This window comes from Parafrigoribacterium humi (genome assembly GCF_040227205.1).
GTDB classification, from domain to species: Bacteria; Actinomycetota; Actinomycetes; order Actinomycetales; family Microbacteriaceae; genus Parafrigoribacterium_A; species Parafrigoribacterium_A humi.
The window spans coordinates 165302-222139 of the sequence record NZ_JBELOA010000002.1 but is presented as its reverse complement, the minus strand read 5'-3'; the positions used below and the strand labels follow the sequence as shown (position 1 = coordinate 222139).

55 protein-coding genes (2 of these 55 only partly in view) are annotated in these 56838 nt (G+C 66.9%); 20 read left to right on the top strand and 35 right to left on the bottom strand.

What is annotated here, in order from left to right; all coding sequences use genetic code 11:
- The 6 genes from era to ABUA28_RS05345 form a co-directional block, all read right to left on the bottom strand.
- A protein-coding gene (gene era, locus ABUA28_RS05370; protein ID WP_349902918.1) for a GTPase Era crosses the window boundary here: on the bottom strand, positions 1–865 show its 5' portion. Its footprint begins 47 nt before the window's first position; 865 of the gene's 912 nt are visible here — the first part of the coding sequence; it begins with the start codon at positions 863–865; its stop codon lies beyond the left edge, outside the window.
- Positions 862–2187, bottom strand: a complete 1326-nt coding sequence (locus ABUA28_RS05365; RefSeq protein ID WP_349902917.1) for a hemolysin family protein — start codon at positions 2185–2187, stop codon at positions 862–864. Before ABUA28_RS05365 ends, era begins: the two co-directional genes overlap by 4 nt.
- Before the next feature lie 6 nt (positions 2188–2193).
- Complete coding sequence (ybeY, locus tag ABUA28_RS05360; protein WP_349902916.1) at positions 2194–2658, bottom strand: rRNA maturation RNase YbeY; 465 nt, start codon at positions 2656–2658, stop codon at positions 2194–2196.
- On the bottom strand, positions 2655–3638 hold the full coding sequence (locus ABUA28_RS05355) for a PhoH family protein (RefSeq protein WP_349903282.1): 984 nt from the start codon (positions 3636–3638) through the stop codon (positions 2655–2657). Before ABUA28_RS05355 ends, ybeY begins: the two co-directional genes overlap by 4 nt.
- A 73-nt stretch (positions 3639–3711) precedes the next feature.
- Positions 3712–4065 (bottom strand): histidine triad nucleotide-binding protein, encoded by a 354-nt coding sequence (locus tag ABUA28_RS05350; protein ID WP_349902915.1) that lies wholly within the window; start codon positions 4063–4065, stop codon positions 3712–3714.
- Between the two features lie 5 nt (positions 4066–4070).
- Complete coding sequence (locus ABUA28_RS05345; RefSeq protein ID WP_349902914.1) at positions 4071–5066, bottom strand: DMT family transporter; 996 nt, start codon at positions 5064–5066, stop codon at positions 4071–4073.
- A 72-nt stretch (positions 5067–5138) separates the two neighbouring features.
- Between ABUA28_RS05345 and ABUA28_RS05340 the strand changes: the two genes are divergently transcribed.
- Positions 5139–6032, top strand: coding sequence for a LysR family transcriptional regulator (locus ABUA28_RS05340; protein ID WP_349902913.1), 894 nt, complete (start codon positions 5139–5141; stop codon positions 6030–6032).
- A gap of 36 nt (positions 6033–6068) precedes the next feature.
- Here ABUA28_RS05340 and ABUA28_RS05335 read toward each other — a convergent pair whose 3' ends face one another.
- The 3 genes from ABUA28_RS05335 to hrcA form a co-directional block, all read right to left on the bottom strand.
- Positions 6069–6797: a 16S rRNA (uracil(1498)-N(3))-methyltransferase gene (locus ABUA28_RS05335; RefSeq protein WP_349902912.1), complete on the bottom strand. Its 729-nt coding sequence runs from the start codon at positions 6795–6797 to the stop codon at positions 6069–6071.
- Positions 6798–6984: 187 nt separating this feature from the next.
- Positions 6985–8091: a molecular chaperone DnaJ gene (dnaJ, locus tag ABUA28_RS05330; RefSeq protein ID WP_349902911.1), complete on the bottom strand. Its 1107-nt coding sequence runs from the start codon at positions 8089–8091 to the stop codon at positions 6985–6987.
- 66 nt (positions 8092–8157) lie between these two features.
- A complete protein-coding gene (gene hrcA, locus ABUA28_RS05325) occupies positions 8158–9177 on the bottom strand; it encodes a heat-inducible transcriptional repressor HrcA (RefSeq protein WP_349902910.1) in 1020 nt (339 codons plus the stop codon).
- A gap of 225 nt (positions 9178–9402) precedes the next feature.
- Here hrcA and ABUA28_RS05320 point away from each other — a divergent pair, with 225 nt between their 5' ends.
- Positions 9403–9804 carry a DUF4870 domain-containing protein gene (locus ABUA28_RS05320; RefSeq protein ID WP_349902909.1) on the top strand — a complete coding sequence of 134 codons (402 nt, stop codon included), beginning with the start codon at positions 9403–9405 and terminating at the stop codon, positions 9802–9804.
- A 69-nt stretch (positions 9805–9873) separates the two neighbouring features.
- On the opposite strand, the gene hemW is transcribed toward ABUA28_RS05320, so the two are convergent.
- The 4 genes from hemW to ABUA28_RS05300 all read right to left on the bottom strand — a co-directional run bounded on the left by hemW (position 9874) and on the right by ABUA28_RS05300 (position 15076).
- The gene (gene hemW / locus ABUA28_RS05315) at positions 9874–11100 is read right to left on the bottom strand and encodes a radical SAM family heme chaperone HemW (protein ID WP_349902908.1); all 1227 of its coding nucleotides are present in this window, start codon (positions 11098–11100) and stop codon (positions 9874–9876) included.
- A 2-nt stretch (positions 11101–11102) separates the two neighbouring features.
- Positions 11103–11759, bottom strand: a complete 657-nt coding sequence (locus tag ABUA28_RS05310) for a DUF1990 family protein (protein WP_349902907.1) — start codon at positions 11757–11759, stop codon at positions 11103–11105.
- Positions 11759–13624, bottom strand: a complete 1866-nt coding sequence (gene lepA / locus ABUA28_RS05305) for a translation elongation factor 4 (RefSeq protein WP_349902906.1) — start codon at positions 13622–13624, stop codon at positions 11759–11761. The genes ABUA28_RS05310 and lepA overlap by 1 nt, the downstream gene beginning before the upstream one ends.
- A 72-nt stretch (positions 13625–13696) precedes the next feature.
- Positions 13697–15076, bottom strand: coding sequence for a DUF7405 family protein (locus ABUA28_RS05300; protein WP_349902905.1), 1380 nt, complete (start codon positions 15074–15076; stop codon positions 13697–13699).
- A 266-nt stretch (positions 15077–15342) separates the two neighbouring features.
- Between ABUA28_RS05300 and rpsT the strand changes: the two genes are divergently transcribed.
- On the top strand, positions 15343–15603 hold the full coding sequence (rpsT, locus tag ABUA28_RS05295) for a 30S ribosomal protein S20 (protein ID WP_349902904.1): 261 nt from the start codon (positions 15343–15345) through the stop codon (positions 15601–15603).
- A gap of 69 nt (positions 15604–15672) precedes the next feature.
- On the opposite strand, the gene holA is transcribed toward rpsT, so the two are convergent.
- The 7 genes from holA to ABUA28_RS05260 form a co-directional block, all read right to left on the bottom strand.
- Entirely contained in the window at positions 15673–16665 is a 993-nt protein-coding gene (gene holA, locus ABUA28_RS05290) for a DNA polymerase III subunit delta (RefSeq protein WP_349903281.1), read from the bottom strand.
- Between the two features lie 97 nt (positions 16666–16762).
- Positions 16763–19111: a ComEC/Rec2 family competence protein gene (locus tag ABUA28_RS05285; protein WP_349902903.1), complete on the bottom strand. Its 2349-nt coding sequence runs from the start codon at positions 19109–19111 to the stop codon at positions 16763–16765.
- A complete protein-coding gene (locus tag ABUA28_RS05280) occupies positions 19108–19737 on the bottom strand; it encodes a helix-hairpin-helix domain-containing protein (protein ID WP_349902902.1) in 630 nt (209 codons plus the stop codon). The genes ABUA28_RS05285 and ABUA28_RS05280 overlap by 4 nt, the downstream gene beginning before the upstream one ends.
- A gap of 110 nt (positions 19738–19847) precedes the next feature.
- A complete protein-coding gene (locus ABUA28_RS05275) occupies positions 19848–20954 on the bottom strand; it encodes a Gfo/Idh/MocA family protein (RefSeq protein WP_349902901.1) in 1107 nt (368 codons plus the stop codon).
- Complete coding sequence (locus ABUA28_RS05270) at positions 20951–21763, bottom strand: sugar phosphate isomerase/epimerase family protein (RefSeq protein ID WP_349902900.1); 813 nt, start codon at positions 21761–21763, stop codon at positions 20951–20953. Before ABUA28_RS05270 ends, ABUA28_RS05275 begins: the two co-directional genes overlap by 4 nt.
- 119 nt (positions 21764–21882) lie before the next feature.
- Complete coding sequence (gene leuS / locus ABUA28_RS05265; RefSeq protein WP_407075423.1) at positions 21883–24408, bottom strand: leucine--tRNA ligase; 2526 nt, start codon at positions 24406–24408, stop codon at positions 21883–21885.
- Between the two features lie 167 nt (positions 24409–24575).
- On the bottom strand, positions 24576–25997 hold the full coding sequence (locus tag ABUA28_RS05260; protein WP_349902899.1) for an anthranilate synthase component I family protein: 1422 nt from the start codon (positions 25995–25997) through the stop codon (positions 24576–24578).
- Between the two features lie 11 nt (positions 25998–26008).
- Here ABUA28_RS05260 and ABUA28_RS05255 point away from each other — a divergent pair, with 11 nt between their 5' ends.
- Positions 26009–26842, top strand: a complete 834-nt coding sequence (locus ABUA28_RS05255) for an aminotransferase class IV (protein ID WP_349902898.1) — start codon at positions 26009–26011, stop codon at positions 26840–26842.
- Positions 26839–27510, top strand: a complete 672-nt coding sequence (locus tag ABUA28_RS05250; RefSeq protein ID WP_349902897.1) for a DedA family protein — start codon at positions 26839–26841, stop codon at positions 27508–27510. Before ABUA28_RS05255 ends, ABUA28_RS05250 begins: the two co-directional genes overlap by 4 nt.
- Before the next feature lie 62 nt (positions 27511–27572).
- Here the strand turns inward: ABUA28_RS05250 and ABUA28_RS05245 are convergent, their stop codons facing one another.
- From ABUA28_RS05245 to ABUA28_RS05225, 5 genes are all read right to left on the bottom strand, one after another.
- On the bottom strand, positions 27573–28502 hold the full coding sequence (locus tag ABUA28_RS05245; RefSeq protein ID WP_349902896.1) for an ABC transporter substrate-binding protein: 930 nt from the start codon (positions 28500–28502) through the stop codon (positions 27573–27575).
- A 26-nt stretch (positions 28503–28528) separates the two neighbouring features.
- Positions 28529–29317, bottom strand: a complete 789-nt coding sequence (locus ABUA28_RS05240) for an ABC transporter permease (protein WP_349902895.1) — start codon at positions 29315–29317, stop codon at positions 28529–28531.
- Entirely contained in the window at positions 29245–29934 is a 690-nt protein-coding gene (locus ABUA28_RS05235) for an ABC transporter permease (protein ID WP_349902894.1), read from the bottom strand. Before ABUA28_RS05235 ends, ABUA28_RS05240 begins: the two co-directional genes overlap by 73 nt.
- Positions 29931–30761, bottom strand: coding sequence for an ABC transporter ATP-binding protein (locus ABUA28_RS05230; protein ID WP_349902893.1), 831 nt, complete (start codon positions 30759–30761; stop codon positions 29931–29933). Before ABUA28_RS05230 ends, ABUA28_RS05235 begins: the two co-directional genes overlap by 4 nt.
- A gap of 183 nt (positions 30762–30944) precedes the next feature.
- Complete coding sequence (locus tag ABUA28_RS05225; RefSeq protein WP_349902892.1) at positions 30945–31586, bottom strand: TetR/AcrR family transcriptional regulator; 642 nt, start codon at positions 31584–31586, stop codon at positions 30945–30947.
- Between the two features lie 187 nt (positions 31587–31773).
- Between ABUA28_RS05225 and ABUA28_RS05220 the strand changes: the two genes are divergently transcribed.
- Entirely contained in the window at positions 31774–32832 is a 1059-nt protein-coding gene (locus ABUA28_RS05220; protein ID WP_349902891.1) for an App1 family protein, read from the top strand.
- Positions 32833–32841: 9 nt separating this feature from the next.
- On the opposite strand, the gene ABUA28_RS05215 is transcribed toward ABUA28_RS05220, so the two are convergent.
- Positions 32842–34206: a glucose-6-phosphate dehydrogenase gene (locus ABUA28_RS05215; protein WP_349902890.1), complete on the bottom strand. Its 1365-nt coding sequence runs from the start codon at positions 34204–34206 to the stop codon at positions 32842–32844.
- 29 nt (positions 34207–34235) lie between these two features.
- On the opposite strand from ABUA28_RS05215, the gene ABUA28_RS05210 reads away from it, so the two are divergent.
- The 5 genes from ABUA28_RS05210 to ABUA28_RS05190 all read left to right on the top strand — a co-directional run bounded on the left by ABUA28_RS05210 (position 34236) and on the right by ABUA28_RS05190 (position 39515).
- Positions 34236–36035 carry a glycoside hydrolase family 15 protein gene (locus ABUA28_RS05210; RefSeq protein ID WP_349902889.1) on the top strand — a complete coding sequence of 600 codons (1800 nt, stop codon included), beginning with the start codon at positions 34236–34238 and terminating at the stop codon, positions 36033–36035.
- 148 nt (positions 36036–36183) lie between these two features.
- Positions 36184–36522, top strand: a complete 339-nt coding sequence (locus tag ABUA28_RS05205; protein WP_349902888.1) for a hypothetical protein — start codon at positions 36184–36186, stop codon at positions 36520–36522.
- 43 nt (positions 36523–36565) lie between these two features.
- On the top strand, positions 36566–37615 hold the full coding sequence (locus ABUA28_RS05200) for an FUSC family protein (RefSeq protein WP_349902887.1): 1050 nt from the start codon (positions 36566–36568) through the stop codon (positions 37613–37615).
- Between the two features lie 25 nt (positions 37616–37640).
- Positions 37641–38618 (top strand): NAD(P)H-quinone oxidoreductase, encoded by a 978-nt coding sequence (locus ABUA28_RS05195; RefSeq protein ID WP_349902886.1) that lies wholly within the window; start codon positions 37641–37643, stop codon positions 38616–38618.
- Positions 38619–38627: 9 nt separating this feature from the next.
- Positions 38628–39515, top strand: coding sequence for a UbiA family prenyltransferase (locus ABUA28_RS05190; protein WP_349902885.1), 888 nt, complete (start codon positions 38628–38630; stop codon positions 39513–39515).
- On the opposite strand, the gene ABUA28_RS05185 is transcribed toward ABUA28_RS05190, so the two are convergent.
- Entirely contained in the window at positions 39451–40935 is a 1485-nt protein-coding gene (locus ABUA28_RS05185; RefSeq protein WP_407075414.1) for an MFS transporter, read from the bottom strand. The two genes, ABUA28_RS05190 and ABUA28_RS05185, sit on opposite strands and share 65 nt — an antisense overlap.
- 4 nt (positions 40936–40939) lie before the next feature.
- Entirely contained in the window at positions 40940–41635 is a 696-nt protein-coding gene (locus tag ABUA28_RS05180; RefSeq protein WP_349902884.1) for an esterase/lipase family protein, read from the bottom strand.
- A 94-nt stretch (positions 41636–41729) separates the two neighbouring features.
- On the opposite strand from ABUA28_RS05180, the gene ABUA28_RS05175 reads away from it, so the two are divergent.
- Positions 41730–43286, top strand: coding sequence for a molybdopterin-dependent oxidoreductase (locus ABUA28_RS05175; RefSeq protein WP_349902883.1), 1557 nt, complete (start codon positions 41730–41732; stop codon positions 43284–43286).
- Here ABUA28_RS05175 and ABUA28_RS05170 read toward each other — a convergent pair.
- From ABUA28_RS05170 to ABUA28_RS05155, 4 genes are read right to left on the bottom strand one after another with little or no spacing between them, the layout of a single operon-like run.
- Entirely contained in the window at positions 43279–44259 is a 981-nt protein-coding gene (locus tag ABUA28_RS05170) for a sulfate/molybdate ABC transporter ATP-binding protein (protein WP_349902882.1), read from the bottom strand. The two genes, ABUA28_RS05175 and ABUA28_RS05170, sit on opposite strands and share 8 nt — an antisense overlap.
- The gene (gene modB / locus ABUA28_RS05165) at positions 44256–45089 is read right to left on the bottom strand and encodes a molybdate ABC transporter permease subunit (protein ID WP_349902881.1); all 834 of its coding nucleotides are present in this window, start codon (positions 45087–45089) and stop codon (positions 44256–44258) included. The genes ABUA28_RS05170 and modB overlap by 4 nt, the downstream gene beginning before the upstream one ends.
- The gene (gene modA / locus ABUA28_RS05160; protein ID WP_349902880.1) at positions 45067–45861 is read right to left on the bottom strand and encodes a molybdate ABC transporter substrate-binding protein; all 795 of its coding nucleotides are present in this window, start codon (positions 45859–45861) and stop codon (positions 45067–45069) included. Before modA ends, modB begins: the two co-directional genes overlap by 23 nt.
- 25 nt (positions 45862–45886) lie before the next feature.
- Positions 45887–46291, bottom strand: a complete 405-nt coding sequence (locus tag ABUA28_RS05155; protein WP_349902879.1) for a TOBE domain-containing protein — start codon at positions 46289–46291, stop codon at positions 45887–45889.
- A gap of 127 nt (positions 46292–46418) precedes the next feature.
- Here ABUA28_RS05155 and ABUA28_RS05150 point away from each other — a divergent pair, with 127 nt between their 5' ends.
- From ABUA28_RS05150 to ABUA28_RS05135, 4 genes are all read left to right on the top strand, one after another.
- Positions 46419–47633 (top strand): molybdopterin molybdotransferase MoeA, encoded by a 1215-nt coding sequence (locus ABUA28_RS05150; RefSeq protein ID WP_349902878.1) that lies wholly within the window; start codon positions 46419–46421, stop codon positions 47631–47633.
- Positions 47630–48595 carry a bifunctional molybdenum cofactor biosynthesis protein MoaC/MoaB gene (moaCB, locus tag ABUA28_RS05145; RefSeq protein WP_349902877.1) on the top strand — a complete coding sequence of 322 codons (966 nt, stop codon included), beginning with the start codon at positions 47630–47632 and terminating at the stop codon, positions 48593–48595. Before ABUA28_RS05150 ends, moaCB begins: the two co-directional genes overlap by 4 nt.
- Positions 48596–48753: 158 nt before the next feature.
- A complete protein-coding gene (locus ABUA28_RS05140) occupies positions 48754–50091 on the top strand; it encodes an HNH endonuclease signature motif containing protein (protein WP_349902876.1) in 1338 nt (445 codons plus the stop codon).
- Positions 50092–50265: 174 nt separating this feature from the next.
- The gene (locus ABUA28_RS05135) at positions 50266–50415 is read left to right on the top strand and encodes a DUF6510 family protein (RefSeq protein ID WP_349902875.1); all 150 of its coding nucleotides are present in this window, start codon (positions 50266–50268) and stop codon (positions 50413–50415) included.
- A 33-nt stretch (positions 50416–50448) separates the two neighbouring features.
- Here the strand turns inward: ABUA28_RS05135 and ABUA28_RS05130 are convergent, their stop codons facing one another.
- Positions 50449–50952, bottom strand: a complete 504-nt coding sequence (locus tag ABUA28_RS05130; RefSeq protein ID WP_349902874.1) for a COG4315 family predicted lipoprotein — start codon at positions 50950–50952, stop codon at positions 50449–50451.
- A 187-nt stretch (positions 50953–51139) separates the two neighbouring features.
- Between ABUA28_RS05130 and ABUA28_RS05125 the strand changes: the two genes are divergently transcribed.
- Positions 51140–51727 carry a GNAT family N-acetyltransferase gene (locus ABUA28_RS05125; protein ID WP_349902873.1) on the top strand — a complete coding sequence of 196 codons (588 nt, stop codon included), beginning with the start codon at positions 51140–51142 and terminating at the stop codon, positions 51725–51727.
- 33 nt (positions 51728–51760) lie between these two features.
- On the top strand, positions 51761–52144 hold the full coding sequence (locus ABUA28_RS05120; RefSeq protein WP_349902872.1) for a hypothetical protein: 384 nt from the start codon (positions 51761–51763) through the stop codon (positions 52142–52144).
- Positions 52145–52170: 26 nt separating this feature from the next.
- Here the strand turns inward: ABUA28_RS05120 and ABUA28_RS05115 are convergent, their stop codons facing one another.
- Together ABUA28_RS05115 and ABUA28_RS05110 are read right to left on the bottom strand one after the other, a co-directional pair.
- Positions 52171–54687, bottom strand: a complete 2517-nt coding sequence (locus ABUA28_RS05115; protein WP_349902871.1) for a DEAD/DEAH box helicase — start codon at positions 54685–54687, stop codon at positions 52171–52173.
- The gene (locus ABUA28_RS05110) at positions 54680–55630 is read right to left on the bottom strand and encodes a nucleoside hydrolase (RefSeq protein WP_349902870.1); all 951 of its coding nucleotides are present in this window, start codon (positions 55628–55630) and stop codon (positions 54680–54682) included. The genes ABUA28_RS05115 and ABUA28_RS05110 overlap by 8 nt, the downstream gene beginning before the upstream one ends.
- A gap of 75 nt (positions 55631–55705) precedes the next feature.
- Here ABUA28_RS05110 and ABUA28_RS05105 point away from each other — a divergent pair, with 75 nt between their 5' ends.
- Together ABUA28_RS05105 and ABUA28_RS05100 are read left to right on the top strand one after the other, a co-directional pair.
- Positions 55706–56617, top strand: coding sequence for an EamA family transporter (locus tag ABUA28_RS05105; RefSeq protein ID WP_349902869.1), 912 nt, complete (start codon positions 55706–55708; stop codon positions 56615–56617).
- Between the two features lie 68 nt (positions 56618–56685).
- Positions 56686–56838 carry the beginning of an SDR family NAD(P)-dependent oxidoreductase gene (locus ABUA28_RS05100; RefSeq protein WP_349902868.1) on the top strand. It continues 1335 nt past the right edge of the window, so only the first 153 of its 1488 coding nucleotides appear in the window; its start codon is at positions 56686–56688; its stop codon lies beyond the right edge, outside the window.

Genomic DNA, 56838 nt, shown 5'->3' with positions numbered 1-56838 from the left:
TGGCCACCTTGACCCGGAGCGAGAGGAAGACCTGCTTGCCCACGAGCGGCTCGATCTGCGTGCGGGCCAGTGCACCGACCTCGGTCAGCCGGGAACCACGGTGACCGATGATGATGCCCTTCTGGCTGTCGCGCTCGACGAACAGGTTGGCGTAGATCTCCACGAGGTCCTTGTCGTCGCGCTCGACGATGTCGTCCACCGTCACCGCGATCGAGTGCGGCAGTTCGTCCTGCACGCCCTCGAGCACCGACTCGCGGATGAGCTCGGCGATGCGATCCGCGAGCCCCTCCTCCGTCACCGCGTCGGCCGGATACAACGGATCGGACTCCGGCAGCAGGCGGATGAGCTCGTTCGTGAGCACGTCGAGCTGGATGCGGCTCGTCGCCGACACCGGAATGATCGTCTCCCACTCCCTCAGCTGCGAGACCGCGAGCAGCTGGGCCGCTGTTGCCGGGCGCGAGGCCGCATCGATCTTCGTGACGATGGCGACCTTCTTGGCGCGAGGGAAGGCATCCAGCTGCTCGTTGATGTAGCGATCACCGGGGCCAATCTTCTCGTTCGCCGGCATGCAGAACCCGACGACGTCGACATCCCCCAGGGTGTCCTGCACGATGCTGTTGAGACGCTCGCCGAGGAGCGTGCGCGGCCGGTGCATGCCCGGGGTGTCCACCAGGATCAGCTGGCCGCTCTTCTGGTGCGCGATGCCCCGGATGGCCCGCCGCGTGGTCTGCGGCTTGCTGCTCGTGATGGCCACCTTCTCCCCCACGAGCGCGTTCGTGAGAGTGGACTTGCCCACGTTGGGTCGGCCGACGAAGGACACGAATCCCGCGCGGTAGCCGGGTGGTGTTGTTGGGTCCATGGTCATTCGCCGTCTTTCCGCTGGGTCTCGCTGTGGTGGTTGCTGCGTTGGTCGAAGGCTTCCTGGGCATCGGCCAGCGCCTCGTTGCGCTCGACGATCACCGTGCTGAGACGCTTGCGCCGCCCCTCCGTGCGCTCGGCCGTGATGATGAGGCCGGAGTGGGTCACGGAGGCACCGGCGGTGGGGATGCGGCCGAGCAGTTTGGCGACGAGACCACCGACAGAGTCGACATCGTCGTCGTCGAGGTCGATGCCGAAGAGCTCTCCGAGTTCGTCGACGGGCAGGCGGGCATTCACCCGGTACCTCCCGTCCGTGAGCTGCTCGAACTCCACGATCTCGTGATCATATTCGTCGGAGATGTCGCCGACGAGTTCCTCGATGAGGTCTTCCATTGTGACGAGGCCCGCGATGCCGCCGTACTCATCCACGACCATCGCGAGGTGGTTGGACTCGAGCCGCATCTGCCCGAGCAGGCTGTCCACCTTCTTCGACTCGGGAACGAACAGCGCGCTCCGCACGAGTTCAGCCGCGGTCAGCTCCTCGTAGCCGACGGGCCTCTCGTAGCTGAGCCGCGCGACGTCACGAAGGTAGAGCACCCCGAGGACCTCGTCGACGTCGTCGCCGATCACGGGCATCCGCGAGACGCCACGGCTGAGGAACAGTCCCATGGCGGCACCGACGCTGTCTGTGCCCTCGATGGTGACCATGTCGGTGCGCGGGATCATGACCTCGCGGACGACGGTGTCGTTGAACTCGAAGATCGAGTGGATGAGCTCGCGGTCGTCTTCCTCGAGCACCTCGAGCTCCGTGGCCTCGTCGACCATGCTGAGCAGCTGCTCTTCAGACGAGAAACTCGCGTTCCTCGGTCTCCCGGGCGTGACCTTGTTACCGACGGCGACGAGCGCGGAGGCGATCGGACCGAGGAACACGCGAACGGCGCGGATGGCCCACGCCCCCCAGCGCATGATGGGTCTCGCGTTCACCCTGCCGACGCTGCGCGGGCTCGAGCCCACGAGCACGAACGACGCGAGCGTCATGATCGCGGCCGAGGCCAGCAGCGTCCACCACCACTCGGCGAACAGCGAGGCGAAACTCAGTGTGACGAGCACGGCGGCCGTGGTCTCCGCGACGACGCGCATGAAGTTGATCGCGTTGACGTGCGCCCCGACGTCTCCGGCGATCGCGAGCAGCGATGCCTTCGCCCTGGACTGCGCGGCGAGCTCCTGCAGGTCCGCCCTGGACAGCACGCTCAGTGCGGAATCCGCCGCAGCAAGGAAGCCGCCGAACGCCACGAGCAACACTGCGGCAGCGACGAAGAGCGGAATCACGGCCTGCTACTTCGATCGTCGCTCGGAGTCGGCGAAGCTCGCCAGGATGTCGCGCTGGATGCCGAACATCTCCTTCTCCTCGTCCGGCTCGGCGTGATCGAACCCGAGGAGGTGCAGGATGCCGTGTGTCGTCAAAAGCAACAGCTCGTCCAGAGTGGAGTGGCCCGCCTCCTCCGCCTGCGCGATCGCCACCTGCGGGCACAGCACGATGTCGCCGAGCAGTCCTGCGGGGCTCAGGGCGTCGTCCGTGCCCGGCCGCAGCTCGTCCATGGGGAAGCTCAGCACATCCGTGGGGCCCGGCTCGTCCATCCACTGCACGTGAAGCTGCTCCATGGCTGCCTCGTCCACGAGCACGATCGCGAGCTCGGCATCCGGATGCACGTGCAACTGGTCGAGCGCGAACATCGACAGTCGCTGCAGCGCAGCCTCGTCAACCGGCACCACGGACTCGTTGTTGACTTCGACGCTCATGGCTTCGATCCCTCCGCGCTGCGGCGCTGCTCGCGTTCGTACCGCTGCGCCTGACGCTCCGCATCGTACTTCGTGTAGGCGTCTACGATCTGGCCGACGAGCGTGTGCCGCACGACATCGGCGCTCGTGAGCCTCGCGAAGTGGATGTCGTCCACGTCGGACAGCACGGTCGTGACGAGCTGGAGTCCGCTCGCCGCGGCCGGCAGGTCGATCTGGGTGATATCGCCCGTGATGACCATCTTCGAGCCGAACCCGAGCCTCGTGAGGAACATCTTCATCTGCTCGGGCGTGGTGTTCTGCGCCTCGTCGAGCACGATGAATGCCTCGTTCAGCGTGCGACCTCGCATGTAGGCGAGGGGTGCGACCTCGATGGTCCCCGTTGCGAGAAGCTTCGGAAGCACTTCGGGGTCCATCATCTCGCCGAGCGCGTCGAAGAGCGGCCGCAGGTACGGATCGATCTTGTCGGTGAGGGTGCCCGGCAGGTAGCCGAGCCGCTCGCCCGCCTCAACGGCCGGCCGGGTCAGGACGATCCGGGTGACCTCTTTGCGCTGCAGCGCCTGCACGGCCTTCGCCATCGCGAGATAGGTCTTGCCGGTTCCCGCCGGTCCGATACCGAAGACGATCGTGTTCGCGTCGATCGCGTCGACATAGTCCTTCTGTCCGGCGGTCTTCGGGCGGATGCTCCTGCCGCGGCTCGTGAGGATCGCCTGGCTCAGCAGTTCGGCCGGGCTCGTGCGCGGATCGGTGCGCAGCATCTTCGCCGATTCCGTCACGCTGTGCTCGTCCACCTCACCGTCGCCCATCTGAGTACCTCTCCTGATCATCGTCACCAGCTCCTCGACCAGCCGCACCGCTCCGCGCACCTCAGCTGTGTCGCCCTCAATGGTGATCTCATTACTGCGCACCGCGAGTGTTACCCGCGGAAACTGTCTCTCGATGACCTTCAACAGGCGGTCCTGGGTGCCGAGCAACCGCACCATGGCAATGCCGTCGACGCGCAGGCTCGCACTCTCCACCCGGGCGGCATCCTGGATGCCCCGTTCAGCCCTCTCGCTAGTCGGCAAGTGTTCCTTCCGCAAGGTTCCCACCGAGAACGTGGGCGTGTACATGGAATACGGTCTGTCCGGCGCTTTCACCGGTGTTGAAGACCAAACGATATTCACCGCCGGAATGTTCCTCGGCGATCTGGCGGGCGGTGGCGACGACCTCGGCGAGGAGCGCTGGATCCCCCGCCGCGAGCTCGGCGACGTTGGCGTACTGCTCGGTCTTCGGCACCACGAGGATGTGCACCGGTGCCTGCGGTGCGATGTCGCGGAAGGCGATGATCCGCTCGGTCTCGAAGACGATGTCAGCCGGAATTTCGCGCGCGACAATCCGCGTGAAGATCGAAGGGCTCTGGTCTGACATGTCCCCTAGCTTAAACGACGGGAGGCGAGGGCGGGCTTCCGTTCGCTCTGGGCGGCGTCCTCACGGTGCCGCTGTTCGACCCGGCGCCCCCAGAATGTTCCGACGAGCACGAGGAGCATTCCGCACCAGCCCGCGGCATCCAGTGTGTCGTGCGCGATCCCGACGCCGACGATCGCGGCCCAGAGCGGTTCCGTTCCGAGGAGCAGGCTCACCCGAGCCGGCGAGGTGCGTCGCACAGCCCACATCTGCACGACGAAGGCGAACACCGTGCAGATCACGACCAGGTAGGCGAAAAGTGCGAGCGTGCCTCCCCCGAGCGTGCCGAGGTAGGCAGGTACGGAGTCACCGATGAACGCCGACGCGACCGTGAACAGCACGGCGCAGGTCGACAGTTGAACGGTCGTGAGCGTGAGCGTGCCCACGGCGGGGCGGGGACTCGCGGGTGCGCCGCTTCTGCCTTCCGTCAGCCGGTGCATGGCGACGACGTGCACGGCTCGGATGACGGCGGCGCCCAGGATGAGAAGGTCGCCGGGGCCCGGCGCCTCGAACGCTCCAACACCCGCAAGGAGCGCTACGCCTACCACCGCGACGAGCGCCGCGAGGAAGAAGCCGCCCGGCAGGCGCCTGCGCGCGACGACGGACTCGAGAATCGGGGTGAATACCATCGTGAGGCTGATGATGAGCCCCGCGTTCGTGGCCGAGGTGTGTGCGATCCCCGAGGTCTCGCAGACGAACACTGCGGCGAGGAGCACTCCCAGCACGACCCCGACTCCGAGTCCCGCTCGCGTGAGTCTGGGTTGTTCCCCTGGGCCTGAACGCGCTCTCCGTGCCACGACGATGACCGCCATCAGGGCCGTCGCCAGAAGCATCCGCACGGAGAGAAGCGCGATGACCGATGACGGCGTCACGAGCTCCTTCGTCACGAGATAGGTCGACCCCCAGGATGCGGCGACCACAAGCAGGAGAAGGTCGACCCGGAAGCGGCAGAGCGTTGTCATCATGCCCCATGCTCTGGGGCGGCCATCCCTTAGTACAAGGGACCAATATCGTGACACATGCATTAGTTTGGACTAATGGAATTGGGCCAGCTCCGTGCGCTGCGCGAGTTACGGGACCGCGGCAGCATCGCGGCCGTCGCCGCCGCGCTTCACGTGACGCCGTCATCCGTCTCGCAACAGATCACGGCGCTGCAGCGCGATTCGCCAGTTCCGCTGACCAGGAAGGAGGGGCGACGCACCGTCCTCACCGACGCCGGAGCGGCGCTCGCCTCCGCGGCTGTCGGGGTCGAAGTGGCTCTCGCGCGGGCGAGACAGGCGGTGAAGGACTACCAGTCAGAGCCCGCGGGAACGGTCTCCATCGCGGCCTTTCACAGTGCGGGGACCACCTTCTTCGGGCCCCTGCTCGCCGAGTTCAGTGACCCGAAGGAACCGCGACTGCGCCTCAGCGACGAGGACGTTGCCCAGGGCGACTTCCCCGGGTTGACGGCCCGGCACGACCTGGTCCTGGCCCACCGCCTCGCCGGCAGCGCGCCGTGGCCTGACTCTGTCTCGGTCAAGCCGCTCCTGTTCGAACCCCTGGACATCGCGGTGAGCACGCGCCACAGGCTCGCCACCCACCGATCGCTCACCCCCGATGACCTGCGCGGCGAGAGCTGGGTGGTCGTGCACGAGGGCTTTCCACTCGAGGGTGCGCTCGTCTCGATCCTCGGTGCGAGCGAGGTGCGCATTGCCCACCGGATCAACGAGTTCGCCGTAGCCGCCTCAGTCGTCGCCGAGAGCGGATGTCTCGCCCTCATGCCGCGCCACACCGTGCACCAGCATCCCGGAGTCGTGCTGCTGCCGCTCAAGCACTCGCCGCTCGGCAGGCAGATCGACTGCCTCGCCCGCCCGGAGACGCTTGAGCGCCGGAACGTGCGGCTCGTGCTGTCGAGAATCAGGTCGCTCGCGACGCGGCTCCAGCAGCGCTGAGCTGCCTCGCAATCGCCTGGGGCTAATCGCGCGTGGCTACCAGCGCCCGAGCCGCGAATTGAGCACGGCGATCGCGGCGGGTCCCGCCGTCGAGGTGCGCAGCACCGGGCCGCCGAGCCTCCAGGCGGATGCCCCTGCTGCGGCCAGGCGCGACAGTTCTGTATCCGAAATCCCACCCTCCGGCCCCACGACGAGCACGATGTCTCGCCCGTCGGGCTCAAGCGCGCTCAGGGACTGCTCCGCGGCGGGGTCGAGCACGATCATCCGTGCCTCTCCCGCCAGTGAGCACAGCACCGCGGTCGAGGCGAGGTCGCCCACCCCCGGAATCCAGGGTCGAAGCGACTGCTTGGTCGCTTCGCGCACGATCGCGGACCAGCGCTGATGGCCCTTGGCGACCTTGTTGCCCTCCCACTTGACGATCGACCGCGTCGCGGCCCAGGGAATCACGCCGTCGACGCCGAGTTCCGTCGCCTGCTGCACGGCGTACTCGTCCCGATCGCCCTTCGCGAGTGCTTGAGCCAGCCAGATCGCGGGACTCGCGGCCGGAGTCTGCTCCACGGTCTCGACCTCGAGCACGAACTCGCCGGCATCCGCGGACACGATGGTGCCGCTCACGACGAGCCCGGCGCCGTTGCCGACGGAGATCGACTCACCGGTGATCAGGCGACTCACGGTGACAGCGTGCCTCGCCTCGGCACCGCTCACGGAGATCCGCTCGCCCACCGCCGCAGCCAGCAACTCGTCATTCAGATAGAAGTGCGCCACGCCTCAACTCTCCCAGATTCCACTCGCGCCCAAGAGTGCCTCCCCGAGATGTCTGCTTTCGGAAATTCAGGACTTTGGCCACGCGCCGACGCATGCACCCCCGGAGTTACCGCACAGAGTCGCAGTCGGGACGACCAAAGTCCTGAATTTCCGAAGGGGCCACACCCGGGCGGGTGGGCGGAGCAGCTCAGATGTTGAGGAAGCGGTCGCGCAGCTTCTGGAACAGTCCCTGCTGGAAGTGGGTGAGCGTGGGCGCGGACTGCTTGCGGCTGCCGGCGAACTGCTTGATCAGCTCCTGCTCCTTGCCGCTGAGCTTCGTGGGGGTGGTCACCTGCACACCGATCTTGAGATCGCCACGACCGCTTCCGCGAAGACGGGTGATACCGCGGTCCTTGACCGTGATGACCTCCGCGCTCTGGGTACCTGGCTTGATCTCGACCGTGACCTCACCATCGAGCGTCTTGAGCGTCGTCTTGGTGCCGAGGATCGCATCCGTCATCTGCACCTCAAGCGTGGCCAGCAGGTCGTCGCCGTTGCGGCTGAACACGTCGTGGTGGCGCACCTTGATCTCGAGGTACAGGTCACCGTTCGGGCCGCCGGCCGGGCCGACCTCACCCTGCGACGGCATCTGCAGGCGCAGCCCGGTGTCGACGCCCGCGGGGATGTCGACGGGGATCGTGCGGCGCGCGCGCACGCGCCCCTGTCCCTGGCAGGTGGGACACGGATTCGGGATGACCGTGCCGTAGCCGCGGCAGGTGCCGCACGGGCTCGAGGTCATGACATTGCCGAGCAGGCTGCGGACGGTGCGCTGGATCTGCCCTGTTCCCTGGCAGATGTCACAGGTGACCGGCTGGGTGCCGGGAGCACAGCACGAGCCGCCGCAGGTCTCACACAGCACGGCCGTGTCCACCTCGACGTCGCGCCGGGTTCCGAAGACGACGTCGTCGAGATCCACCTCGACCCGGATGAGCGCGTCCTGGCCCCGTTCACGGCGAGACCGCGGCCCGGAGCGCCGCCCACCGCCACCGCCGAAGAAGGTCTCGAAGATGTCACCGAAGCCGCCGAAGTTCGCCCCGCCGCCGAAGCCGGCCTGCGGCCCGAGGTCATACTGCTGGCGCTGGTTCGGGTCGGAGAGCACGTCGTAGGCGTGCGTCACGAGCTTGAACTTCTCGGATGCCTCCGCACCCGGGTTCACATCGGGGTGAAGTTCTCTCGCAAGACGGCGATATGCCTTCTTGATCTGATCGGGAGTCGCATCCCGGTCGACGCCAAGAACCTCATAGTGGTCTGCCAATGTCGTTCCTCAATATGTTGTGTGCAGCAGGCACGGGTCCAGCGCGATATGGTCCACCTGGTGCGGCTAGTCGCCCAGCAGCCGAGAGAGATACCGCGCAACGGCCCTGACCGCCGTGATGTTGCTCGAATAGTCCATGCGGGTCGGCCCGAGCACGGCAAGGCGCGCGAGTCCGTCTCCCGTCGAGGTGTACCCCGTGGTCAGCACGGAGGTCTCCCCCAGTCCGAATGATGCGTTCTCGCTGCCGATGCTCACCGAGAACCCGTTCTGCTCGGGTTCCATCTCGCCGAACAAGCGCAGCAGGGTGACCTGCTCCTCGATGGCCTCCAGCACCGGATAGATGCTGCCGCTGAAATCCTCCTCGGTGCGAACGAGGTTCGCAGTGCCCGCCATGAGGAGCCTCTCCTGGCGCCCGGCGAGCACCTGCTCGCTGAGGGCCGCGGCCACCTGATCCACTACAGCGCGTCTGTTCGCCTCGAACTGTTCACCGAAGCCCGAGAGCTTGTCCGCTGCGGCGTCGAGGCCGAGACCGTCGATCGCGGCATTGAGCTTCTCGCGAAGGGTGTGGAGGAAGCCGTCGTCGAGTTCCTCACTCAGGTCGAGCAGTCGCTGCTCGACGCGCCCCGAGTCGGTGATCAGCACCGTCATCATGCGTCTCGGCGCCAGCGGCACCAGTTCGATGTGCCGGATGCGCGAGCGCGTGAGCGAGGGATACTGCACGAGTGCGACGTGGTGGGTGAGCTGCGCGAGGAGACGCACCGTGCGTCCGAGCACCTCGTCGAGATCGGCGGACTGGCCGAGGAACGTCTCGATCGCCTGGCGCTGGGCCGCAGACAACGGGCGCAGGTCCGCGAGCTGGTTGACGAAGACGCGGTAGCCCTTGTCTGTCGGGATACGGCCGGAGGAGGTGTGCGGCGCCGCGATGAGTTCTTCTTCTTCGAGCAGTGCCATGTCGTTGCGGATGGTCGCGGCCGAGACCCCGAAGGAGTGGCGGTCGACGATCGACTTCGACCCCACCGGCTCGCGGGATGCGACGTAGTCCTGCACGATGACCCTGAGGACCTCGAGGCTGCGTTCTGAAACCATCTCGCACCCTCTCTTCCCGCGCATCCGATTACTGGCACTCAGCTGCTTTGACTGCTAATTGTATCGCGAGCACGCCCTCTCGGACATCGTGTGGCGGTCATTGCGTGCCGTGTGGCTGGGCACTACCTTAGGCATGTGCTCGACCGTGACCCTTTCGGGGCGGGAGAGCGCGCACAGTCTCTCCTGACTCCAGGAAGGACCCGTTGACACTGAAAGGCTACGCACATGACTGACCAAACCCCGCAGCCAGCGGCACCTCAGCCTGCGGCACCGCTCACCGCGGCCGACGACAAGCTCTGGGCATCCCTCGCCCACTTCGGTGGAATCCTGTGGATCCTCCCTTCGCTCATCATCTTCCTGGTGTTCAAGGATCGTGGAGAGCGCACCAGGGTCGAAGGCAAGGAAGCCCTGAACTGGCAGATCACCTTCCTCATCATCTGGATTGCCTGGCTCATCATCTCCTCGATCCTCCTCATCCCCTTCGTCATCGTCGGCCTCGGCTGGCTGCTGACGCTGATCGGCTTCCTGATCTACATCGCGAACGTCGTGTTCTCGGTGCTCGGCGGAGTGAAGGTGCAGCAGGGCGGTTCCTACCGCTACCCGTTCTCGTTCCGCTTCATCAAGTAACACCGCACCAGCCACGCACGCGGGTTCGGGAGTTCGCTCCCGAACCCGCGCTGTGTTCGAGGCCCGGATTCAGTCGGCGAGCAGTCTCCGCACCACGGCATCGGCCAGGAGTCTTCCGCGCAGGGTGAGGCGGATGACGCCCGCGAGAGCCGCCCCACCGTCGACGAGTCCGTCGGCGATGAGCCCGGCGACCGCGGTGCGTCCGTCCGCTGTCAGGACGTCAACGGGCAATCCCTCGCTGATTCGGCTCCGCAGCAGGACGCTCTCGACTCGCCTCGTCTCCGCATCGAGCACCTCGCGTCCCGCCCCCGGCGAGTGGCCGGCGGCGATACGCTCCGCGTAGGCGGCCGGGTGCTTCACGTTCCACCAGCGCACTCCACCGACGTGGCTGTGCGCGCCCGGCCCGACGCCCCACCAATCGTGTCCCTGCCAATAGGCGAGGTTGTGCCGCGAGACGAACTCCGACCCCCTCGACCAGTTGCTCACCTCGTACCAGGAGAAGCCCGCGTCTGCGAGCACCGCATCCGCGAGCTCGTACATGTCTGCCTGCAGGTCCTCGTCGGGCTGCGGCACCTCGCCTCGGCGGATCTGCCTGGCCAGCTTGGTGCCGTCCTCGACGATGAGCGAGTACGCAGAGAGGTGATCCGGATGCTGCGCGAGCGCCTGGTCGAGCGAGCGCCTCCAGTCGTCGATGGATTCGCCCGGAGTCCCGTAGATGAGGTCGAGACTCACCTGGAGACCGGCGTCCCGCGCCCACTCGACCACGAGCGGAATCCGGTCGGGATCGTGCGTGCGCTCGAGCGTGGCGAGCACGTGCGGCACCGCGGACTGCATGCCGAAAGAGACGCGCGTGAAGCCGGCGGCCGCGAGGGCGTGCAGGTACTTCGCGTCGACGGAGTCGGGGTTCGCCTCCGTCGTCACCTCCGCGCCGGGCGCGAGTCCCCACGCGTCGACGACGGAGCCGAGCATCGCGGCCAGGTCCGTCACCGGGAGCAAAGTCGGAGTGCCGCCACCGAAGAACACCGTCGAGACCGGCCGCGCGGCGACTCCCGCCGTATCGAGGATGCGGTATGCCATACCGACCTCGGCTATCGCCTCCCCCGCGTAGTCTGTGCGCTTCGCGCCGCGCAGTTCCTCCGCCGTGTAGGTGTTGAAGTCGCAGTATCCGCAGCGCACCCGGCAGAACGGCACGTGCAGGTACACGCCGAAGTTGCGATCGAGCGCACCGACCGCCGCGGAGTCGGGCAGCGCACCGTCCAGCGGGGCCGGGTCAGCGATCGGGAGTGCACCGGGCATGATCAGTCGATCGCGCCGGAGAGGGAGCTCAGGTAGCGCCTCGTGTAGAGGAACTGGGCGAATCGCAGCACCGGATACACGCACCACCACAGCCAGTGCGATGGCCTCGAGAACGCGCGCACCTCGAACCACACCGATCCGTCCTCGTCGAGTTCGACCACGAAGGCCTCCTCGCCACGCTCCGGATGCCCCGCAAGTGTCCCATAGGCGAACCCGCGTCGCTTCTTCTCGTTGATCACGTACACCACCCGCGCGGGAGCCTTGATCGAGAACGGCCCAACAGGAATGTGCAGCCAGACGGTGTCTCCGGCGGCGACCATCGGGGTTCCGTCAGATCCGTAGACGATCTCCTCGTCGCCCGCCGCCTGTGAGCGCGGCACCGGAACTCCGTCGGTATCGAGCGAGACGGGAACGTAGGCGTGGCCCGTGACCTCGTCCGGGCTCTCGGTCGTCTCGACCCGCAATCCGCTGCGCCGCTGCACGCCCCACGAGAGCACCGCCTGTGAGGCGAAGCTCCACCTCAGCGGGCCGTGACCGATGCGCACGCGCTTCACGACGGGGCGAAAACCTGCGGGCGGGTAGCGAAGCAGGTCTGAAGCCTGGGTGGCACCGACCGCGGCATAGCTGACCGGCTGCTCCCACAACGCGGAGCCGTGCATCACTTCTTCTCTTTTTTCTCGGTATCGCCGGAGAGCGCGGCGATGAACGCCTCCTGGGGAACCTCGACGCGTCCGACCATCTTCATGCGCTTCTTCCCCTCCTTCTGCTTCTCGAGCAGCTTGCGCTTGCGGGTGATGTCGCCCCCGTAGCACTTGGCGAGCACATCCTTACGCATCGCGCTGATGCTCTCGCGAGCGATGATCCGCGCCCCGATGGCCGCCTGGATCGGCACCTCGAACTGCTGCCTGGGGATGAGCTTCTTCAGTCGCTCGGTCATGAGCACGCCGTAGGCGTACGCGTTGTCTTTGTGCACGATGGCGCTGAAAGCGTCGACCGCCTCACCCTGCAGCAGGATGTCCACCTTCACGAGGTCGGCATCCTGCTCGCCCAGCGGCTCATAGTCGAGCGAGGCGTACCCCTGCGTGCGACTCTTGAGCTGGTCGAAGAAGTCGAAGACGATCTCACCGAGCGGCATCGTGTAGTGCAGCTCGACCCGGTCTTCGCCGAGGTATTCCATGCCCTGGAGGGTGCCGCGCCTGCCCTGACAGAGTTCCATGATGGTGCCGACGAAGTCCTTAGGCGCGAGCACCGATGCCTTGACGATCGGCTCGGACACCGAGGCGATCTTCCCCGCGGGGAACTCGCTCGGGTTCGTCACCGTGACAGACTTCTTGTCATCGGTCGTGACCGTGTAGATCACGCTCGGCGCCGTGGTGATGAGGTCGAGACCGAACTCGCGCTCGAGCCGCTCGGTGACGATCTCGAGATGCAGCAGTCCCAGGAATCCGCAGCGGAATCCGAAGCCGAGGGCGACGGATGTCTCCGGCTCGTACACGAGGGCGGCGTCACTGAGCTTGAGCTTGTCGAGGGCCTCCCGCAGCACCGGATAGTCGGAACCGTCGATCGGATACAGTCCCGAAAACACCATCGGCTTGGGCTCGGAGTACCCCTTGAGCGGCACCTCCGACGGCTTCGCCGAACTCGTCACGGTGTCTCCGACCTTGCTCAGGCGCACGTCCTTGACCCCGGTGATCAGGTATCCGACCTCACCGACGCCGAGGCCCTTCGTTGGAGTCGGCTCGGGCGAACTCACACCGATCTCGAGCAGTTCGTGCGTGCTCTTGGTGCTCATCATCATGACCTTCTCGCGCGGTACGAGCGTGCCGTCGATCATGCGCACGTAGGTGATGACGCCGCGGTACGCGTCGTACACGGAGTCGAAGATCATCGCTCGTGGGGCAGCGTCCTTCTCGCCGTGCGGCGCGGGCACGAGTTCGACGACCTTCTGCAGCAGTTCCTCGACGCCCTCCCCCGTCTTGCCGGAGACCCGCAGCACGTCGGCAGGGTCCCCGCCGATGAGTCCGGCGAGTTCCTTCGCATACTTGTCCGGGTCAGCAGCGGGCAGGTCGATCTTGTTGAGCACCGGGATGATGACGAGGTCGTTGTCGAGGGCAAGGTACAGGTTCGCGAGTGTCTGGGCCTCTATTCCCTGGGCGGCATCCACGAGCAGGATCGCTCCCTCGCACGCGGCGAGGCTCCGCGACACCTCATAGGTGAAATCGACGTGACCGGGGGTGTCGATCATGTTGAGGGCATAGCTCTCGAGCTCGCCGGATGGCCCGGCGGCGGCCCACGGCATCCGCACGGCCTGGCTCTTGATCGTGATGCCGCGCTCGCGCTCGATGTCCATGCGATCGAGGTATTGCGCGCGCATGTCGCGATCGCTCACCACGCCGGTGATCTGCAGCATCCTGTCTGCGAGCGTCGACTTGCCATGGTCGATGTGCGCGATGATGCAGAAGTTGCGGATGAAGGCGGGGTCGGTGGATGCCGGCTCCAGGGTCTTCACTGCTCGTGGCGACACGGTGTCCTCTGCTGATGCTGGTGGGTGAACACACTATTCTCCCATGCGTATGCGGCCCCGAAGGCCGCGGCATCATCCGAGCTCGGCGAGCGGGAACGAGCGGTGCGCGCGAGGCGGCAGCAGAAGGTTCTGCCGGTGGGTCGTCTGCAGGAATCCCGTGAAGCCGAGATTCGCATCCGGCATGTTGTAGCGCTTCTGGTGGTCGACGCTGTCCATCTGCAGCCGCAGCTTCTCGTAGTACTGGGCGGACGGCCCCATACCGACGAAGTGCACGCCGGCCCGCGGCGTCGGGTCGATCCGCCCGGCGGACGAGAAGGCGAAGGGGTTCTCCACCGTGTTGAAGTCCTGGCGGAGGAACATCACCGTGCCGCGCGGCAGCTTCTCTCCGTACGCGGTCGTCGTGTCCTCGCTCAGTCGCGACAGGAACTGCATCTGCTCGTTGTGACCGATGACACCGGTCTCGGCAACGTCGCGATCGCGCTGTTCCTCGAAGGTGACCGTGGCGGGTGACTGGTCGGGCGACAACACCTCTGCGCCCTCCGTGCGGCGCGGGTGGAACACGCGCGAGAGCCGATCCTTCGACCCCAATTCGTACCACTTGGCGAGGTCGATCCCGATGCGCGACAGGTGCATGGCCGTGCCTCCGGCGAAGTAGTCGTCCACCGTGACATCGGTGTATCCGGGAAGGGTCTCAAAGCTCGGCAGGTTGCCCTGGGCCAGGCCGTGCACGTGGCTCGAGCTGAACCCCATGAACAGCATGGCGCCATCCGGAACATGCTCCGCCCCGGGAATCCCGAGTCGCTGCCCGATCACCTTGGGCAACCCGTGGCCCGCGAACCCGTGACGGAGCGAGGTGATGGTGAACAGGTCGCCAACGTAGGCGTTCTCGGCCGGAAGACCGTTGAGTACCTGCTCGCCCGGGCGGAACAGTGCACCGATGACCTGCTCGATGTGGCCGCGGTAGTCGCTCTTGAAATGGAAGACGATGTCGTTGTCTTCCAGCTGCGCGTCCTGCGGGTCCTTCGGGAAACGGATGGAATCGATGATCGCGGGCTCACCCTCGCTGCCCGCGAGCGTCGACTTGGGGAAGTGCTCGTCAACGAGCGCCTTGGGCAGGAAGTTGCGGAAGTAGCTGAGCCCGTACGCCACCTGGGTGAGGATGCCGCCAGGATTAAGCGGGTACACGCGCTCGACCTCGGCGAGTGCCGCGGCAAGGCGTCGCTGCGCCGAGCGGAGAGCCTCGCGATCGCCCGCGGGAAGCGTGAGCGTGGCGGTGACGACCGAGTGCCAGAGCGGCACGACCGCGACGGGAACGCCCAGGTGATCCTCGACCGTCACGCCGGGAAGCTCGTACTGGGTCTTGGGAGGTTCGGCCCAGTTCCGCTTCGAGTAGTCGACCACTCCAGACCAGTCGAAATCTGCGACACCTGGCTGATCCACCGCTGCGGACACGAAACACTCCCTTATTTAGATGAACTTTGCTGTTTCTAATTCTAGCGACGCGCCAGATAGTCGATATCGGGGTGCCGACACCGCAGCCAACGCTCCGTCATTGTAGGATGTACCGGGCGACTGGTAATGTTGCCTGTTGGCTTGCGTGCACAGCCGAGTTCCGCGTGGACCGGCGAGGGGTACGAATCGCGGCCCCACCTCACGTTTCGGTGGGTACGGCTGCCAGAACTCACACGAATCACTCGAAACACAGAAGGTTATAAGACGTGGCAAATATCAAGTCGCAGATGAAGCGCATCCTCACCAACAAGAAGGCGACGGATCGCAACAAGGCCGTGCGCAGCGAGGTCAAGACCGCTGTCCGCGCCACGCGCGAGGCAATCGTTGCCGGCGACAAGGACAAGGCTGCCGCCGCCCTTCTCGTCGCGTCGAAGAAGCTCGACAAGGCCGCCAGCAAGGGCGTGCTGCACAAGAACCAGGCAGCGAACCGCAAGTCGGCGATCGCCAAGCAGGTCAACGCTCTCTGAGCACACCGCTTTCAGCAAAGAACCCCGCCTCATCGAGGCGGGGTTCTTTGCGTGTGGGTCTGAAGTCCGTCAGACGCGCCCGCGCCCGCTCACCATTCCGACCATGCGTTCCAGGGCGAAGACCGGGTCGCGACTTGCTCCCTTGACCGCGGCATCCGTTGATGCGAGCATCTCGAGGCAGCGCCCGAGGCCGTCGTCGTCCCAGCCCTGCAGGTCGCGACGCGCGCGGTCGACCTGCCACGGGGCGAGACCAAGCCGCTGCGCCAGTTGGCCTGAACCACCCCCCGCACCGGAGACCTTGGCCATCGTGCGCAGCTTGCTGGCAAACGCCGCGACCATGGGAACCGGATCGGCACCGGAGGCGAGGGCGTGCCTGAGCAGGATCAGGGCCTCGCCGCGTCGGCCCGAGATCGCCTCGTCGGCCACCCGGAACGCGTTGGTCTCGACCCGGCCGGAGTAATACCTCTCGACGGTCTGCTCTGTGACCTCTTCGCTGGCGTCGGCAAGGAGTTGCTGGCAGGCGGACGCGAGTTCCGCGAGGTCGTCGTTGAACGCGGCGGTGAGCGCCCTGAGCGCACCGGAGCTCACGCGCCGCCCGGCCGAGGCGAACTCGGCCGCGGCGAAGTCGAACTTCTCGGTGTCTTTCTTGAGCTCCGCGCACACCACCTCGATGCCGCCGCCGAGTCCGCCACGCAAGGAATCGAGCAGCTTCTTGCCACGCACTCCACCCGCGTGGCGCAGCAAGAGGTAGGTGTCGTCGGCCGGAGCCTGCAGGTAGTCCATGACCTCGGTGATGAACACATCGGTGCACTTCTCGACGTTCACGACGCGGATGAACCGTGGCTCCCCGAACAGCGACGGACTGGCCACGGTGAGCAATTCGCCCGGCACGTAGCCGTCGGCCTCGATGTCACTCACCTCGATGCTGGGGTCCTCCGCGCGCAGCGTGTCACGCAGCAGGCGAATCGCACGATCGGCGAGCACTCCCTCTGTGCCGGACACGAGCACAACGGGTGCCGGACGCACCTTCTGCCAGCTGAGCTGGGGTATGACCACGGCCATCTTGGACGGCGCCTTGCCTGCCACTGGACTCCCCTGCGTTCGCGCGATTGCTCAGGTCAAGACTACTGGCCGCCACCGTCCTTCCCCGGATGCACGATCATCCCGGCTTCTCCGACCAGACGCTCATGCCACCGCCCGGGCGCGGGGAGACCAAAATCATGCCCTGCCTGTCGGTGCGCTCCGCAGCAGTTCCCACCCTCGCCAGGATGTCGAGCAGTGTCTTCGTGGGATGCCCGTAGCGATTGTGTGCGCCGACGCTGATCACCCCGACCGTGGCCTGGATCTTTTCGTAGAGCCCAGGGTTCTGGTCCGCCGAGCCGTGGTGCGCGACCTTCACGACGTCAACGTGACCCAGCTGCGGGTTGGCCCCGAGCATCCTCGCCTGGGGCTCGTTGCCGAGATCGCCGAGGAACAGCGAGGTCAGGCAGCCGCGCTGACACTCGCCCGCACCACTGAACTCGACCGTGACGCTCGCGTCGTTCCCCGGCTCGACCGTGTCCGTGCGCACGGGCGGCCACAGCACGTCCCAGCGCAGTTCGCCGATCCTGCCGTTCTCACCTCGAGCGACCTCGTGCACCTCGGCCCCTGCGCTCCTCACCCAGTCGGCGAGACGGGTGTCGTGGAAGTCCGCGGGCGGACCGATGACGGCGTGATCCACCATGCCGAGCACGGCCGAGGTGCCGCCGACATGATCCAGGTCGTAGTGAGTCAGCACGAGGAGGTTGATACGGTCGATGCCGAGTTCGCCCAGACAGCGGTGAAGTAGCGCCGGGTCCGGGCCGGTATCAACGAGTGCCACAGTGCCGTCGCTCCGCACAAGCACCGCATCGCCCTGGCCGATGTCGCAGGCCGCGATCTGCCAGTCGGCCGGTCGACTGATCGACTGCCTCAGACGGTCTCCGCCGGCGATGCCGAGGTAGCTGACCAGCACGAGCACGAGCGCTGCGGCCGCGACCTTCCGCCATGATGTGGTTCGCGTGCCCCGCGCCAACAGCACGAACAGAGCGAGCGCAATGACCGCGGCGACGAGGATCACGCCGGGGACGCCGGCGGGCCACGGTACGCTGCTGGCCGGCAGCGACTCGCAGAATCGTGCGACGCCCGCGATCCAGCTCGACGGCAGCCACGCCAGCCAGCTGATGACCTGGCCGAGCGCGGGGACCCACGGGAGCAGAACGCAGGCGGCGAGTCCGAGGATGGTCGCAATCGGAGCCGCGGGCTCCGCGAGCACGTTGGCGGGCACGGCATACAGCGGGATCGAGGCGTTCAGCAGGATGAGCACGGGCTGGCACGCGAGCTGCGCCGCGAGGGGAATCGCGATCACTGCTGCGAGGGCCGTGGGCAGCCAGCGCGAGAACAACATCGTGAGCGGCCGCGACAGGAGAAGCAGCCCGCCCGTGGCGAACACGGAAAGCACAAAGCCGTAGCTGCGGGCAAGCCAGGGGTCGGCCGTGAGCAGCACGAGCGAGGCGAGCGCAAGAACGGGCATCCCTCTGACCGGCCACCCTCGCGCCATTGCCGCGAGTACGAGGGCGGCCATGACGGCGGCTCGCAACACACTCGGCTGCGGCGTGACGAGCACCACGAAAGCGAGGAGCGTCACGAGGGACGCCACCACCCGCAGGCCCCGCCTGATACCGAGCGCTGCTCCCGCGGCCATGACCAGAGCGATCACGACCGCACAGTTGGCCCCGGATACGGCGGTCAGGTGGCTGAGCGAGCTTGCCTTCATCGCAGTGTCGAGTCCGACGCTCACGGCACTCGTGTCACCGATGGCGAGGCCCGGAAGCAGCGCGCCACCATCTCCCGGCAGGCCCTTGGCGGCATCCGCAAACCGGGTTCGAAGCTGGGTCGCCCAGTCGAGATACCACGGCGGACCCGCAAGCAGGCTCGGCGCGGAGTCGGAGAAGAACAGGAACGACACGTCGTCGCCCGCCTCTGCCGTGGCGACCGTGCCGCGCAACTGCACCGTGCTGCCGATGCCCAGCACGCGCTCTGCAGAACCCCGGCCCGCCGCGTCATCGTCTCGCGCCGCGAATACCGTGACGGGCGCCGACAACGCGATGCGATGCCCACCGACTTCGACGGAATGCAGCGTGGCCGAAAACCGGGGTGCGTTCGGCGCGACGGGTTGCGTCGTGACGGCCTCGCCCGTGACGAACCTGCCGGCCGAAGCCGCATCTCGCAGCGCTTGAGGACTCCTCTGTGCCTCCTGGACTGCTGCGGAACTCAGCACGAGCGCTGCCGCGGTGAGCGAGACGACGGCCATGGTGAGCAGACCCGCGACCAGGCGGGTGCGAAACAGGAACGCAGCCACGACCACGAGGCCTGTTACCGACCAGGCGACGATCGCGGCTACGACAAGGGCAGAGGGCTGGGCGAGCAGCACGGCACCGGCGACCCAGGCGGCCACCGTCGGAACCGCCAGCCTCAGGTCGGCCTTCACACCGTCACGAGGTCTTTGAGCTGCGCGAAGGTCTTGTCACCTACGCCGGTCACGCTCATCAGATCCTGGATCGAGGAGAACCGCCCCTTACTCGTCCGCCAGTCGATGATTCTCTGGGCCATCGCAGGCCCGACGCGCGGGAGCGTCTCGAGAGTCGCGAGATCAGCGGTGTTGAGGTTGACCTTCCCACCGCTGGTCCCCGTGGGGCCCGCCGCCGGTGGGGTCGCGCCCCGAACGGGTACGACGAGCTGTTCGCCATCGGAGACGAATCTGGCCAGGTTGACCTGGCTCTGGTCTGCTGTGTCGGTGAACCCACCCGCAGCCGAGACCGCATCCACGACCCTGTCTCCGTCGCGCAGGGCGAAGAGCCCCGGATGCGCGACGGCGCCGACCACGTGAACATAGATCGGGGCAGCACCGGCCGTTGCGACTCCCGGCGACGTGGCACCCGGGGACGATCTGCTCGAGGCCGCGCCGGTGGCGAACGACGTCGTCGATCCGTGCGATCCGAGCGTGCTCACGAGCACCGCAACGCCGAGGCCCAGGATGACGAGCACGACCGCCGCACCGAGCCCGAGCCGTATTCGACCCGTCGCGGGTGCGAGGAGGCGGCCGGGCGACGTCATGCAGGAACGCTACGTCCACCGCATCCACTGCGGATCGTTCCGGCACAAACTGTGGACTGTCGACCTCTCCGTCCGCCACGGGAGGAGAGGCCGGCAGTGCGGGAGGTGTGCTACTCGGCCGTCGTCGGGTCCCAGTCCTCCGGCAGCGGCGGCACCTCGGGCACGGTCGAGGTGATCTCCACGGGACTTCCACCGGCGGCGGCGTCACGAATGCCGAGGAGCACATCGAGGACGTGAGTGGCGAGCAGGCCGGATGCGCGCTCGGCACGACCGGCGCGCACCGCGCGGATGAGCTCGATCACGCCCGTACCGCGGCCGTACGCCGCACCGGTCGCGCGAATGATCGCAGGTGTGTCTTGGCCGTCGCGCCAGAGCTCGGTGTCTCCGTCGAACGTGTTCGGATCCGGCAGGGCGAGTGTTCCCTCCGTGCCATTGATCTCGACGAATCCGGCGCGCGCGCGTGCGTGCTGGAACGAGAAGGTGGACTGTGCCGACCGGCCGTTGCCGAACTCGATGAGAGCAGCGTGATGCGTCGGTACCTCGACGGGGAATGACTCGCCGGCACGTGGGCCTGTGGCGATCGTTCGTGTGGTGCGCGATTGTGACGAGACGGCCTGAACTCGTGTCGCCGCTCCGAAGGCGTGCACGAGGGTCGTGACGTAGTACGGCCCCATGTCGAACAGAGGGCCTGCCCCACGCGCATAGAGGAAGTCGGGATTCGGGTGCCAGGTCTCGGGGCCCGGGACCTGGAAGACCGTGGATGCCGTCAGCGGCTCGCCGATGTCGCCGCGCGCGATCGCGCGGAGTGCGGTCTGGATGCCTGCGCCGAGCACGGTGTCCGGCGCGCAGGCCGCGCGCACGCCCGCTGCGTCTGCAGCCGCAAGCACGTTCATGGCGGAGTCGTGATCGAGCGCGAACGGCTTCTCGCTCCAGACGTGCTTGCCCGCTGCGATGATGCGGAGATCCACCTCGGTGTGCACGGCCGGGATCGTGAGGTTGACCACGAGCTGAATGTCGTCGTGGGCCAGCAGTTCCTCGACACTCCCTGAGCGGGACACCCCGTAGGCCGCTGCCTGCGCCGCCGCTCGATCGAGATCGATGTCGGCGATGAACTTCACCTCGACCTCGGGGAAGCGCACCAGGTTTTTGAGATACTGCGCCGAGATGACGCCCGCGCCGATTACACCGACGCCCATCCTTTCAGATGCACCGCTCACGAGGCCACCGCGCTGTCGTTCGCCTGCAGCCACCGGTACGACTGGGCAATGGCGTCGAAGACGTCTCCGGAGTACGCGTCGAACTCGACGACTCGGAGCGCGTTCGGGGATGCCGTCAGCATCGCCTTCACGTCGATGTCGCCCTGTCCGGCAGGGGTCTGGTTCTCGAAAGCGGCCTTGAGCGCCTCGGGGACGATCAGTGCGCTCTCGCTGCTCGGCAGTGCCGTCGCGATGTCGCCGGTGACCTGGCCATCCTTGATGTGCAGCGCGCGCACCCTGTCTCCGAGCGAGCGAAGCACGGCGGGAGCGTCCGCACCGCCGACCGTTGCCCAGAAGGTGTCGACCTCGAGCGCCACAGACGGCGCGATGAGTTCGACGAACAACTCGTAGACCGTCCGGCCATCGACCCTGTTGGTGAACTCCCACTGGTGGTTGTGGTAACCGAACTCGAGGCCGCGCTCGGTCGCCTGGGCGCTGAGCTCGTTCACCCGATCTGCGATCCTGTGCACGTCATCCGCGGTCTGCCAGCGGTCGGTCGGGATGAACGGATCGATGACGATCCCGATACCGAGCTCGGCCGCGGAGTCGAAGATTGCGCCGGGGTTGCCGGAGTCGATCACGGCGGCATGTCCGGACGGCGCAATCACACCGGATGCGGCAAACGCACGCTTGTAGTCCGCTGTGCGCAGCTGGAAGGCGTAGGGCTCGACCTTGGTGAACCCGATTCCGGCCAAGCGGTCCACCGCGCTGTCGAGATTCTCGTCGACCGCGTCGCGTACCGAATACAGCTGAACGGATGGTGCTGACATGCGTCACTCCCTTGTGGTGAATGGCCGGATTTACCGTGAATTGATAAGGACCACGATAATACACAAAAGCCATACACTGGACGGTTTCTGCGCCGCGCGCGCCCGACCCCACGGGTCCGTCAGTGCTTCGTGACGATGTTCACCAGGCGCGGGGCGCGCACGACCACGGAGACGATCTCGCGCTCGCCGACAGATCGCACGACGGCCGGGAGCGCCCGCGCCACGCGTTCGAGCTCGGTCGGGTCGACCGTGGGCGACACCTCGAGACGATCCCGCACCTTGCCGTCCACCTGTACGACCGCGGTGACCGAACTCTGCACGAGAAGGGTCGGATCTGCCTTACGCCAGCCGTAGAGCGCGACAGAGGGCGGATATCCCAGCTTCTCCCACATCTCCTCAGCGGTATACGGGGCAAAGAGGCTCAGGGCGAGCGCGACCGTCTCGGTCGCCTCGCGCACCGCGCCGTCGCCACCTCCCGCACCGCCGTCGATGACCTTGCGGGTGGCGCTCACGAGCTCCATGATCCGCGCGACCACGACGTTGAACTTGAACGCCTCGACGAGGGCGGGTACTTCGGCGAGGAAGTGGTGGGTCGCGCGGCGCAGGCCGATATCACCCGACTTCCACTCGATGTCCTTGCTGCTCGTCACGTCATCCGCGAGTCGCCAGGCGCGTGCCAGGAATTTCGCGGCGCCGGCGGGTGACACGTCCTCCCAGTTGATGTCATCCTCCGGCGGGCCGGCGAAGGCCATCGTGAGCCTGATCGCATCGACACCGTGGGCGTCGATCTCGTCTCCGAGGTTGACGCCGCCCTTGCTCTTCGACATCTTCGAGCCGCCGGAGAGCACCATGCCCTGGTTGAGCAGCGCGCTGAACGGCTCCGTGAAACCCACGTACCCGAGGTCGTAGAGCACCTTCGTGATGAACCTCGCGTAGAGCAGGTGCAGGATGGCGTGCTCGACGCCGCCGACATATTGGTCGACGGGCGCCCAGCGGTCTGCCTCTGCCGGATCGAACGCCCTGGTGTCATCGTTCGGGTCGAGGAAGCGCAGGAAGTACCAGGAACTGTCGACGAATGTGTCCATCGTGTCGGGGTCACGCCTGGCCGGACTGCCATCGATCGGATTCGGGACGTTCACCCACTCGTCCGCAGCGCCGAGCGGGGACGTCCCCTTCGGCTTGAGGTCGAGGCCCTCCGTCGACGGCAGTCGCACCGGAAGCTGGTCCTCCGGCACGGGAATGAGCTCGCCGTTCTCCCCGTGGATGATCGGGATGGGCGTGCCCCAGAAGCGCTGGCGAGAGATCAGCCAGTCGCGAAGCCGGTAGGTCTTCGCGGCGCGGCCGGTGCCTGCGGCCTCGAGCTGTTCGATGATCCGGCGGATGGCGTTGCTCTTGCTGAGCCCGTCGAGCGAACCGGAGTTGATCATCCGACCCTCGCCCGCCAGGGCAATACCGGTGGATGCCGGGTCGAGCGGCGGCAGCTCGTCAGGGACCTCGCCCTCGGGGATCACGGGGATCGCGCCGGTCACCGGGGCGTTGGTGTCGAGGACGACCCGCACCGGAAGATCGAACCTGCGAGCGAAGTCGAGGTCGCGCTGGTCGTGCGCTGGCACGGCCATGACGGCGCCGTGGCCGTAGTCCGCGAGCACGTAGTCCGCGGCCCAGATGGGAATGCGCTCACCGTTGATCGGGTTGATGGCGAAGCGCCCGAGCGGCACGCCGGTCTTCTCACGGCTCGCGTCCTGGCGCTCGATCTCGGTCTTCTTCTGCACCTGCACGAGGTAGTCGGCGAAGTCCTTCTGCACCTCGGGCGTCGCCGCAGAGACAAGCTCCGCGGCGAGCTCGGACTCCGGGGCCACGACCATGAAGGTTGCGCCGTAGAGCGTGTCCGGCCTCGTCGTGAACACCGTGACCTTACCGTCGAAGCCGGCGCCGATGCCGCCCTCGATGACGAAGTCGACATCCGCCCCAGTGGACCGCCCGATCCAGTTGCGCTGCATGCTGAGCACCTTGGCGGGCCACGAGCCCTCGAGCTGATTGAGGTCGTCGAGCAGCCTGTCCGCGTAGTCGGTGATCTTGAAGTACCACTGCGTGAGCTTCTTCTTGACCACGATCGCGCCCGAGCGATCCGAGGTGCCGTCCGGCAGCACCTGCTCGTTCGCGAGCACGGTCTGGTCCACCGGGTCCCAGTTGACCCAGCTGTCCTTGCGGTAGGCGAGACCCTTCTCGTACAGCTTGAGGAACAACCACTGGTTCCACTTGTAGTACTCGGGGTCGCTCGTGTGGAGCTCGCGATCCCAGTCGAACGACGCGGCATAGCGCCGCATGCTCTGCTTCTGCTGCTCGATGTTGGAATACGTCCACTCGCGCGGGTCGACGCCGCGCTTGATCGCGGCGTTCTCCGCCGGGAGCCCGAAGGAATCCCAGCCGATCGGATGCATCACCCGGAACCCCTGCTGGCGCCAGTATCGCGCCACGATGTCGCCGAGCGCGAACGCCTCGGCGTGTCCCATGTGCAGGTCGCCGGAGGGGTACGGGAACATATCCAGGATGTACTTGCGCGGACGCTTGTCGTCGGGGTCGCTCGTGCTGAACGGCTTCAGCTCGTCCCAGCGCGCGAGCCACTTCTCCTGCAGGCGGGCGATGTCGTATTCGTGGCTCTGTTCACCGTGATCGGCTCTGTCGTGCTCGTAAACCAAAGGGGACTCTCAATTCATCGGGGATAAAAGCCGGATCGCCTTTGATCGTGTGCCCGTCAGATGCGCGAGGCACGGCCCAGAGTTCCAGATTACCGGCCCGAGCTCGCGGTCAGCTACCGCACGCCCAGCACGCTGAGCAGGGCCGCCGCCTTGAGCCTGGCCTCGGCGAGTTCCTCCTCCGGTACGGAGAGGGTAGTGACCCCTCCTCCCGTGCCGACGGTTGCGCCATCCTGGTCGAGCATGATGCTGCGGATGACCATGGCCAGTTCGACGCGTCCGTCCAGCCCCAGATAGCCGAAGGCCCCCGCGTACACGCCGCGCGGAGCCCCCTCGAGCCGGTCGAGGATGGCTGTGGCACTCGATTTCGGCGCCCCCGTCATCGACCCGGCCGGGAAGCAGGCGACCACCGCATCCATCGGTCGAAGGTCGCTTCGCAGCTGCCCCCGCACTGTGCTGACGAGCTGGTGCACCTGCGCGTAACTCTCCACGGCGAGCAGGCTCGGAACCGTGACAGAACCCACCTCGCTCACCCGAGCGATGTCGTTGCGCATGAGATCGACGATCATGAGGTTCTCCGCGCGCTCCTTGTCGCTCGAGAGCAGCTCAGCGCGCAGCGCGGCATCGTCGTCCGCACCGCTGCCGCGCGGGCGTGTGCCCTTGATCGGCCTGGACTCCACCTCGCCCGAAGCAGACACCGTGAGGAACACCTCCGGCGACGCGCTCAGCAGGGAATACTCCCCCACCCTCAGCAGACCGCCGTGATGGCTGGGGCTCCGGGCGCGCAGCGCCAGGTAACAGGCGAGCGGGTCCGGGCGGATGTCCACCTCCACCCCCGTGGTCAGGCACAGCTGGTAGGCGTCGCCGTCCGCAATCGCGCGCTGGCACTCGCGGATCATCGCCAGGTATTCGTTGTCTGGATGTGTCCAGCGCGGCTCCGGGGCGGCATCCATCGCGCCCCGTCCGCCCGCACCGGCGTCCTCGTGCCGCGACTCCAGTCGGGTCAGCGTCGCGACGACCTCATCGCGCCAGCGAGCGTTCTCGTCCGCCCACTCACCGTCGGAATCGGCTCTCCGGGCACCGGCCGCCAGCGCCACAAGCGTGACCGTGCGCGAGGCGTGGTCGAACTCGATCGCGCGCACAACCTCCATCCAGGCGGCATCCGGATAGCGGGAGTGACGGGATGCGCGTGTGCCCATAGTCACCGAGCGCAGCTCATACCCGAACCAGCCGACCCAGCCCAGCCGGAATTCACCACCAGCGCCTGCAGGCTCGTCGACCCCCTCGGCCTGCTGCTCCGCGAGAAACTCGAAGATGTCTGAATGGCTCGGTGCCGCTTGCTCGGTATCCGTGAGGACTCCGCCGCGGGAATCGCCGGTCACCAGACGAGCGCCCTCGCCGAGATAGCTGAAACCCGCCTGCGCGCCAATGCCGGAGTCCAGCCAGAACGCGCGATCGCTTTGCCCGTACAGCACCCGGAACACCAGATCGGGGTCGCACCAGGGTTCCAACTGATGTCGAATGACCCTGTGGCGCATACCCTAACTCTATGAGCGTAGGAGTTTCGGGCAGTCCCGCACCGGCGACGTCAGCCGTCTACCGGTGGGAGCGCGGCCGTTTCGAGCTGCTCGACTACTGCGACACGACGGAGCAGCAGCTCGAGGTCGCCGATTCCTGGCTCGTCTCGGACGGGAGCGCGCTCGCGCTCGAACTGCACAGGACCCGATTCCTCGCCTCCGTCGCGGCTCGCGGATTCGACCAGGCACCGGCAGAAGAGGCCTGGGAAGCGGCGATCGCCATGATCCCCAGCGACGGCAGCTGGTTCCCGAGGATCGAGCTGCGGTCTCTCGACGGCTCATCCCGGTACCTCTTTCGGCTGCGCGACGCGCCGGCCCGCAGCGACTCGGTCGTGCTCGCCACGGCCGGGGGCGAGGACCCGAGAACGGCGCCAACCATCAAGGGGCCGGATCTGGCCGCGATGCTGCGGCTGCGCACAGAAGTCCAGCAGCGAGGAGCGGACGACGCTGTGCTGCTCTCGCCCCTCGGCTTCGTCGTGGAAGGCGCACACACCGCGCTGCTGTGGTGGCGCGGTGAGATCCTGTGCGCACCCGCGGAGGAGTTCGAGCGCATCGACAGCGTCACGGCGAAGAGCATCCTGGCACTGGCGACGGTGCTCGGCACGGACATCTACCACGAAGCGGTCACCCCGGCCGAGCTGGACGGCGTCGAACTCTGGGCCGTGAACGCGCTGCACGGCATCCGCATCGTCACGTCGTGGGTCGACGGGCCGTCGATGGCGGAACAGCCCGGCAGGCTGCGCAAGTGGCAGAGTCTGCTCAACAATCTCCGCCAGCCATTGCAGAGCGAGCGGGGCAGCCTGTGAACGACGCCCTGGGCTGGGTCCTCAGCGTGATGCACCAGGTCGACCCCGTGCTGCGGATCCTTCTCGCCGGCATCGGCATCTTCTGCGAGACCTCGATTCTGATCGGGCTCATCGTCCCTGGCGACACCATTGTTCTCGTGGCGGCGACCGGCACGACAGACTGGATCCAGTACGTTGCGCTGCTCCTCACCGCGGTCGTCGGTGCACTCGGCGGCGAAAGCATCGGCTTCGCGCTCGGCCACTACTTCGGCCCGAAGATCCGGGCCTCGCGGCTCGGGCAGCGAATCGGTGAAAACCACTGGGTTCGCGCCGAGAACTACCTCGATCGACGCGGAGGCATCGCGGTCTTCATCTCGCGATTCCTGCCGATCCTGCACTCGCTCATCCCCGTCACGGTGGGCATGAGCACCATGCGCTACCGCAAGTTCATCGCCTGGACGGCGCCGGCCTGCGTGATCTGGGCCCTCGCCTATGTCTCGGTGGGCTGGGCCGCCGCTGGGTCATACCGCCACCTCGCGGCACGACTGCACTTCGCCGGCTATATCTTCGTGGCGATCGTCGTCGTGTTCCTGCTCGTGGTGGTGCTCGTGAAGAAGATCCTCGAACGACGCGAGGCCAGGCACATGAGGCACCCGGGCGATGGAGACGCGAACACCATCGACAGCTGACGCAGTGCGGGGACGGATGCCGTGGCATCCGTCCCCGCCTTACTACTGGGTCGTTCCTGCGGCTACTTGACGATGCCCACCTTCGCAAGCCACGCCTTCGCGATGACCGCAGCGGACTTCTTGTCGTTGACGCTCTCGGCGTTCATGCTGACGAGGTCGTCCTGCGACAACTTCGCCTGCACCTTGTTGAGCACGTCAGCGGCCTTCGAGTCGACCTTCTTCGACACCACCGGTGCCAGGTTGTCCGGGAAGAACAGCCCGTCGGGGTCGGCAAGCGCCACGAGATCGTTCGACTTGATGTTGGGGTCCGCCGTGTAGATGTTGGCGATCTGGATCTCGTTGTCGACGAGTGCCTTCACCGTGAGCGGCCCACCGCTGTCTTCAACGGCCTTGAACCCGGCCGTCGTGATTCCGTACTTCGCTTTGAGCGCCGCGGGTCCGTACGGGCGGGTCTCCAGTTCGGAGTTTCCGCCGACGATGATCGGCTCCGTGACGTTCTTGAGTGAGGCGACATCGGTCAGGTGGTACTTGTCCGCGAAGGCCTTCGTCACGGTCCAGGAGTTCTGGTCCGCGGCAGCGGCCTTGTCGAGCACCCGCAGGCCGTCTGGCAGCTTCGCGGTCAGCGCGGAGTAGACCTCGTCTGCCGTTCCACCCTTCGCGCTCTTGTCGAGGGCCTGAAGGAGGCTTCCGATGTACTCAGGGAACACATCGATCTTGCCCGCCTCGATCTCGGGCAGGTAGACCTCACGCTGTCCGATGTTGAACTGGCGATCGACCGTGAAGCCGTTCGCCTCGAGCGCCTGGGAGTAGATCTCCGCGACGATCTCGTTCGAGTAGTACTGCTGCGAGCCGACGATGAGCGTGGTCTTCGAGCTCGCTCCGCTGTCCCCCGTGGTCAGAGGATTACTCGAGGCGCACCCTGAAAGGGCCAATGCTGCCCCAACCACGACAGCGCCAATGGCGGCGAGTCGGCCTTTTCCTGCTGTGAACATGATCACATTCCTTCTTGATAAGTGGGCTATGAACCCGGTACCGCACGAAGTCCGGTTGACTTCACGCGTTGGTCTTGGGCCTGCCCGGCGACGACCCCGGCGGGGACGACGACACGTTGCAGGACGGAGAAGACGATCTCGGAGGCGATCGCCATCAGGATGACGAGGATCGACCCGGCGAGCATCTGTGGGTAGTCATTGGTCTTGAGTCCGCGGAACAGGTACAGGCCGAGGCCTCCGCCTCCCACGTAGTCCGCGAGGGTCGCCGTCGCGATGACCTGGAGCATCGCGAGGCGCAGGCCGCCGATGAGCAGGGGCAGGCCGAGCGGAATCTCGACCCGTCCGACGAGCTGCCACTCGGTCATCCCGACCGCCCTCGCGGCGTCGACGGTGCTGCGATCGATCGCCTCGAATCCGGAGTACGCGCCAGCCAGGATGGAGGGGATCGCGAGCACCACGAGAGCGATGAACGGGGCGTCCAGGCCGATGCCGACCCCGAGGGCGATGATGATGAGCAGACCGAGGGTGGGAAGCGCGCGGATGCCACCGGACACGGCAACGGCGAGCGATCGGCCGCGACCGGTGTGACCGACGAGGTACCCGAGCGGTATCGCGATCACTGCCGCGACCACCACGACACCGACGCTGATGCCGAGGTGCTGCAGCGTGCGCACGCCAATGCCGTCGTATGCGCCGTAGTTGCTCGGGTCGAAGATCCAGGCGATGGCCTGCGCGAGATAGTTCATGCGGCCACCGCCCGCCGTGCGGATGCGCCACGCAGGCTCGGGCTGTTGCCGGGTTTCACGCGCGTCCACGGCATGAGAAGCCGACCAAGCTGCACGAGAAGGAAGTCGACGACGAGGGCAATCGCGATCGTCAGGACGATACCGGTCAGGATCTCCTCCGGGATGTTGCGCTGGAATCCGTCGGTGAACAGCAGGCCCAGACTGCCGATACCGAGTACGGCACCCACCGTCGTGAGACTGATCGTGCTCACCGAGACCACTCGGATCCCGGCGAGCAGCACGGGGCCGGCCAACGGGAGTTCCACCCGCCAGAAGCGCGACCACGGCGAGAACCCGAGTGCTGTCGCCGACTGGTCGACATCCGCATCCACCGCAGCCAGGCCATCCGCCGTCGACCTGGCCATGAGTGCGATGCCGTAGATCGTGAGGCTGATGGTGACGTTGACGCTGTCACGGATGCTCGTCCCGATGAACAACGGAAGCACAAGGAACAGGGGAAGAGACGGTATCGCGTAGAGGAGCGCGAACACCGCAAGCACGAATCCACGGCTAGGGCGGAACCGGTTGGCCGCCCAGCCGATGGGAATGGACAACACGAGGCTCAGCACGATCGCCGGGAGCGCGGTCGCGAGGTGGCTCAGCGTCAACTGTCCGATCAACGGGAGGTTGCTGAGTATCCAGGTCACCGGCCGCCGCCGTCCCGTTCCACGAGCACACCGGCCGCGCGGCCCTCGCCGTCGACGACAATCTCTCCGCGTTCCGTCTTCTTGACGCTCAGTGCACGTCTACCCCGCTCCGCACCGATGAAGTCCGCCACGAACTCGTTGACCGGATTCGAGATGATCTCGGTCGGAGAGCCGAGTTGCGCGATCTTGCCACCCTCCTGGAGGATGACCACCTGGTCGCCGAGCAGGAAGGCCTCATCGATGTCGTGGGTGACGAAGACGACAGTCTTGTCGAGTTCCCGCTGCAGGCGAATGAGTTCCTGCTGCAACTCGGCACGCACGATCGGGTCGACGGCGCCGAACGGCTCGTCCATGAGCAGGATGTTGGGGTCGGCCGCGAGTCCGCGTGCCACTCCGACTCGCTGCTGCTGCCCGCCCGAGAGCTGGCTCGGATAACGATCCGCCAGCGAGCGGTCGAGCCCGACGGTGTCGAGGAGCGTGAGAGCCGCCGCCCGGGCGTCCCGGCGCCGCACGCCGTTCAGCACAGGCACGGTCGCGACGTTGTCGATGACCGTGAAGTGCGGCAGAAGGCCGGAGTTCTGCATGACGTAGCCGATGCGACGCCGAAGCGCGACAGGCCGCAGCGCCGAGGTGTCTTCCCCGTCGATCTCGATCGATCCGGAGGTCAGTTCGACCATGCGGTTGATCATCCGCAGCAGCGTCGTCTTGCCCGAGCCGGAAGACCCCACGAACACGGTGGTCTCCCTCGACGGGATAACGAGGCTGAAGCCATCGACCGCGACAGTGCCGTCTGGGAAGCGCTTGGTGACGTCGCGGAACTCGATCATGAATGGCTCATTCCTCGTCGGGGGCACGAATCGACACTTGCCAGATGAGTACGCGAGAACGCACCCACACCACCGCTCGGCGCGTTGGCTTCGGTTACAACACTATTCCGAGCCGCCGTCATTCCCAGATTGCGGAGATCACTGACGGGCGATTATCAGACAAGCCCGCCCGCGGGCACGCGGTCAGCGCGTGTAGTACCCGGCGAGATAGTCGAGCGCGACCTTGCGCGCCTCCGTGATGAACTTGCGCTCCCCCTCTGCCTTGAACGCGAAGGCACGCGCAAGGAGGGAGTCGGCCAGTTCCAGAGCGGTCTCGACGCGGAACCGCAGATCGGCGCCGTCGTCAAGCCCGCCACGCTCGACCAGAAGGGCGGAGACCTGCCCGGCCACCGTTCCAATACCGGTCGCCGCGTCCGCACGCGGTCGCACATCGAGAACATCACCGAACCGCAGGGACTTGAAGCCGGGCTCGCTTCTGAAAAAGCCCGCAATCGCGTCCACCACGGCACCGAACACCGAACTCCACTCCGTGGCATTCGCTGCGCCAGCGAGTCCACGGGAAGAGAACTCGGTGAGATTCCGAGCACTCAGACTCTGCAACACGGCGATGCGATCGGGAAAATACCGATAAACCGTGCCGATGGATGCTCCGGCCTTTTCGGCAACCATCGCAGTGGTCAGACGCTCGTAGCCGATCTCGTCCACGACGGCGGCAGCGGCATTGAGAAGCGCAGAAAGGCGCGCCGTACTCCTTGCCTGGACGGGCTCGTTCCTGAGCAATGCGGCGCCCGCAGGCACCGCATCTCCCACCTGGTGTGCGACCATTCGCGTCTCCCCTAATCGACTGATGAATAATTCTATCGTGCCCCCGCAACGGGGGCGTCAGTTCTTGGGCCAGAACACATGAAAAATCTCCGCTTCTTCGCGGTTTCTCAGCAAAACACCCGAAAACGTCAAGGTTCGGATCGCTCGGGGTGACCGTGCATTCCGACAGTCGTGAAAGACTCTGTGCATGGTCAGGTCCCGAAAAGCGTCCATCGGCGACGCCGAGACCACGAACGCGATGCATTTGGCGGCCCGAATCGAAGACTCATTTCACGAGTTCAGGGAGAAACGGGCGCGGAAGCGCGGACTCACCCCCGTCGTGATCCCGTACACCGGATACGGCGCGCCGGGCTGGGTCAGGGTGCTCTGCCGCGTCCTGCTCGCGAAACCCGGCGCCGAAGACGACACGAGATATAAGAAGATCCGCGGATGGCGCAGCTTCACGAGCGTGCCCGTGAACGGAGTCGCCGTCACCATTTCGATCGACGGCGTAGAGCAGACCGTGCAGACCGATCGCGGTGGTGTCGTCGACGACGTGCTCGATTGCACGCTCACCCCGGGGTGGCACACCATCGCGTTGAGCACAGAGGGATCGACCCCCGTTGAAGCACCGGTCTTCATCGTCGATCCGACCGTGAAGTTCGGAGTCATCTCGGACGTCGACGACACCGTCATGGTCACGGCGCTCCCCCGTCCGTTGCTCGCGGCCTGGAACACCTTCGTGCTCGATGAGCACGCGAGACGCCCGGTCCCCGGCATGGGCGTTCTCTACGAACGACTGCTCAACGCGCATCCCGGCGCGCCGATCGTCTACCTCTCGACGGGTGCATGGAACGTCGCCCCGACGCTGACCCGTTTCCTCTCGCGCAACCTCTTCCCCCCTGGGCCGCTCCTCCTGACCGACTGGGGGCCGACGCACGACCGCTGGTTCCGCAGTGGGCGCGAGCACAAGGTGCAGAGCCTCACACGGCTCGCGGAGGAGTTCCCGCAGATCAAGTGGCTCCTGATCGGTGACGACGGCCAGCACGACGAACAGCTCTACGAAGACTTCGCGAACGACAAGAAGACGAACGTCGACACCGTCGCGATCCGGCAGCTCTCCGGCGGGGAGGCTGTGCTCGCCGGCGGCCGCAGCAGGCCCGACGAGCACGGAGGAGTGCGGCATGGCATTCGCTGGATCTATGCGCCGGATGGGGCGGGCCTGGCCGAAAGGCTGAGCGAGGCGGGAATCTTCAGTTCGAACTAGGCCCCGCGCTCACCACGACGTCGGACCCTCAGAGCCTGCCGGATAGTTCTCCAGCGGTACGGCGCCCGCCTTCCACGCCTCGAGAATGGGCGTGACGATCCTCCAGCACTGCTCGACGGCATCATCGCGCACTGACAGTGTGGGGTCGGCCGAGAGGATGCCCGCGAGGATCTCGCCGTACGGCATGTACGCACCAGGGGCGAATTCCGCGTCGACGCTGACCCGCTCGAGAGTGAACGGATCGCGCTCACCGTTGATGTTGAGGTCAAGGCTGACCCCTGCCGGGCTGAGCGAAATGCGCAACTGCGCAGGCGCGAGCTTTCCGCTGAGCCCGGTCGGCAGGTGAGGAACATCCTTGAAGGTCACGACGATCTCCTGGCGACTGCGAGCGAGGGCCTTGCCGGAGCGCAATACGAACGGCACGCCCGCCCAACGCCAGTTCTGCACGGCGAGCGTGAGCTCCACGAGGGTCTCGGTCTCCCGCTTCGTATCGACCCCCTTCTCATCGACATACGCAGGGATGGAGCGCTCCCCGATCGTTCCGGCTGTGTACCGTGCCCTGCGACTCGCCCCGGTGGGGTCTCCGCCCCAGGCCTCCGTCGCCCGAAGGAGCTGTGCAATCGAGCCGCGGAGGTCATCAGCGTCGATGCTCGACGGTGGTTCCATCGCCACGAGCGCGAGCACGAGCAGCAGGTGACTCTGGATCATGTCGATGAGGGCGCCCGCCCTGTCGTAGTAGCCCGCCCTGCCCTCGAGCGCGAGCTGTTCATCGAAGACGATCTCGACCCGCTCGATGTTGTCGGCGTTCCACATCTGCTCGAACACGCGGTTGGCGAAGCGCAGGCCCAGGAGGTTGAGCACGGTCGCCTTGCCGAGAAAGTGATCGATCCTGTGGATGTCCTGCTCCGGCACGAGCGTGAGAAGCTGCCGATTGAGCGCCTGCGCGCTCTCGAGATCCGTGCCGAACGGCTTCTCTAAGCCGAACACCGTACCCTCGGGCAGGTCGACGGAGGAGAGCGCGGAACAGGCCGCGATGGTCACCCGGGGCGGGAGGGCGAAGTAGAGCGCAGGGGTGCCGTGACAGGCCGCGAGGACGCGGCGCAGGTCATCCGGCTTCGTCACGTCCGCCTGCAGGTAACGGGTCGAGTGGGCGACAGCACTCGACCTGGCGCCGGTGACCTTCCCGCTCGCGAAGGAGGCGGACACCCGCTCGCGCCACCCCTCGTCCGTCAGCGCGCCCTGGCCGACACCGAGGAGCTCGAGCTCTCCTCCCTTTCCGCTGTCGAGAAGTTCGCCGAGCCCCGGGAGCAGAAGCCTCTTCGTGAGGTCGCCACTGGCGCCGAGAATAACGAGAGTTCCTATGCGATCAGCCATCTTTGCAGAATACCTGTGACACTTGAACGATGGCGTTGAAGATTGAAGATTATGCACTTATCGGGGACTGCCACACAGCGGCACTCGTCGGAAACGACGGAAGCATCGACTGGTTGTGCGTGCCGCGCTTCGATTCCGCCTCGGTATTCGGTGCCCTTCTCGGGGACCCGGATCACGGTCGCTGGAAGCTCGCGCCCACCCAGGAGGTCGTCGAGACCAGCAGGCACTACCTGGAGGACACCTTCGTTCTCGTGACTCGATGGGTGACGAAGACCGGCGAGGTCGAGGTCACCGATTTCATGCCCTACGGCGACAGGCGAGCCGACCTCGCGCGCCGCGTCAAGGGAATCTCCGGGAGCGTGGAACTTGCGCAGGAACTGCGCGTGCGATTTGAATACGCCGAGGCGCTGCCCTGGGTGCGCCAGACCCCCGAGAAGCACGACAACGCGCTCATCGCCGTCGCGGGACCGGACGCGATCATCATGCGCGGCCCGCGCCTCCACGCCTCAGACAATTCGCACGCCTCGACCTTCACGGTGAAAGCGGGCGAGAGCGTCGACTTGTCGATGACATGGTACCCCTCCCACCGGGAGCCGCCGGGGCATCCGGACCTCGATGCCGGACTCGCCAGGACCACGAAATGGTGGCGTGACTGGTCGTCGTCATCGACGCCGTCTCCCGTCTACGAGAAAGAGGTGCGCCGCTCTCTCCTCGTATTGCGTGCGCTCACCCACGAAGACACCGGTGGAATCGTGGCGGCCGCGACGACGAGTCTCCCTGAGGACTTCGGCGGCAGCCGCAACTGGGACTATCGCTATGTCTGGCTGCGCGACGCCTCGCAGACCCTGCACGTGCTTCTCAACCACGGAGCCGGAGACGAAGCGCCGGCCTGGCGCAACTGGCTCCTGCGCGCGGTCGCCGGAGATCCGGCCGACGTGCAGATCATGTACGGGCTCAGCGGAGAGCGTCGCCTCACGGAATACGAACAGGCCAGCCTGCCGGGCTATGAGGGCTCCTCCCCCGTGCGCATCGGAAACGACGCATACAGCCAGTACCAGGGAGACGTCTTCGGTGAGGTCATGCTCGGCCTCCAGTCTGCGCGCGAGAAAGGCCTGGAGGAGACCGAGTTCTCCTGGCCGCTGCAGCGCGCGCTCATGCACTTCGTGGAAGACAACTGGCAGCGCGCCGACAACGGAATCTGGGAGATCCGCGGCACGCTGCGACACTTCACCCACTCGCGCGCGATGATCTGGGCGGCCTTCGACTGCGCCGTGAAAGCCGTGCGCGACTTCGGGTTGGACGGACCGGTCGAGCGCTGGGAATCGATCCGCGACCAGGTACGCGACGAGATCGAGCTCAAGGGTTTCGATCGCAAGCGCAACACCTACACGCAGTACTTCGGCAGCACGAACGTGGACGCCTCCCTGCTCCAGCTCTCGCAGATCGGCTACGTCACGCCGGACGACCCCCGGATGCTCGGCACGGTCGCCGCGATCGAGCAGGAGCTGCTGCGGGACGGCCTCGTTCTGCGCTACCGCACGGAGACCGACGTGGACGGATTGCCGCCGGGCGAGCATCCGTTCCTCGCCTGCTCCTTCTGGCTGGCCGAGCAGTACGCGCGCAGCGGACGCGTCGACGACGCCACAACGCTCATGGATCGTCTGGTCTCGTTCTGCAACGATGTCGGGCTGCTGAGCGAGGAATACGACCCGGCCGGCATGCGCCAGGTGGGCAATACCCCCCAAGCGCTCTCCCACCTCGCGCTCGTGCGCGCGGCGGACGCGATCAGCGCCGCACGCGCCAGGGAGAAGACCGACCACCGCGCCTGATGTTCTCCACAATGGGGCGGCGTGATGCTTGACCGCCCCATCGGTGGCTGGTAGTTTTCTAGTTGCCCCGGTCTGTCCCCCTAAAGGCGGACAAGGTGCACAGTTCTTCGTACCCGACGAGGAACGTTCCTTACCCGAAAGGAACAGCTTGCCCGCGCACGCTGTGCTTGCGGCCCTCCCCCAGGCCGCTGGCGTCATCATTCTGCCGATCATCGCGACCGTGGTCATTGCCTCTGCCGTGCTGCTCGGCATTGCGCTGTACGTCAGACGGCAGCGCCTCGCTGGTCACCTCACCGGTGTGACCGCGTCCGCGAGCGCAGTGTCCGCGGGCGGGGTCCTGTTGAGTGCGCTCCTCATCAGCGTGGCCCTCGGCAACGCCTCCGTCGCCTCCGCCGCACCCGTTCCGACCACGCCGGCACAGAGCACAACCGTCGTCGTGCTGCCCGTGCCCACCGACCTCGGCGGCATCCAACTCCCCACCAAGTAGATCTGGCCCCAGGCCCGCGCGGCCTGCGGGCTACGCTTGACGAGTGCAGCTGACCACGATCCTGCAGACCTCGTCTCGCACCTCGCTCCTGCAGGTGCTCAAGACCTCCGTTGCGACCATTGCCTCGTGGTTGCTGTGCACGGTGCTGCTGAACCAGCCCTTTCCGATCTTCGCCGCCATCGCCGCACTCCTGGTCGTGCAGCCGAGCGTCAACCAATCGCTCTCCAAGGGGCTCGAACGCAGCATCGGCGTCATCGCGGGTGTCGCTCTCGCCTACGGAGTCGGCCTGGTCTTCGGCACGGCGAGCTGGGCCGTTCTCGGCGTCATCGTGCTGTCACTGCTCATCGCGTGGACCCTGCGGCTCGGCCCCGGCTCCGCCAACCAGATCCCGATCAGCGCCATGCTCGTGCTCTCCATCGGTTCGCAGACACCTGGCTACGCCGCGAATCGGATCATCGAGACGGTCATCGGTGCGGCCATTGCCCTGGCGGTGAACGTCATCATCGTGCCGCCTGTGATGCTCGGCCCCGCGCACGCCGCGGTGACCAGTCTTGCTGACGGCGTTGCATCCACTCTCGACGCTCTCTCCGCGTCACTCAGTTCCCACCAGAGCGTCGCGGAGCGCGAACGCCTCCTCGCGGACGCGCGCGCCCTCAGGGAGCTGCGCAAGGCGGCCTCGGATACTCTCTCCAGGGCCCAGGACAGCCTCATGTTCAATCCGCGCGGCGGTCGGCATCGCACCGTGCTCGACCATGACCAGAACTTCCTCATCTCCCTGACCGCATTGGTGACACAGGTGCTCGGGATGGCCCGGGCGGTGCACGATCACTATGACGACGAGTTGGTGAACGATCCGATCGTCACGTCCATCGCGGTCGAGATGACGCGCGCCGCTCACGACCTGCGCCTGCTCGCCCGCTCACCGGAACGCAGGACGACCGGTGAGGATCCGCAGCCCATCACCTCGGAACTGCCCGCGCTGACCGCGCCTCTCGTGGTCGCCAAGCCGAGCCAGCAGAATTGGATCCTGATCGGATCGCTGCTGGAGGATCTCCGGCGCGTGCGTGAGGGCATCATCGGCGCACCGGAATGACCAGGAAGATAAGGCAGGCACTGTCATGAGAGCAATGACCGTTCCCACACCCGGTGGGCCGAGCGCGCTCACCATGACAGAGTTCGCCGATCCTCACCCCGCGGCGGGCGAGGTCGTCATCGAGGTCGCCGCTGCGGGCGTCAACCGCGCAGACCTGGGCCAGCGCGAGGGCAACTATCCCTCTCCCGCCGGTTCACCGGACTGGCCGGGGCTCGAGGTCTCCGGCACGATCATCGAAATCGCGGACGACGTGACCGAATGGTCGCTGGGACAGCAGGTCTGCGCGCTTCTCGGAGGCGGTGGATACGCTTCGCGGGTCGTCGCGCCCGCGTCCCAGCTCCTGCCGATACCGCGCGGCATGGATGTCGTCGACGCAGCCGCGCTGCCGGAGGCGGTGGCGACGGTGTGGTCCAACCTGTTTCTCGACGCGGACCTCCGCGCGGGCGAGACCCTGCTCATCCACGGCGGCTCGGGCGGAATCGGCACCGTGGCGATCCAACTGGCGCGCGCACTCGGCTGTCTCGTCGCGGTCACGGCGGGCGGCGCAGAGAAGCTGCGGGAGTGCGGCAGGCTCGGCGCGGACATCCTGATCGACTACCGGGACGAGGACTTCGTCGAGCGCATTCTCGACGCCACGGACGGGCGAGGAGCCGACGTGATCCTCGACCCCATCGGCGGCGACTACCTCGCGCGCGACCTTCGTGCCCTCGCGCGACACGGTCGCATCGCCGTGATCGGCAACCAGAGCGGGCAGACGAGCACGATCGACGCGCGCTGGATCATGGGAAAGTGGGCGACCATCCACGGGACGACGCTCCGCGCGCGCACCGCAGAGGAGAAGGCAGAGATCATCGCGAGCGTGCTCGCGAACGTGTGGCCGCTCGTGGAGGCCGGGCAGGTGATTCCTGCGATCTCCGAGAGAATGCCGTTGGCAGACGCAGCCAGGGCACACGAGCTCATGGAATCGTCCGAGCGCTTCGGCAAACTGCTGCTGGTTCCCTAGGGCCAGAGGATGCCCGCACCCCTGTCGTCACGGCCCGCGCCAAACCGCACACCGCGCAGCCGAATCGTCTCGCTACTGCTCTCCACTCACCCGGGCCCGAGCGCGGCGGTCACCGTCGTCACGATCGTGCTCGGAATCGCGGTCGGCCTCGAGCCCTGGCGGGTCGCGCTGCTGGGCCTCGCCATGCTGCTCGACCAGTTCTCGGTCGGCCTCTGCAACGACTGGATCGATGCGGAGCGGGATGCCGCGGTCGGCCGACGAGACAAACCGGTCGCACGTGGCTGGATCTCCGCATCCACGGTGCGGAACGCCGCGTTCGCGGCGGCGGCCCTCGCCATCCTTCTCACCATTCCGCTCGGGTGGCTCGCGACGCTCGCCCACGTCGTGTTCCTCGCCTCGGCCTGGGCCTACAACCTGGGGCTCAAGCGCACGCCCGCTTCGGTGATCCCCTATATCGTGAGCTTCGGCCTGCTGCCCGCGATCGTCACGCTCGCGAGCCCCGAGCCCGCGGAGGCCGCGCCGTGGGCAATAGCGCTCGGAGCCCTGCTCGGCGTGGCCGCCCACTTCGCGAACGTGCTGCCCGACCTCGACGACGACGCGGCCACCGGCGTGCGCGGGCTGCCGCACAGGATGGGGCGGCGCGCGAGCGGGATCGCGACCTACCTCGTGCTGGCCAGCGCGTCCGTCGTCGCGTTCGTGGGCCTCGGTGGAATGGGCCGCGGCGGCGCGGACTGGCCTCAGTTCCTCGGACTCATCCTGACGCTCGGGATCGCGGCCACGGGCATCCTGCTCGTGCTCACGAGACCGCCGAGCCGCCTGCTGTTCCGACTCATCATCGCTGCGGCGCTGGTGGACGTGGCACTTCTGGCAGCAGCGGGTGAGCGCCTGCTGGCCTGAGCGGCTCCGCCGTCCCGGCGACACGCGCATCCCGAGGGAGATTGCGGATGCCGAAGGCCGAGATCACGCCGCCCACGATGAGCAGCACTCCCGTGACCACGAGTCCGCGGTGCAGGCCCGGCACGTCGAGCGTCGCGCCCACGATGATCCCGAGCATGGCGACAGCGATGAGGCCCGCGACCCGGGACACGGCGTTGTTGATCGCCGAGCCGATCCCCGCCTGGCTCACGTCGATCGATCCGAGGATCGCAGCGGTGAGCGGCGCGACCGTGATCGAGAGCCCGAGGCCGAACACGATCGTCCCCGGCAGTACCTGCGTCCAATAGTTCGCGGTCTGGTCGATCCAGGTCATCATGAGGTAGCCGATGCCGCCGATGATGGGCCCCGCGGTCATGAACAACCGCGGCCCATACTTACCGGCGAGCGAACCGAAGGTCGGCGAGAGCGCGATGTTGAGAATCGACACGGGGAGCATCGCGAGGCCCGCGAGGGTTGCGGGGTACTGTCCGACCTGCTGCAGGAACACGACCACGAGCAGGCCGCCCATCGACAATGCGCCGTAGATCGCGACCGTGGCGATGTTGCCCATCCCGAAGTTTCGCATCCGAAACAGGCCGAGCGGCATCATCGGCTGCTTCGCCGTGTGCTCGCGCCAGAGGAAGGCGGCGAGTGCGAGCAGCCCGATGACGAGGGGCAGATAGATCGTGGGGCTCGCCCAGCCGTAGTTGGCCTGCTCGATGAGCGCGAAGACCGGGCCGCCGAGCCCGACGATGCCGAGCACGGCACCGGCGTAGTCGATCGCCACGCCCTCCTTGCGTGCATCGCGCTGCTTCAGGACCGCGAGGAGCCAGAGTGCGACGGCGATCGGCAGCAGGTTGATGACGAACACGAGACGCCAGGACAGCAGATCGACGAACAATCCGCCGATGAGCGGCCCGGTGAGAAAGGCGGCGCTCGTCCACGCCGTCCATAGGCCGATGGCCCTCGCCTGCGCCGCCCCCCTGAACGACGACAGGATGATGGCCAGCGAACTCGGCACGAGAAGCGCCCCCGCGATCCCCTGCAGACCGCGAGCAACGACCAGGAACTCGCCAAACGGTGCGACGGCGCATAGCAGTGACGTCACCGCGAAGCCGATGAGTCCCCAGCGCAGCACGACGACGCGCCCGAACACATCGGAGAGAGACCCTGCGACGAGGATGAGCGCGCCGAGCGTGATGAGGTAGGCGTCGACGACCCACTGCTGGATGCTGAGCCCGCCGCCGAGATCCTGGCTGATCGCGGGCAGTGCGACATTGATCACCGAGCCGTCGAGAAACGCGACGAACGAGGCGAGAACGGCGATGGCGAGAACGAGTCTCTGCTGTTTCGTCATCGCGTCTCGCGTCCCGGTGGACCTGCCTGCCTGCTCATTCGTCATGAAGTCATTCTGTCCCCTGTGTGGGATCCCGCGCGTCTTCGACCGCGTCGACAACGACGTCGAGCAGCATCCCGCCGGTCAGCGGGCGAAAGTGCCCGCTCAGCGGAAGTTCGATGTTTCGGGCACCCTCGAGGCGACATCCCTCGAGGATCACGGGGTCGAGCCGACTGAAGATCGACACGATGCGCGAGTTCGCCTCCGTGTGCCGGGCGAGTGCGCTGAGGGTGCCGTTGGTGGGCGTGAACTCGCCGAGGGTCGTTCGGGGAACGAGCCTGGCCAGGCGGGAGCCGGAGAACGGGGCGTTGATGGCGACCATGCGGTCGATCCGCTCGGCCACGCCATCCGTCACCATGAGCTGCTTGCCCATGATGCCGCCCTTCGAGTGCGCCACGATGATCACGCGTCGCAGTTCCTGCCCGACCAGGTACCGGGCCACGATGTCGGTGCTCGGGCCGACCGGGCCCCGATTGTGACGCAACTCTCGCACGACATACACGGGATGCCCGAGCCGGTTCAGCCGGTCGCCGAGCGGCCGCAGGAACTGCCAGTTCTCATACGCGCCCTGCACGAGCACGACGGGGGCGCGCTCGCCACGGGAGTACGCGGCGGGAACCGCTGAGGAGACGAGATAGCGCAGGTGGAAGCCCACGACGATCACGCGATCGAGCAGCCACGCGGAGACCCAGCGCACGATGTTCATGCTTCCACCACCCATTCACCCTAACCGCGCACACATACCATTCCCGGCCAGCACGCAGGCACGAACGCGACGCGGAACCTAGGCTTGGCTCACGATGTCATCCCTGTCGCACGCTCCGGAGCGCCCGTCCGCACCGCGCTGGTGGTTCGCGGTCGCCGGACTCGCCTCTGTCATCCTCGGCCTTGGAGCGGCGGAGCTCGCGGCGGCCCTGGTGGCGCGGGCGAGCAGTCCACTTCTCGTGGTGGGCGCGCTCGTGATCGACCTCGTGCCCGGCCGGGTCAAGGATGCCGTGATCTCGCTCTTCGGCACCGCAGACAAGATCGTACTGCTCGTGACCCTTGCGTTCGTCATCGCGATCCTGTCGGCTCTCGCCGGACTCCTCGAGCGGCGGTGGTCGCCGTGGGGCCGCGCGCTGCTCGCGGTTCTCGGTCTCGTCGGAGTCGTCGCCGCGGTCACCAGGGCCAACGCGGGCCAACTCGCCGCGGTTCCCTCGCTCGTCGCCATCGTGGCCGCCGTGCTGGTCCTCGGTTCGCTGGCGAAGCGGCTGCGCGCCGCTCCGGCATCCACCCCCGCGTACGACGCCGGGCGGCGCGGCTTTCTCATCGCCGCGGGCGTGACGGCGGGCCTCGGAGCACTCGCCGTGGTCGGCGGGCGGATGCTGACGGCCGGCCAGCAGGCAACGAGGGCCGTGCGCACGGCCTTCAAGCTCCCCATGGCCGCGACCCCGGCATCCGCGCTTCCCGCCGGAGCATCCTTCGACGTTGCGGGCCTCGCACCCCTTGTGACACCCAATGCGGACTTCTACCGGATCGACACCGCGCTGCAGGTGCCCGTTGTGGATCCGAAGACCTGGAAGCTGACGATCTCCGGCATGGTCGACGCAGAGCTGAGCATCACCTTCGACGAGCTCGCGGCACTCCCCCTCGAGGAGAGCTACACGACCCTCGCATGCGTCTCGAACTACGTGGGCGGTGATCTCATCGGCAATGCGAAGTGGCTGGGTTACCCGATCCGAGAGCTGTTGAGACGCGCGGGCCCCAGGGCGGGAGCAGACATGGTGCTGTCCACGAGCGTCGACGGATTCACCGCCAGTTCTCCGCTCTCGGTGCTCACCGACGATCGCAACGCGATTCTCGCCATCGGGATGAACGGCGAGCCGCTGCCGTTCGAGCACGGGTATCCGGTGCGGATGGTCGTGCCCGGCCTCTATGGCTACGTCTCGGCCACGAAGTGGGTCACGAAGCTCGAGGTCACGACCTTCGCGAAGTACGCCGCGTACTGGACCGAGCGAGGCTGGTCGGAACGCGGCCCGGTGAAGCTGTCCTCTCGTATCGACGTGCCGCGGGATGGCGGTGGCCCGGTCGCCGCGGGCGCAGTGACGGTCGCAGGCGTCGCCTGGTGCCAGCACACCGGCATCAGTGCGGTGCAGCTGAGGATCGACGACGGACCGTGGACCGAGGCCGAGCTGGCCGATGCGATCTCCGCGGACACCTGGCGGCAGTGGAAGTACGACTGGCAGGCAAAGTCGGGCCACCACGTGCTCACCGTGCGTGCCGTCGACGCGCACGGCACTGTTCAGATCGCGAAAGTGGCCGATGTGGTTCCCGACGGCGCGACCGGCCTGCACAGCATCGACGTGACGGTCAGCTGACCGCTACCCCGGCACTGGGCGCGAGCCAGACCCGGTCTCCCTGCGCCAGCCGTAGTTCGGCGATGATCGAGGCCGGAACGTCGGCGAGAATCGTCTGATCGATCGAGCCGACGAGCACCGACACGCGCACGGAGAAGAGCTGCTGCTCGATGCTGGTCACGGTGCCTTCCCAGCGGCCGGACGGATCCGGTGCGCGGTGCAGGGTGACAGCGCTCGGCGCGAACACCTCGCCGTCCACCAGGTTGAGGCCGACGAGCCGCGCCACGTAGTCCGTCGCGGGGGCACGCACGACTTCCGCCGGAGTTCCGCGCTGCACGACGCGACCGTTCTCGAGCACGACGAGTTCGTCACCGAGCACGAGTGCGTCGAGCACGTCGTGGGTCACTACCACGGCGCATCCCCCGTATTCGCGCAGGTGACTCGCGAGTTCGGTGCGAAGCCCCGCCCTGGTGGAGACGTCGAGGGCCGACAGCGGCTCGTCGAGCAGGAGCATCCGCGGTTCGCCCACGAGCGCCCTCGCGAGGGCAACCCGCTGCGCCTGCCCACCCGAGAGTCGACCGGGGCGCACGTGCACGAACTCCGCTAGGCCGACCCGGTCCAGCCAGGCAAGCGCCCGCTGCCTGGCCTCACCCTTCGCGATGCCGGTGGCGCGCAGGCCGAAGGCGACGTTCTCGATGACACTCAGGTGCGGAAACAGCAGGTAGTCCTGGAAGACGAACCCCGCACGTCGATGCTCGGGCTCCAGGTGCACGTCACCATCGTCAAGAGTTTCACCATCGAGACGGATGCTGCCGCCAGCCGGGCGCACGAGCCCGGCCAGGGTGCGCAGCGAGGTCGACTTTCCCGCGCCGTTCGGTCCGAGGAGCGCAACCGTGCGCCGTGCGGGAATCGCGAGCGACAGGGCAAGGTCGAAGCCCGCGCGCTCGACAGTGAAGTCGGCGACGAGTCCGCCGATCGAGGCCTGTGCACTCACGCGGCCACCCCGGAGATCCACTTGTCACGCAGGCTCACCAGCACGAGCACGGAGACGATGAGCAGCACGAGCGAGATCACGATCGCCCCCTCCGGATTGGTCTGCATCGCGAGATATGCCGAGATCGGCATGGTCTGCGTGACGCCCGGAAAGCTACCGGCGAAGGTGATGGTCGCACCGAACTCGCCGAGCGCACGGGCGAAGCAGAGCACCGCTCCTGCCGCGACTCCCGGCACGACGAGCGGCAGGGTGACCCTGCGGAAGATGTACCAGCGGGAGGCGCCAAGCGTCGCGGCGACGTCCTCGAACCGGCGATCGGCGCCGCGCAGCGCACCCTCGACGGCCAGCACGAGGAAGGGCATCGCCACGAACGCCTCGGCGATCACCACCGCCGGCGTGGTGAAGGGGATACTCAGGCCGAACCACCGGTCGAGATACTGCCCGAGCACACCGTCGCGGCCGAGCAGGAGCAGCAGAGCCACGCCGCCGACCACGGGTGGCAGCACAAGGGGAACCAGCACGAGGGCTCGAAGCAGCCGTCGCGGCCCGGTCGCCCAGCCCTGCGCGCGCGCGAGCACCCAGGCGAGCGGGATGCCCAGCAGCAGGCACAGGGCCGTCGCGCACAGGGCGCTCACGAGCGACAGCACCAGGGCGGAGCCGATCACCGGGTTGAAGAGCTGGTGCGGCAGCGTAGACCAGGGCGCGCGCAGCACGAGGGCGAGGAGCGGCAGCAGCAGGAAGCACAGCGCGAGCACCGCGGGGATCCACAGGATGCCGGGGATGCCCGACCCGCGCCTGTCTCCGGCCTCAGGGGAGTTCAAAGCCGGCATCTCCCAGCATCTTTCTGCCGCTATCCGACTGCACCCACGCGATGAATGCCGCGGCGAGCTTCTGGTTCGCCGACGACTTCAGTGGCGCGATGAGGTAGTCGTTGATCGCGGAGGCAGACTCGGCAAACGGAATGCCCTTCACCTTGTCTCCCGCGGCTTTGACGTCGGTGCGGTAGACGAGGGCGGCATCCACCTCGCCGAGCTGCACCTTGGTGAGCGCGGCCTTCACGTCCTGTTCGAGCGTGTCCGGCGCCGGAGTGAGCCCCGCATCCTTGAACACCTTCACGGCAGCGGCACCACACGGCACCTCCGGAGCGCACAGCGCGATCTTCTTCGCGGGATCGGTGAAGTCCTTGAGGCCGGTGATCCGCCCGGGGTTCGAGCGCGGCACCGCGATCTCGAGGCGGTTGCGCACGAACACAACCGGGGCTGCGCTGGTGTCCGAGGCATCCGTCACCGTCTTCATGGTCGCTGGGCTCGCGGAGGCGAAGACGTCGACCGGCGCTCCGGCGGTGATCTGTGCGGCGAGGCCGGAGCTGCCCCCGAAATTGAGAGTCACTGTGACCCCGGGGTGCCTGGACTCGAACTCGTCACCAAGCTTCTGAAAGGTGTCGGTGAGTGACGCCGCGGCGTCGACGACGAGCGTGCCGGAGAGCGCGGCGCCCCGGGCGGCCGTCGGGGCGGATGCCGTCGCCGCGGTCGTGCTGCAGGCCGCGAGTCCAAGGGTGACGGCAACGATCGCGGGCAGGAGCGCGACGCGTGGGATTCTCATGGCTGTGACCTCCGAGTGATCACGGTCACTCCGGAAGCTCGATGACGACGGTGGTGGACTTCACACTCGCAATGGCGAGCGACCCCACCTCGAGACCGAGGTCGTCCACGGCCTCCCGGCTCATGAGCGAGACCACGCGGAACGGGCCTGCCTGCATTTCGACCTGCGCCATGACGGTGTCTTTCGTGACCTTGGTGACGATGCCGCGGAGACGGTTCCTCGCGGAGCTGCGGGATCCGCCGGTCTCCGTCGCCGCATCCTGGGCGTTCGACTGGGCCAGCGCTGCGAGCTCGACGCCATCGACCAGTGACGGGCCGTTATCGCCCTTCACGAGCGTGAGCCTGCCGGACTCCGCCCAGCGCCGCACGGTGTCGTCGCTCACACCGAGCAGGGCGGCGGCCTCACTGACCCGGAATCGATGCTGTGGCATGCCTCAATCCTAGCTTGACTACCGCATTCATGGGGATTCTGCGCATATATTCCCGCATTTGCGCGCTATCGCCGCAGCTAAGGTTTAAGAGCGGGACATCCCGACACGGCGGCGCAGAAAGATGGCAATGACCTCGGTCGAAGAACACGCACGGCACATCAGAACACTCTTCACCGAATCGGTGAGCCTCACGAAGGGCGCGACCGAGCTGCCGCTGGCCGAGGCCCTTGGCAGGGTGACCGCGTCGGTCGTGCGCTCCCCCATCGACCTTCCCCTTTTTCGCAACTCGCAGATGGACGGGTACGCCGTGCGCTCTGCCGACCTCGAGCAGTTTCCCGTGAGCCTTCCCGTGACGGGTGACATTCCCGCGGGACCCGCGAACCCGCCGGTACTCACGCCGGGTACCGCGGTCAGGATCATGACCGGTGCTGTCGTGCCGGAGGGCGCCGACTGCGTGGTGCCGGTCGAGGACGTGGAGGTGGAGCCGGGGGTCGGGGGCGACCCGCTCGACGGCGCGATGGTGAAGATTCTGGTGGGGCGGGCATCCGGCGACTTCGTGCGCGATCGGGCGAGCGATCTTGCCGCCGGCGCCGAATTGCTTCCTGCCGGGCAACTGCTCGGGGCGAGGCACCTCGCGGCCCTCGCGGCGGCGGGGATCACCACCGTGCCTGTGCGGCGCAGGCTTCGCGTCGCCGTCATCAGCACCGGCGCGGAGCTCGTGGCACCAGGCGACTCGCCGAGGCCGGGCCAGATCTTCGACTCGAACCTGACCGCGCTCTCGGCGGCCGTCACGGAGACCGGCGCTGAGCTCGTGCTTGCCGAACGCAGCAGCGACGAGACGGCGGTGTTCCGCGACATCCTGGACCGGGCGACCGCCCTGGCCGACCTCGTCATCACCTCCGGTGGCATCTCGGAGGGGGCGTACGAGGTGGTGCGCGAGACCATCGGGCCGCTCGGGGCATCCGTCGGACACATCGCCATGCAACCGGGTGGGCCGCAGGCGACCGCGACGGTCGACGGCGTTCCCGTGCTGTGCTTCCCGGGCAACCCGGTGAGCACGCAGGTGTCGTTCGCGATTTTCGCGAGGCCGCTGCTGCTCGAGGCCGCCGGGCGCGACGACGACGTGACCACGGACCGCACGCTTTCGACGAGCATTCGCTCGATCGCGGGCAAGCGGCAGTTCCTGCGCGGACGTCTCGATTCGCGCGGCTCCGTCGAGCTCGTCTCCGGACCAAGCTCGCACCTGGTTGCGGCGATGGCGCGCGCGGATGTGCTGGTCGATATTCCCGCCGACGTCACCGAGCTCGCGGCAGGCGAGACCGTGAGAGTGTGGTCACTATGAATGAATTTTCGCACGTCGACTCGGATGGCCGGGCCCGGATGGTGGACGTCGGCGACAAGTCCGAGACGACTCGCGTCGCGACCGCGGCGGGCCGGATCACCACGACGGCCGAGGTCATCTCGCTCGTACGGGCCGATGACATGCCAAAGGCCGATGTGCTGTCGACCGCGCGGATTGCGGGCATCAGCGGCGCCAAGAAGACCTCGGAGCTCATTCCGCTCTGCCACCAGCTGAACCTCAACTCGGTCACAGTATCGTTCGAGTTGGAGGAGAGCTCGATCGCGATCGAGGCGACGGCGAAGACCTTCGGGCGCACCGGGGTCGAGATGGAGGCGCTCACGGCCGTGGCTGTTGCGGGGCTGACGCTGCACGACATGATCAAGGCGGTCGATCCTGCGGCGGTGCTGGGCGACATCCGCCTCGTGAGCAAGACCGGCGGCAAGCGCGGCCACTGGACCAGGGATGGCGTGATCGCCCCCGCTGCGGTTCGTCCGGGAACGGCCACTGTCGTCGTCGCCTCTACCACGGGCGCGAGCGGCGAACGGCCGGATACGACGGGGCCGGTGATCGCTTCGTGGCTTGCTGCTGGCGGTTATACCGTGGATGAGGTCAGCGTGGTGCCGGATGCCGGGATCGCTGCCGAGTTGGCGCGTGTCGTTGCGACCGCCCCGGCCGTGATCATCACGACCGGTGGCACGGGCGTCTCCCCCACCGATCAGACTCCGGAGGCGACTGCTGCGGTGCTCGATCGCGAGCTGCCCGGCGTTGCGGAGGCGCTGCGCGCAAAGGGCATGGAGTCCACACCGATGGCATCGCTCAGTCGCGGGCTCGCAGGGCTCGCTGGTCAGACGGTGATCGTGAATCTGCCGGGTTCGCGCGGCGGTGTGAAGGACGGCCTCACTGTGCTCGACGAACTGCTGCCGCACCTGGTGGCGCAGGCGTCGGGGGATCCCCGGCACTAGGTTGCTGCATCCCTTCGCGGGTCGAGCTTCTTCGCGGGTCGAGTAGGCCGCGGCGAGGGGCAGCCGTATTGAGGCCTCACCGACAGTCTTCTTCTACAGACCGCCACGTTTGCACCCGGAATGTCAGTGGTTGCGTGTTGGGTTGGAGCATGGAAACGGTGATCGACACAGCAACGAGCGAAGCGCAGCCTTCGCTGCACGCGGCCGTCGCCGAGACCGTTTCCGACATCGTCGACATCGTCGTGGGCATCGAGAAGATGATCGCCGGGCTCACCGCGATGCGTGCCGAGTTGCTCAACCAGGCGATCGTGTTCACCGAGCTGGAAGACCAAGTGTCGTCCACCGACAACTCACCTCTCACACCGTCCCAGTCGATGCAGTGGCGGTCGCTGAGGGCAGAGGTAGCCTGTGCGCTGAGGATTCCCGAGCGCACCGCAGAGAACCAGATCGCCACGGCCCACAGCCTCACTCGCTCGCTACCATCAACCCTCGTCGCCTTGAAGGCCGGCGAGATCAGCTACCGCCATGCCGAGGCGATAGTCGACAGCGTCGTGGGACTCGATGCGGATGCCACAGCGGCTCTCGAAGCAGCAGCGCTCCCCTACGCCCGCACCCTCACCGTCGCCAAGTTCGAGCGCAAGCTCCGCACCCTGCGTGAACGCGCGAACCCCGAATCGATCGTCGAGCGGCGCGAACGAGCCGCCACCGACCGCGAGGTGACATTCGAGCCCGGCCGCGACGGCATGGCCTGGCTCAGCGCCTACCTTCCCGCCGCGGATGCCCTCGCCGCCTACCACAGACTCACCGAGCTGGGCAGCTGCCTGCGGGCCATCGACAAGAGCTCACACGACTCCATTCCGACACGCACGCTCGCGCAGGCACGAGCAGACGCCTTCCGCGACCTCCTGATCGACGGCGAACCCGCCCTCGAAGGCCCGCGCGGCATCCGTCCCACCGTGTACGTCACCGTGCCGGCAGTAACTCTGCTCGGCCGTTCCGGCGAACCCGCCGTCCTCGACGGCTACGGCCCCATCGATCCAGATACCGCGCGAACGCTCGCGGCACAGGCACCCAGCTTCATCCGCCTGCTCACCCATCCAGAGACCGGCGCCGTGCTCTCCGTGGGCAAAGACAGCTATCGGGTGCCGAGCGACCTCAAGAACTGGTTGCGGCTGCGCGACAGCACCTGCCGCTTCCCCGGATGCTCCCGCCCCGCCTACCAATGCGACATCGACCACACCGACGACTGGGCCTGCGGCGGCGAAACCCGCCACGACAACCTCGCGCACCTCTGCCGCAGTCACCATCGACTCAAACACAACAGCGGATGGCGAGTGCAGCACCTCGCCCCAGGCGACAACCCGCCAGACGACCCGCTTGACGGCCTCTTCGATAGCCACGGCGACCCTCCCGACATCGCGCCGGGCGCACTCATCTGGATATCCCCGACCGGACACGAATACACCACGGTGCCCGAGGTGCGGCTGCGCGCCTGACCACGCCCTTCGCTGGTCGAGTGTGCCGGGACGACGGAGCAGCGTACCGAGCCTCCGCTGGTCGAATCGAGAGCGTCAACGTAACCCGTGGAGTGAACCTTCGACATCACCGCCGACACGGGCCCGATACACGTCTGGAACTGGGAGCAGTTCCGCGCGCTCCCCTCCGGAGACGTGGCCCAGGACATCCACTACGACCGAGCGCCCGGTCTCGTGCTGCGGTGCCGCGGATGCGACGGCGTGCTGCTGCGCACCGTCGACAGCGGCGATCGGGTCTGGCTCGACCTCCGAGGCCTCAGTTACCTCGAGGTGACTCGCGACTGAGCCCGAACCACCCGCGCCACCGCTTGCGGGCCATCAATACCCGCTCTTCGTGCTCCCCTTGATCGCGGAGCCGTCCGGGCTAACCACATACCAGAGGTTGTCTATGCCCTCCCCGTTCACATCCCCGGCCTGGGAATCCTGCGCGTAGGTGTAGACCGGCATCCCATCGATCGTGACCTGCAGCGTTCCGTCGTCGCGTGTGATCGTGCCGACCATGCCGGTCACCCCGTCGACCTTGGGCGAGCTCGAAGTGGCCTTGACCGCGGGCCAGAGTGCGAGGCATCCGCCCGTGCAATCGCTCTTGCCCGAACCTTTCATGTCTTTCGAGTAGTAGTACACGGTCATGCCGTGGCCGTCGACCACGATCGTCCCCAGCGAACTCGCAGCGGTGGAGAGCTCACTCCCGGGCGCCGGAACGGATGCCGAGGATGCTGCCGAATCGGCCGCCCCGGGAGTCGGGGAATTGCTCGAACAGCCGACGAGTGCAACGACCGACAACGCGGCAGCAGCGAAGATCAGAGACAGTCTATTTTTCATGGTGTGGCCTCGTTCGGATAGTGACGTTTTCCAGAGAACGGTGCGGCTCCAACCGAAGTCGTACTGAGAAACACGAAGTGACGCCCCTGCAGGTTCACACCGGCACGGTTCACAGGTCTAATCCACGGCGCCGTGGTTCATGATCGCTCCGTTCATGGCAGCCCAGCCAAGGCAATACAGTCGTGACATGGATTTCAGCACCGTGCCCACGCTCGCCGGCCAAAGGGTCACCCTCGAACCGCTCACATCCGACCACGCGACCGAACTGAGGAGTGCGGCCGAGAGACTCGGGGAGCTCTGGTACACCCACATTCCCACCCCGGAAGGCCTGCCCGCCGAGATCGAGCGTCGGCTTGCCCTCCGCGACGCGGGCACCATGCTGCCCTTCGCCGTGAGACGAAACGACAGCGGCGAGGCCGTGGGCATGACGACCTTCATGAACGTGGATGCCCCGAATCGCCGCGTCGAGATCGGTTCCACCTGGCTCGCCAAGAGCGCACAGCGCACCGGCATCAACACCGAGGCGAAGCTGCTGCTGCTCGGCCACGCCTTCGAGGTGCTCGACTGCATCGCCGTGGAGTTCCGCACCCACTGGCACAACCGCCAGTCCCGGAGGGCGATCGCCGAGCTCGGCGCGAAGCAGGACGGCGTGCTGCGCAACCACTCGATCGGCACGGACGGCACGCTGCGCGACACCGTGGTGTTCTCGATCATCGCGAGCGAGTGGCCTACGGTGCGGCTCGGCCTGCGGGAGAAGCTGAACGCGCACTCGTAACCTTGAGCGCCCTGCACGCGTACGATCGGGATTATGACAACGAGCGAGTACGTACCAGGGGTCTGCAACATCGGCGCAGCGGAGATCCGCACTCGACGCAACTCCGGTTACCTCGCCCTGGCCGTCACGATCGTTGCGCTCGTGGTGTTCGTCGTTCTGCCGATCTCGCCCCTGTGGCGCCTCTTCCTCATCATTCCCGCCGGAGGCGCGGCGACCGGTTTCCTCCAGGCCGGGATGCACTTCTGCGCAGGGTTCGCCATGCGTGGGGTGTTCAACTTCGGAGGCGACACCCACCACACCGACACGGTCGAGCAGGCGGAGTACCGTCGCGTCGACCAGCGGAAAGCGATCCTGATCTTCGGGCTCTCGCTCGTCATCGGCATCGTCTTCGCCCTGCTGACGCTGCTGATCCCGTAGCCGGAAAGCATCGCTCGAGCACGCACTCAGAGCCGGTTGACCGCCGTCACCCGCAGCACGGCCTCGCCTGCTTCGTTCGACTCCGCAAGGTCCACCGTGGCGCTGATGCCCCAGTCGTGGTCGCCCGCGGGGTCGGCGAAGATCTGCCGTACTGTCCACTGCTCGGCACCCTCGTCGATGATGAGCATGGCCGAACTACGGGCATCCGCGTCGGTGCCGAGACTGTCATACTCAGCGAAGTACGGCTCCATGGCGTCGGCCCAGGCCTCCGCAGTGAAGCCGGATGCCCCATCCAGCTCGCCGAGCTCCTCGTACTTCTCGAGGGCGGCCAGTTGCACCCTCCGAAACAGCTCGTTGCGCACCAGGGTGCGGAACGCCCGCTGGTTCGCCGTGACGCCGCGCGGCGCCGACGGGAGCACAGGTGCCTCGACGCCCGGGAGCACGGCGGCCGGATTGGTGAGTTCCTCCCACTCGTCGAGCAGGCTGGAATCCACCTGGCGCACGAGCTCGCCCAGCCACTCGATCAGATCGAGCAACCCCTCGGTCTTCGCCTCGTCCGGAATGGTCTGCCGCGCCGCACGATAGGCATCCGAGAGGTACCGCAGCACGAGTCCCTCTGAGCGGTTCAGCTTGTAGAAGCCGATGTAGTCGTTGAAGGTCATCGCCCGCTCGTACATGTCGCGAACGACCGACTTGGGGCTGAGCTCGAAGTCACCCACCCACGGCTGCGACGCGCGGTAGGTGGCGAAGGCGGCATCCAACAGCTCCTCGAGCGGCTTTGGATGCGTCACTTGCTCGAGCAGCTCCATGCGCTCGTCGTATTCGATGCCTTCGGCCTTCATCGCAGCGACCGCCTCTCCCCTGGCCAGGAACTGCTGCGCCGAGAGCACGGGACGCGGGTCATCGAGGGTCGCCTCCAGCACCGAGACGATGTCGAGCGCATAGCTCGGCGACGGCTCAGTGCCCTCGGCGGGCTGGATGAGGTCGAAGACCGCGAGCGCGAACGGCGACAGCGGCTGGTTGAGCGCGAAGTTCGGCTGCAGATCGACAGTGAGTGAGATGTGGCCGTCCGCGGACTGCTGCACGATCTCCGCCGTGCGCAGCGTTCGATAGATCGCGAGGGCCTGCCTCGCCAGTTCGAGTTGGCGTGGCCGCGGCTCATGGTTGTTCTCGATGAGCTCCCTGGCCTCGGCGAAGGCATCGCCGCCCCGGCCGATGATGTTGAGCAGCATCGAGTGCGTCATCCGCATGCTGGAGGTGAGGGTCTCTGGCTGCGCGGCCACGAGGCGGTTGAAGCTCGCCTCGCCCCAGGAGACGAAGCCGTCCGGAGCGCGCTTCTTCACGATCCGCTTGATCTTCTTGGGGTCGTCGCCCGCCTTGGCGAGCAGGCGGGCGTTCTCGGTCTCGTGCTCCGGCGCCTGCACGACCACGGTGCCCGCGGTGTCGTAGCCCGCGCGACCGGCACGTCCGGCGATCTGGTGGAACTCGCGCGCGCTCAACTGGCGCATCTTGGTGCCGTCGAACTTCGTGAGTGCGGTGAGCAGCACGGTGCGGATCGGCACATTGATGCCGACTCCGAGCGTGTCCGTTCCGCAGATGACCCGCAGCAGCCCGCGCTGGGCGAGCTGCTCCACCAGGCGGCGATACTTGGGCAGCATGCCCGCGTGGTGCACGCCGATGCCCGAGCGCAGGAGCCTCGAGAGCGTGCGCCCGAAGTTCGTGGTGAAGCGGAATCCGCCGATCTCCTCGGCGATCTCGTCGCGTTGCTCGCGGCTCGCGACCTTGACGCTCGTGAGCGCTTGCGCCCGCTCGAGGGCCGCGAGCTGGGAGAAGTGCACGATGTAGACGGGTGCGCGGTCGGTCGACAGGATCTCCTCGACGGTCTCGTGCACGGGCGTCGTCACGTATTCGTAGTGCAGAGGCACCGGGCGATCGACGCCCACCACGACCGCAGTCTCGCGGCCGTTGCGCTCGGTGAGGTCCTTCGCGAGCCAGTCGACGTCGCCGAGGGTCGCGGACATGAGGATGAACTGCACCCGCGGAAGGGTCAGCAGCGGCACCTGCCAGGCCCAGCCTCGATCGGGGTCGGAGTAGAAGTGGAACTCGTCCATCACCACCTGGTCGACGGGCGAGTCTGCGCCGTGCCGCAGGGCGATATTCGCGAGAATCTCCGCGGTGCAGCAGATGATCGGGGCATCCGCGTTGACGCTCGAATCCCCCGTGACCATGCCGACGTTCTCCGCACCGAACACGTCGACGAGCGCGAAGAACTTCTCCGAGACGAGCGCCTTGATCGGCGCAGTGTAAAAGGTGCGCTTACCGTCCGCGAGGGCGGCGAAGTGGGCGCCGACGGCCACGAGCGACTTGCCCGTGCCGGTCGGCGTGCTGAGGATCAGGTTGGCTCCTGAGACGATCTCGATGAGCGCCTCGTCCTGCGCCGGATAGAGCGTGATGGCCTGCGCGGTCGTCCACTCGACGAACGCGGCGTAGACGGCGTCGGGGTCCTTGCCTGCGGGCAGGAGATCGAGCAGCGATTCAGGCATGCGGATGGGTGGCAGCGACGAGCGCGTACACGCCTTCTACGTAGTTCCAGAATCCGTCCACGTCGAGACTCACCGGAACGAGAGCGTTCGGCGCGGGCGCATTCGGCAACGGGGCCGCGAAATCAACCACGGTCATACCGTCGGTGAACGTGCCCGTGGTCTCGACATCCACTCGTGCGGCGCGCGAGGTGAACAACTCGGGCCTGGCGACGTAGGCGACTGCGCACACGTCGTGAACGGCCTGACCTTGCCAGTTCGGGTCGTTCGGATCTGTCCAGAAAGTCGACAGCGGCACGACGAACTCGCTTCCGAGCGTGCCGAGGGCAGACATCCGCTCGAGCACGGACTGGTGGGCGATGGCCTGCAGCGTGAGGTCGAGGCCGACCATCACCACCTGCCAGCCCGCATCGAAGACCACCGCGGCAGCATCCGGATCCGCGTAGATATTGAATTCCGCTGCCGGAGTCGTGTTGCCACGCGTAAACGAACCGCCCATGATGACGAAGGATTTCACGAGCGAGGCGATGCAGGGGTCACGCTGCAGCGCGAGGGCGATGTTGGTGAGCGGGCCGGTAGCGACGAGATCGATCGCGCCGGGAGCCGCGCGGATCGTGTCGATGATGAAGTCGACGGCGTGGATGTCGCTGAGCGGCATCGTCGCGGGCGGGAGCACGACGTCGCCCAGGCCGGTCTCGCCGTGCACCTGCGCGGCGTTCTTCGCCCCGCGCACGAGCGGACCGGATGCCCCCGCTGCGACCGGCACCCCCGTAAAGCCCAGGTATTCGCGCAGTTCGAGCGCGTTCTTCGTGGTGTTGGCGAGGGTGACATTGCCGCCGACCGTTGTCACGCCGACGAGGTCGATCGCGGGGTCACCGTGCGCGAGCAGCAGGGCGAGCGCGTCATCCAGACCCGGATCGCAGTCGAGCAGAATCTTCGAGGTCATGCCGCAAGCCTAGGGCGACGCTACGGTGCGCTGTCGCTACAGTGGTGCCATGACCTGCGTCACAGCCGATAACCGGTGACAGTCGTCGTTGTTCTCGCCCTCCTGGCGAGCCTGCTCTACGGAGCCTCGGACTTCCTCGGCGCGCTCAGCGCCCGTCGGCTCACCGTCATCAGAGCGAGCACCGCAATCTATCTCGCGGGAACCGCGACCGGTGCCATCGCCCTGCTCACTCTCCCCTGGGCCTATAGCGACCGGGCGCTCTGGGCCGGCACGATCGCCGGCCTCTTCGCGATCGTCGGGATGGTGACCTTCTACGCCGCCCTCGCGATCGGCCCGATGAGCCTGCTCGCACCGCTCATTGCGCTGATCCAGACCGCGATACCGGTCATCGGGGCGGCAATCCTGGGGCAGAGTCTGCGGCCCGTGGCGTGGGTCGCCGTCGCTCTCGCACTCATCGCGACAACGCTCATCTCCATTCCAACCAGGCCGAGCACTCCAGACACTAAAGCCGCCCGCATCTCTGCCCGAGGTGGGATGCTCGCGCTCGTTTCCGGCATCACCCTCGGCCTCTCGGTCGTTTCGCTGGATACCGCACCGTCAGACTCTGGCGTGTTCCCCGCCTTCCTCGACCTCGCGGCGGGCCTCGTGGTTCTACTGCCATTGCTCGCCGTGAGGCGCCTGCGGGTGAGCGACGGCTGGCTGAAGGGAGGGTCCGCTGCCGCTACCGAAGTCGCTCGCTCGCCCAGGACGGACGCACGCAGCTGGGTCGCGAGCGCGGTCGGCGGGGTGCTGCTCGGCGTCGGCAACATCCTTCTCGTTCTCGCCCTGCACGGCGGCAACCTCGCCGTGGTCGCCGTGCTCGTGAGCCTCTACCCACTCGCGACGGTCATCCTCGCGCGACTCGTGCTCAGGGAGCGCATGTCTCTCCTGCAGTTCGTCGGCGTCGCCCTCGCGATCGTCGCAGCAGTGTTGCTCGGCACCGCCTGAGCCGAAGTCGGCCGGCCCTGCGGCCACCTGGCGCGCCGGTAGAATCATGCGGTGCCAATAGGACAACAGTGACAGCGGAACAACGGGCAACAGGCGAGCCGCAGGGTATCGGCGCCGCGGAGCTCGAGACGACCCTCCGAGTGCTCGCCTCGATGGACTTACTCGACGAGGAACACCCGGACTTCATCGCCGTGCGCCAGGCGACCGCGCGGATGTTCAAG

Coding starts and splice junctions, on each gene's coding strand:
- ABUA28_RS05340 (WP_349902913.1), top strand. CDS start 5,139: ATGGAATTGGGCCAGCTCCGTGCGCTGCGCGAGTTACGGGACCGCGGC.
- ABUA28_RS05220 (WP_349902891.1), top strand. CDS start 31,774: ATGGTCAGGTCCCGAAAAGCGTCCATCGGCGACGCCGAGACCACGAAC.
- hemW (WP_349902908.1), bottom strand. CDS start 11,100: ATGCCCGGTGCACTCCCGATCGCTGACCCGGCCCCGCTGGACGGTGCG.
- ABUA28_RS05215 (WP_349902890.1), bottom strand. CDS start 34,206: ATGGCTGATCGCATAGGAACTCTCGTTATTCTCGGCGCCAGTGGCGAC.
- ABUA28_RS05350 (WP_349902915.1), bottom strand. CDS start 4,065: ATGTCAGACCAGAGCCCTTCGATCTTCACGCGGATTGTCGCGCGCGAA.
- ABUA28_RS05190 (WP_349902885.1), top strand. CDS start 38,628: ATGCCCGCACCCCTGTCGTCACGGCCCGCGCCAAACCGCACACCGCGC.
- ABUA28_RS05280 (WP_349902902.1), bottom strand. CDS start 19,737: ATGACGTCGCCCGGCCGCCTCCTCGCACCCGCGACGGGTCGAATACGG.
- ABUA28_RS05260 (WP_349902899.1), bottom strand. CDS start 25,997: ATGCGCCACAGGGTCATTCGACATCAGTTGGAACCCTGGTGCGACCCC.
- hrcA (WP_349902910.1), bottom strand. CDS start 9,177: ATGGTTTCAGAACGCAGCCTCGAGGTCCTCAGGGTCATCGTGCAGGAC.
- holA (WP_349903281.1), bottom strand. CDS start 16,665: ATGGCCGTGGTCATACCCCAGCTCAGCTGGCAGAAGGTGCGTCCGGCA.
- ABUA28_RS05230 (WP_349902893.1), bottom strand. CDS start 30,761: ATGATCGAGTTCCGCGACGTCACCAAGCGCTTCCCAGACGGCACTGTC.
- modA (WP_349902880.1), bottom strand. CDS start 45,861: ATGAGAATCCCACGCGTCGCGCTCCTGCCCGCGATCGTTGCCGTCACC.
- ABUA28_RS05180 (WP_349902884.1), bottom strand. CDS start 41,635: ATGAACATCGTGCGCTGGGTCTCCGCGTGGCTGCTCGATCGCGTGATC.
- modB (WP_349902881.1), bottom strand. CDS start 45,089: ATGCCGGCTTTGAACTCCCCTGAGGCCGGAGACAGGCGCGGGTCGGGC.
- ybeY (WP_349902916.1), bottom strand. CDS start 2,658: ATGAGCGTCGAAGTCAACAACGAGTCCGTGGTGCCGGTTGACGAGGCT.
- ABUA28_RS05120 (WP_349902872.1), top strand. CDS start 51,761: ATGACAACGAGCGAGTACGTACCAGGGGTCTGCAACATCGGCGCAGCG.
- ABUA28_RS05125 (WP_349902873.1), top strand. CDS start 51,140: ATGGATTTCAGCACCGTGCCCACGCTCGCCGGCCAAAGGGTCACCCTC.
- ABUA28_RS05185 (WP_407075414.1), bottom strand. CDS start 40,935: ATGACGAATGAGCAGGCAGGCAGGTCCACCGGGACGCGAGACGCGATG.
- ABUA28_RS05115 (WP_349902871.1), bottom strand. CDS start 54,687: ATGCCTGAATCGCTGCTCGATCTCCTGCCCGCAGGCAAGGACCCCGAC.
- ABUA28_RS05210 (WP_349902889.1), top strand. CDS start 34,236: ATGGCGTTGAAGATTGAAGATTATGCACTTATCGGGGACTGCCACACA.
- ABUA28_RS05255 (WP_349902898.1), top strand. CDS start 26,009: ATGAGCGTAGGAGTTTCGGGCAGTCCCGCACCGGCGACGTCAGCCGTC.
- ABUA28_RS05320 (WP_349902909.1), top strand. CDS start 9,403: ATGACTGACCAAACCCCGCAGCCAGCGGCACCTCAGCCTGCGGCACCG.
- ABUA28_RS05345 (WP_349902914.1), bottom strand. CDS start 5,066: ATGATGACAACGCTCTGCCGCTTCCGGGTCGACCTTCTCCTGCTTGTG.
- ABUA28_RS05310 (WP_349902907.1), bottom strand. CDS start 11,759: ATGCACGGCTCCGCGTTGTGGGAGCAGCCGGTCAGCTATGCCGCGGTC.
- ABUA28_RS05355 (WP_349903282.1), bottom strand. CDS start 3,638: ATGGTGCGGTTGCTCGGCACCCAGGACCGCCTGTTGAAGGTCATCGAG.
- ABUA28_RS05245 (WP_349902896.1), bottom strand. CDS start 28,502: ATGTTCACAGCAGGAAAAGGCCGACTCGCCGCCATTGGCGCTGTCGTG.
- ABUA28_RS05150 (WP_349902878.1), top strand. CDS start 46,419: ATGACCTCGGTCGAAGAACACGCACGGCACATCAGAACACTCTTCACC.
- ABUA28_RS05110 (WP_349902870.1), bottom strand. CDS start 55,630: ATGACCTCGAAGATTCTGCTCGACTGCGATCCGGGTCTGGATGACGCG.
- ABUA28_RS05130 (WP_349902874.1), bottom strand. CDS start 50,952: ATGAAAAATAGACTGTCTCTGATCTTCGCTGCTGCCGCGTTGTCGGTC.
- ABUA28_RS05175 (WP_349902883.1), top strand. CDS start 41,730: ATGTCATCCCTGTCGCACGCTCCGGAGCGCCCGTCCGCACCGCGCTGG.
- ABUA28_RS05225 (WP_349902892.1), bottom strand. CDS start 31,586: ATGGTCGCACACCAGGTGGGAGATGCGGTGCCTGCGGGCGCCGCATTG.
- ABUA28_RS05155 (WP_349902879.1), bottom strand. CDS start 46,291: ATGCCACAGCATCGATTCCGGGTCAGTGAGGCCGCCGCCCTGCTCGGT.
- moaCB (WP_349902877.1), top strand. CDS start 47,630: ATGAATGAATTTTCGCACGTCGACTCGGATGGCCGGGCCCGGATGGTG.
- ABUA28_RS05270 (WP_349902900.1), bottom strand. CDS start 21,763: ATGTCAGCACCATCCGTTCAGCTGTATTCGGTACGCGACGCGGTCGAC.
- ABUA28_RS05195 (WP_349902886.1), top strand. CDS start 37,641: ATGAGAGCAATGACCGTTCCCACACCCGGTGGGCCGAGCGCGCTCACC.